This window comes from Streptomyces argenteolus, assembly GCF_042902585.1.
Taxonomy (GTDB): domain Bacteria; phylum Actinomycetota; class Actinomycetes; order Streptomycetales; family Streptomycetaceae; genus Streptomyces; species Streptomyces argenteolus.
In genome coordinates, this window is record NZ_JBIBEG010000003.1 from 595,325 (window position 1) to 652,995 (window position 57,671).

24 protein-coding genes (2 of these 24 running past the window's edge) are annotated in these 57,671 nt (G+C 73.4%); 7 read left to right on the plus strand and 17 right to left on the minus strand.

The genetic code is table 11. The features are described 5' to 3' along the window. The 4 genes from ACFY8O_RS15235 to ACFY8O_RS15250 form a co-directional block, all read right to left on the minus strand. Positions 1-348, minus strand: partial view of a DUF742 domain-containing protein gene (locus ACFY8O_RS15235; RefSeq protein WP_145805741.1) — the 5' portion only. The gene continues 24 nt to the left of window position 1, outside the view; 348 of the gene's 372 nt are visible here — the first part of the coding sequence; it begins with the start codon at positions 346-348; its stop codon lies off the left edge, out of view. Positions 349-350: 2 nt separating this feature from the next. Next, entirely contained in the window at positions 351-785 is a 435-nt protein-coding gene (locus ACFY8O_RS15240) for a roadblock/LC7 domain-containing protein (protein WP_145805743.1), read from the minus strand. 7 nt (positions 786-792) lie between these two features. Continuing rightward, a complete protein-coding gene (locus ACFY8O_RS15245; RefSeq protein WP_387902216.1) occupies positions 793-2,769 on the minus strand; it encodes a sensor histidine kinase in 1,977 nt (658 codons plus the stop codon). Between the two features lie 695 nt (positions 2,770-3,464). Next, the gene (locus tag ACFY8O_RS15250) at positions 3,465-5,474 is read right to left on the minus strand and encodes a beta-galactosidase (protein WP_387902218.1); all 2,010 of its coding nucleotides are present in this window, start codon (positions 5,472-5,474) and stop codon (positions 3,465-3,467) included. 546 nt (positions 5,475-6,020) lie between these two features. Between ACFY8O_RS15250 and ACFY8O_RS15255 the strand changes: the two genes are divergently transcribed. From ACFY8O_RS15255 to ACFY8O_RS15275, 5 genes are all read left to right on the plus strand, one after another. After that, entirely contained in the window at positions 6,021-7,085 is a 1,065-nt protein-coding gene (locus tag ACFY8O_RS15255) for a LacI family DNA-binding transcriptional regulator (protein WP_387902221.1), read from the plus strand. Between the two features lie 190 nt (positions 7,086-7,275). After that, positions 7,276-7,971 (plus strand): response regulator transcription factor, encoded by a 696-nt coding sequence (locus ACFY8O_RS15260; protein WP_387902223.1) that lies wholly within the window; start codon positions 7,276-7,278, stop codon positions 7,969-7,971. Next, a complete protein-coding gene (locus ACFY8O_RS15265; protein ID WP_387902225.1) occupies positions 7,964-9,070 on the plus strand; it encodes a sensor histidine kinase in 1,107 nt (368 codons plus the stop codon). Before ACFY8O_RS15260 ends, ACFY8O_RS15265 begins: the two co-directional genes overlap by 8 nt. A 95-nt stretch (positions 9,071-9,165) precedes the next feature. Further along, positions 9,166-9,720 (plus strand): hypothetical protein, encoded by a 555-nt coding sequence (locus ACFY8O_RS15270; RefSeq protein ID WP_387902228.1) that lies wholly within the window; start codon positions 9,166-9,168, stop codon positions 9,718-9,720. A gap of 273 nt (positions 9,721-9,993) precedes the next feature. Further along, positions 9,994-11,883, plus strand: coding sequence for an ATP-binding cassette domain-containing protein (locus tag ACFY8O_RS15275; RefSeq protein WP_387902230.1), 1,890 nt, complete (start codon positions 9,994-9,996; stop codon positions 11,881-11,883). Positions 11,884-11,971: 88 nt separating this feature from the next. On the opposite strand, the gene ACFY8O_RS15280 is transcribed toward ACFY8O_RS15275, so the two are convergent. Continuing rightward, positions 11,972-12,472 carry a cupin domain-containing protein gene (locus tag ACFY8O_RS15280; RefSeq protein ID WP_387902233.1) on the minus strand — a complete coding sequence of 167 codons (501 nt, stop codon included), beginning with the start codon at positions 12,470-12,472 and terminating at the stop codon, positions 11,972-11,974. Between the two features lie 302 nt (positions 12,473-12,774). Between ACFY8O_RS15280 and ACFY8O_RS15285 the strand changes: the two genes are divergently transcribed. Next, positions 12,775-13,521, plus strand: coding sequence for a LamG-like jellyroll fold domain-containing protein (locus ACFY8O_RS15285; protein WP_387902234.1), 747 nt, complete (start codon positions 12,775-12,777; stop codon positions 13,519-13,521). Positions 13,522-13,620: 99 nt separating this feature from the next. On the opposite strand, the gene ACFY8O_RS15290 is transcribed toward ACFY8O_RS15285, so the two are convergent. The 10 genes from ACFY8O_RS15290 to eccD all read right to left on the minus strand — a co-directional run bounded on the left by ACFY8O_RS15290 (position 13,621) and on the right by eccD (position 50,304). Beyond that, positions 13,621-14,238 (minus strand): type VII secretion system-associated protein, encoded by a 618-nt coding sequence (locus ACFY8O_RS15290; protein WP_387902237.1) that lies wholly within the window; start codon positions 14,236-14,238, stop codon positions 13,621-13,623. 40 nt (positions 14,239-14,278) lie between these two features. After that, positions 14,279-40,723, minus strand: a complete 26,445-nt coding sequence (locus ACFY8O_RS15295) for a lonely Cys domain-containing protein (protein ID WP_387902239.1) — start codon at positions 40,721-40,723, stop codon at positions 14,279-14,281. 81 nt (positions 40,724-40,804) lie between these two features. Then, entirely contained in the window at positions 40,805-41,176 is a 372-nt protein-coding gene (locus ACFY8O_RS15300; protein ID WP_145805765.1) for a hypothetical protein, read from the minus strand. 2 nt (positions 41,177-41,178) lie between these two features. Further along, the gene (locus ACFY8O_RS15305) at positions 41,179-41,634 is read right to left on the minus strand and encodes a YbaB/EbfC family nucleoid-associated protein (RefSeq protein ID WP_387902240.1); all 456 of its coding nucleotides are present in this window, start codon (positions 41,632-41,634) and stop codon (positions 41,179-41,181) included. Positions 41,635-41,818: 184 nt separating this feature from the next. Next, positions 41,819-45,379, minus strand: a complete 3,561-nt coding sequence (locus ACFY8O_RS15310) for an AAWKG family protein (protein WP_387902242.1) — start codon at positions 45,377-45,379, stop codon at positions 41,819-41,821. Positions 45,380-45,482: 103 nt separating this feature from the next. Beyond that, positions 45,483-45,947: a type VII secretion system-associated protein gene (locus ACFY8O_RS15315; RefSeq protein WP_145805771.1), complete on the minus strand. Its 465-nt coding sequence runs from the start codon at positions 45,945-45,947 to the stop codon at positions 45,483-45,485. A 149-nt stretch (positions 45,948-46,096) separates the two neighbouring features. Then, positions 46,097-46,405, minus strand: a complete 309-nt coding sequence (locus tag ACFY8O_RS15320) for a WXG100 family type VII secretion target (RefSeq protein WP_145805772.1) — start codon at positions 46,403-46,405, stop codon at positions 46,097-46,099. A gap of 86 nt (positions 46,406-46,491) precedes the next feature. Further along, positions 46,492-46,827: a hypothetical protein gene (locus ACFY8O_RS15325; protein WP_145805774.1), complete on the minus strand. Its 336-nt coding sequence runs from the start codon at positions 46,825-46,827 to the stop codon at positions 46,492-46,494. Between the two features lie 442 nt (positions 46,828-47,269). Continuing rightward, the gene (gene eccB, locus ACFY8O_RS15330; RefSeq protein WP_387902245.1) at positions 47,270-48,853 is read right to left on the minus strand and encodes a type VII secretion protein EccB; all 1,584 of its coding nucleotides are present in this window, start codon (positions 48,851-48,853) and stop codon (positions 47,270-47,272) included. A gap of 44 nt (positions 48,854-48,897) precedes the next feature. Beyond that, the gene (gene eccD / locus ACFY8O_RS15335; protein ID WP_387902246.1) at positions 48,898-50,304 is read right to left on the minus strand and encodes a type VII secretion integral membrane protein EccD; all 1,407 of its coding nucleotides are present in this window, start codon (positions 50,302-50,304) and stop codon (positions 48,898-48,900) included. A gap of 454 nt (positions 50,305-50,758) precedes the next feature. Between eccD and eccCa the strand changes: the two genes are divergently transcribed. Then, a complete protein-coding gene (gene eccCa / locus ACFY8O_RS15340) occupies positions 50,759-54,757 on the plus strand; it encodes a type VII secretion protein EccCa (protein ID WP_387902249.1) in 3,999 nt (1,332 codons plus the stop codon). Between the two features lie 370 nt (positions 54,758-55,127). On the opposite strand, the gene ACFY8O_RS15345 is transcribed toward eccCa, so the two are convergent. Both ACFY8O_RS15345 and ACFY8O_RS15350 read right to left on the minus strand, forming a co-directional pair. After that, positions 55,128-56,375: a S8 family serine peptidase gene (locus tag ACFY8O_RS15345; RefSeq protein WP_387902251.1), complete on the minus strand. Its 1,248-nt coding sequence runs from the start codon at positions 56,373-56,375 to the stop codon at positions 55,128-55,130. Then, positions 56,372-57,671, minus strand: partial view of a right-handed parallel beta-helix repeat-containing protein gene (locus ACFY8O_RS15350; RefSeq protein ID WP_387902254.1) — the final stretch only. The gene runs 2,012 nt beyond the window's last position; 1,300 of the gene's 3,312 nt are visible here — the last part of the coding sequence; its start codon lies off the right edge, out of view; its stop codon occupies positions 56,372-56,374. The genes ACFY8O_RS15345 and ACFY8O_RS15350 overlap by 4 nt, the downstream gene beginning before the upstream one ends.

Below are 57,671 nucleotides of genomic sequence, written 5' to 3' on the forward strand. Positions count from 1 at the left end.
GAGCACTGCCTCCAGCAGGGATCGGTCGGTGGGCATGTCATGGAATGCGGGGGCGTGCGCGGTGACCGCCCCGCAGTCGACCAGGTCGGACACGAGGACCTTGGTGACGACCGCGGGCAGTCTGAGGTGGGCGGCGATCTCCGCCACGGACGTGGGGCCGTCGCAGAGCTCCAGGGCGACGGTGTGTTCGGGCCCCAGCTGGCCCTGGGGTCTGCTGCCCGTGGCCATCACCAGGGAGAGCAGATCGAGTACGGTCGTCGGCCTCGTGCGGCCGTTGCTGACGGTGTACGGGCGGATGAGCCGGCCGGCCGCGTCGTCGAGCAACGGCCCGTCCTGCGGGGCCGGCATCCTCACAGCCCCGGGGTGAACGGCGCTCCGGCCGGCTGCCGGAGCGGCGTCATCAGGTAGGGCCGCACGCTCTTGACCAGCATCGCCATCTCGTACCCCAGGACGGCGGCATCCGCGTCGCGCCCCGCGAGGACGGCGAGGCAGGTGCCGGAGCCGGCGGTAGAGACGAACAGGAGCGTCGAGTCGAGCTCGACCACGACCTGCCGCACATCACCGTTGTCGCCGAAGCGGGCACCCGCGCTGCGGCCGAGGGAGTACAGCCCCGCGGCCAGGGCGGCCATGTGGTCGGCGCTGTCGGCGTCCATGCCATGGACGGATTTCACCAGGCCGTCCGCCGAGAGGAGGACCGCGCTGCGCGTGTAGGGCACGCGCTGGACCAGTCCGCTCAGCAGCCAGTCGAGGTCCGCGACCTGACCGGACGGCGTTTCGCTCGTCATGGGGCATCTACTCCTTGAACATGTTCTCGGTTCGTGGATCCGGTTCGGAACGCCCCGGCCCCGGGTGGCCCGGGACCGGGCGTTCCGCGCCGGGAGTCGCGGTGGTGGTGCCGCGGAACGGCAGCGGAGCGAGGCCCTGGGACCGCTGTGCCCCGACGGCCCCCGTGGGGGCGGGGCCTCCGGCGGGCACGGGGCCCGGCGCACCCCAGGCGTGCCCCGGCACCTCCTCGGCCGTCTGCGCCTCAGCGAGGTCGACCCCGCGCCGGAAGGCGGCCATCAGCCCCGGGTCGTGCAGGACGTTGTCGTCCTCGGCCCTCGGTACGGGGGCCTCCCTGAGCTGCGGGACCAGATGCTCCTGGTTGCTGCGCCGGGGGAGCTGGGGACGCGCCGGGCCGGCGGGAGCGGGGGCTTCGGCGGAGCGGACGTGCTCCGCCTGGGCGGGCACGGGCACGGGCACGGGCACCGGGGCGGCCGGCGCGGCAGGCTCGGTGGCTGCGACCGGCGCGGCGGGAGCGGAGGGCTCCGCAGTCCGTGCGGTGGGAGGGGACGCGGCGAGGTTCGGACGGTCGACCCGTTCGGCGCGCAGCGGCAGCGGCGGCCCTTCCTCCTGCCGGCGCGCCTGGCGGGGCGGCTGGTCCAGCCGGAGCGGGGGCTGCGCCGCCGGAGTGGCCTGGTTCTCCTCGCCGGCCGGGGGGCGGGACACCGGGCCGGGGGGCGGCACCGGGGCCGCACCGGGCTCCGTCGTGGTGTCGATGTCGATGCCCAGGAGCACCTCGGGCAGGACCAGCACCGCCTGCGTGCCGCCGTAGATGTTGCTCTGCAACCGGACGGCGATCCCGTGCCTGCGGGCCAGCGAGGCGACGACGAACAGGCCGATGCGGCCGTCCTGCAGCAGGTGCGCGACATTGACCTGGTCGGGGTCGGCGAGCAGCGTGTTCATCCGCTTCTGCTCGGGCCCCGGCATGCCGAGCCCCCGGTCCTCGACCTCCAGGGCGAGACCGGCGGTCACGCGCTGTGCGCGCAGCAGGACCTGGGTGTGCGGTGCGGAGAACACCGTGGCGTTCTCGACGAGTTCGGCCAGGAGGTGGATCACGTCGGCGACGGCGTGTCCGCGCAGCGTGCCGTCGATCGGGGGTACGAGTTTGACGCGCGGGTACTGCTCGACCTCCGCGATCGCCGAGCGCAGCACCTCCGTCATGGAGACGGGGTTGCTCCACTGCCGCCGGGACACGGCGCCGCCGAGAACGGCGAGGTTCTCGGCGTGCCTGCGGATGCGGGTGGCGAGATGGTCGACGTGGAAGAGCCCCTTGAGGAGATCGGGGTCCTCGACCTCGTGCTCCAGTTCGTCGAGGATCTGGATCTCACGGTGCACGAGGGACTGGAGCCTGCGGGCGAGGTTCACGAAGACCTCGACCTTCTGTTCGTTGCCGTTGCCACGGAACAGCTGGGAGGCCTGGACGACCGCCGCCACGGCGTCGTTCTGCGCCCGGCCCATCTCCTGGGCGAGGAGGTCGAAGGCGTCGGCGTCGGGGGCGGCCCCGGGGGCGGCCCGCCGGGCCGGTACGGGCTCGCCCTCACGCAGGTGCTCCATGACGCGCTGAAGCTCGGCGTTGTGCTCGGCACAGGAGCGCCGCAGCGCGAGGCAGCGGTCGAGCACGCCGCCGGCGACACGGCTCGCGCCCAGGTAGGCGGCGGCCACTGCCGCCACGGCCAGCGCCCCGGATCCTCCGAGGGCCGCGAGGAGGCTCCCGGACGGGCGCACTCCGGAGGCCCGGATGGTGAAGATGACGGCCGCGGCCCCGCTGAGCACGGCGGCCACCGTCGGCAGGAGAGCGGTGCGCAACACCTGTGGCCGCAGGCGGGCGTCGGGGGGCCGTGGGGTGCGCGGCCGGTTCTGGGCCGAGTGCGAACGGCCACCCGGACGGCCGTGCCGGCCGCCTTCGCGGCGTTCCGGTCGCGCGGTGGGTGCGCGAAGTTGAGACATCATCGTCCTCGGTACGTGGGGCACCAGGAATCGGCATTCGTGTGGTGACACCTACGGTGGTCGGTCAGGCCCGGGTCAACGGCTGGGGCAGGCTCGACCGATAGGAGCCCACCGTTGATCACCGGCAACACACGGTAGTCGTCAATCGTCCGTGCCCGGCGTGCAGTTGTCGAAGTTGCCCGCCATGCGTCCCGCTCTGGTATGACGCCTCGCACGGGCAGCCGATTACCTTCGGACAGTTCTCCGGACGGACAGCCGCATCTCGCACGTGTGCGCGAACGGGGGTCGCCGCACAGCCACGCGGCCCACGGGACGCGAAAGGAGCGGGGAGCCCGGTCCGTCCAGGGCTCCCCGCTCCCTCGTCACCGCGCACGCGCGCTCAGCCCGGCGCGGGACGGGCACCTGCGAGAAGACGGTGGCCGCTGCCAGCAGGGAAGCCCGGGTGGCAGTCGGGCGCGTCGTACGTGGTCCGCTGCCGGGCCGCCTCCACCCGGTACTCGGGGGCCGCACAGCAGGGCGTACAGCTCGTGGTGGGTCAGCGCGGTACCGAGATACGGACGGACGAACCCCCGGCCGCGGGAACTCTGCCCGCCGGACCCGCACCCAGGGGCTCATCCGCGGTGGTCGCGGCCCCGCTCCGCCTCCCTCGCGCCGTGCGGGACCGTAGGTCCGGTGGGCTTCTTCGACACCGGCCGTCAGCGCTCGTGGACCACCACGGACGCCAGCGGCGGTACCGTGACCCGACCCGCCACGTCCCGGCCGCCCAGGAGTTCACGTCCCTCGGCGGGTACGTCGACGGGGCGGTCCGTGTGGTTGACGACGAAGAGGAAGCTGCCGCCGCCCTCGGCGTACCGCCGTACCGCCTCGACGCCCACCGGGAGACCGGCGACGACCGGAGTGACACCGGCCTCGTCGAGGAAGGCGTCGACGATGCGGGCCACGCCCTCGTCGTCGGGGCGCGTGGCCACGTACCAGGCATGGCCGCGGCCGACGCTGTGGTGCGTGACGGCCGGCAGCCCGGCCAGGGGCCCGTCGGCCCAGGTACGCACCGCCTCGGCGCCTTCGAGGTGGGTCTTCTCGCTCCAGAGATCGGCCCGGGTTCCGTCGTCCAGGGTGAGCACCTCGTCCTCCTGGAGCGGGTGGAACTCCTCCGTGCGTACGCCGAGGAGTTCGCGGAACGCGCCCGGGTAGCCACCGAGCCGGACGTGGTCGTGTTCGTCGACGATGCCGCTGAAGAAGGTGACGAGCACACCGGCGCCCTCGTGGGCGGCCCGGGCGATGCGCGCGGCGTCCTCGTCGCGGACGGTGTGGAGCGTGGGGACGACCAGGGCCCGGTATCGCGACGCGTCGGTCGCGGCGGACACGATGTCGACGGTGATTCCGCGCTGCCACAGGGCGCGGTACCAGCGCATCACCTCCTCCATGTAGTTCAGGGCGTGGGTGGGGCGGCCCTCCGCCTCCGTGCTCCACCAGGAGGGGTAGTCGAAGACGAGGGCGACGTCCGCCCTGACGCGGCTTCCCTTCACCGGGGCCAGCGCCTGGAGGATCCGGCCCAGCTCCACGGTGTTGCGCCACACGTCGGTGTCGCGCCCGGCATGCGGGAACATCGCGGAGTGGTATTTCTCGGCGCCCGCGGCAGACTGCCGCCACTGGAAGAACATCACGGCGTCCGCGCCGCGCGCCACGTGGGAGAGCGAGTTGCGGAGCATCTCACCGGGGCGCTTGGCGCTGTTGCGCGGCTGCCAGTTGACGGCGGATGTCGAGTGTTCCATCAGCATCCACGGCGCCCCTCCCGCGACACCGCGGCTGAGGTCGGCGCTGAAGGCGAGACCGATGTGGGCCTCCGGATCGCGGGCGATCAGGTAGTGGTCGTTGGCCACCACGTCCATGTGGTCGGACCACGAGAAGTAGTCCACCCACTTGTTCGCGGTGGTCATCATGAAGTTCGTCGTGGCCGGCACGTCCGGGGTGACCTCGCGCAGCACGGCGCACAGTGCCCTGTAGTGCGCGAGTTGCTCGTCCGAGGAGAACCGGGCGAAGTCGAGCTGCTGGGTCGGGTTGACGAAGGTGGGGGAAGCCCTCGGCGGGAGGATCTCGCCGAAGGAGTCGTAGCGCTGCGACCAGAAGGCCGTTCCCCAGGCGGTGTTGAGCCCGTCGATCGTGCCGTAGCGGTCCTCCAGCCACCGGCGGAACGCCTCGGCGGCGGCATCCGAGTGATCGTGCGGTACATGGCAGCCGAGCTCGTTGTCGACGTGCCACAGGGCCAGTGCGGGGTGCTCGCGATAGCGCTCGGCCATCCGGCGGGTCATCCGCAGGGCGTAGTCCCGGAACACCGGGGAGGAGACAGCGTAGGACTGCCGCGACCCCTGGTGGAGCACGGTCCCGTCGGCGAGTTCGGGCAGGATCTCGGGGTGCCCGCGCGTCAGCCACGGCGGCGGTGAGGCGGTGGCCGTGGCGAGGGCGACGCGTATGCCCCCCGCGTGCAGCCGGTCCATCACCGCGTCCAGCCAGCCGAAGTCGAACTCCCCCTCGCGCGGCTCGAGTTGCGCCCAGGAGAAGATGGCGAGGCTGACGAGGCCGACGCCTGCCTCCCTCATCAGTTCCACGTCCTCCACCTGCACGTCCAGGGGCCACTGCTCGGGGTTGTAGTCACCTCCGTAGGCGATTCCGGCCGTGTGCAGGGGCCAGGGGCGTTGGTTCGGCATTCTGTCCGTCCTCTCACGGGCACGCGCGTGCCCGCTCGGTGGTGAAGGGGATGAGGTGGCGGGAGGGGTTAGGTGATGAAACGATTCACTCCCGCGCGGAAAGACGCCGCGCATGGTTCCGATCGATGACTCGTGGCCGTTCCTCACGGCTCTCGCACGCCGACGCGGGCAACGGCCGGTCCCGTCCGGCCGGTTCGCAGACCCTCGGGGCTCGGGCCCGGAGCGCCTTCCACGGAACGCGATGCGCGGCTTCCCGGGAGCACTCCGGCATCGTCACGCCGCAGCCTCCCGCTTCGGCAGGAGCCTAGGCAGAGCCCCGTGTTGACGTCAACATCCGCGCGCGGGGCCACAGGTTCCTCCTGCGGGAAGGCGGGCGCGCGAGGGCCGGGCCCCTCCCCGGCGTACGGAGGCAGGGGGTTCCCGTCCCAGGCAGCCGGTTCCGGTGGGCCTCCCGCGCGACGCGACCGGTTCCGGGCGGCCGTCGGTCCCGGGCACCTCCTCGCCTACCCTGTCGAGATCACTCAGCACGGGCGCCCGGGAGAGGCCATGGACGGCGGGGAAGCGGGATCGGGGCGGGCCCGGCCGCGTCGACGTGAGGCGTCCATCGACGACGTCGCACGGCGCGCGGGGGTCTCGGGCCAGACCGTCTCCCGCGTCGCCAACGGCCGCAGCAATGTGGGAGCGGCCACCCGGGAGCGCGTGCTGAAGGCGATGCGTGAGCTCGGCTACCGCCCCAACAGCGCGGCCAGGGCCCTGCGGTCGGGGCGGTTCCGCAGCATCGGTGTCATCGTTTTCACCCTCACCTCGTACGGGAACCTGCGCACCCTGGAGGCCGTCGCGGCGGCGGCCACCGAGCGGCGGTACACGATCACGCTGATGCCGCTGGAGCGCCCCACCCACGCCGATGTGAACGTGGCCCTGGACCGGCTCGGCGAACAGGCCGTCGACGGGGTCATCGTGCTGATCGAGTCCCATCTGATCGGTGCGGCCGAGGAGGCGCGGCTGCACCGGGGGGTCCCGGTGGTGACGGTGGACTCCAGGGTGGCCGGCCGCTCCCCCGTGGTGGACACCGACCAGGTGGCGGGCGCGCGACTGGCGACCGAGCACCTCCTGGGACTGGGGCACGAGACCGTCTGGCACGTCGCGGGTCCGCGGGACTCCGACTCCGCGGTCCTGCGCCTGCGGGGCTGGCGCGAGACCCTGCGTGCCCACGGGCGGCCGGTGCCCGAGCCCGTCCACGGCGACTGGTACGCGGACTCCGGCTACACGGCGGGGCGCCGGCTCTCCGCCGAGCCGGGGGTGACGGCCGTCTTCGCCGCCAACGACCAGATGGCGCTGGGCGTGCTGCGCGCGCTGACCGAGGCGCGCCTGCGGATACCCGAGGACGTGAGTGTCGCCGGGTTCGACGACATGCCCGAGTCGAGGAACTTCATCCCTCCCCTGACGACCGTCCACCAGGATTTCGCCGCCATCGGACGGACCGCCGTGCGCGCGCTGGCCCAGGAGATCGAGGGCGGTCCCCCGGCGGAGTACCTCGGGATCGCTCCGCGTCTCATGGTCCGCGGCAGCACCGCCGAGCCCGCCTCCCGCAGGCCGGCGGGCGGGCCGTGACCCGGACCGGGCCCGGCGCGCGACGGGCGGCCGGCTCGCACGCGTGCGTCAGGATGCCCGGGACAGCCGAGCTGCCCACGGGTTCACGAGAAGGACGGGCCACAGTGCGCGGTCCGGGGTGCGGCGCGGGAGGCGGGTGCGTGCTTTTTCGATACGCCGACGAGACACGGCGGCTCGTAGCATCGGGACCATGCGTGTGCTGATCGTCGAGGACGAGCCCTACCTGGCGGAAGCCATTCGCGACGGCCTGCGCCTGGAAGCGATCGCGGCCGACATCGCCGGTGACGGCGACACGGCTCTGGAGTTGCTGAGCGTCACCACGTACGACATCGCCGTCCTCGACCGTGACATCCCCGGGCCGTCCGGTGACGAGATCGCCGAGCACATCGTCGCCTCCGGCAGCGGTCTGCCGATCCTGATGCTCACGGCCGCGGACCGCCTGGACGACAAGGCCTCCGGCTTCGGGCTCGGGGCCGACGACTACCTCACCAAGCCGTTCGAGCTGCGGGAACTGGCGCTCAGGCTCCGGGCCCTCGACCGCAGACGTGCCCACAGCAGGCCGCCCGTGCGGGAGATCGCGGGGCTGCGGCTGGATCCCTTCCGCCGCGAGGTCCACCGGGACGGCCGTCCCGTCCCGCTGACCCGGAAGCAGTTCGCCGTGCTCGAAGTCCTCGTCACGGCGGAGGGCGGTGTCGTCAGCGCCGAAGAGCTGCTGGAACGGGCGTGGGACGAGAACGCGGACCCGTTCACCAACGCCGTGCGCATCACGGTCTCGGCCCTGCGCAAACGCCTCGGGGAGCCCTGGCTGATCGCGACGGTGCCGGGCGTCGGCTACCGCATCGACCTCGGGTACGGCGCGGCGCACGAGGGCGGCGACCGTGGATAGAGCGCCCGGACCGAGCGTCCGCTTCAAACTCACGCTCAGCTACGCGGGCTTCCTCATGCTGGCCGGCGTCCTGCTGCTCGCCGCGGTGTGGGTGTTCCTCCTGCGGTACGTCCCCGAGCGCGCGATGCTCATCAACCCCGACGACCGGCCCACGAACGGCGTCTTCCCCGTGCGGTCCGCCCTCCTGGACGTCTTCGCCCCGAGGGCGGCCGCAGTGCTGGCGTTCCTGCTGGTGATCGGCCTCGTGGGAGGGTGGCTCCTCGCGGGCCGCATGCTCGCCCCGCTGACCCACATCACCCTTGCCACCCGCACCGCGGCGGGCGGATCGCTCACCCACCGGATCCGGCTGCCGGGCCGCGACGACGAGTTCCGCGAGCTCGCCGACGCGTTCGACGCCATGCTCGAACAACTGGAGGCTCACGTCGCCGAACAGCGGAGGTTCGCGGCCAACGCCTCCCACGAGCTGCGCACCCCGCTCGCGGTCACGAAGGCACTCCTCGACGTGGCGCGCACCGACCCCGCTCGTGACGCCGTCATCGACCGCCTGTACGCCGTCAACACCCGGGCGATCGACCTCACCGAGGCGCTGCTCCTGCTCAGCCGGGCCGACCAGCGGTCGTTCACCCGGGAAAGGGTGGACCTGTCGCTGCTGGCGGAGGAGGCCACAGAGACGCTTCTCCCTCTCGCCGAGCGGTGCGGCGTCACCGTGGAGACCTCCGGCGACATCGCCGAGACCGCCGGCTCGCCCGCGCTCCTGCTGCAGCTGACCACGAATCTCCTGCATAACGCCGTCGTCCACAACCTGCCGGAGCGGGGCACCGTCCGGATGAGCACCGAAGTCCGCCCAGGCACCGTCGTGCTCACCGTCGACAACACCGGCGAGAGGGTCGCACCGCGGCTGGTCGCGACGCTCACCGAACCCTTCCGGCGGGGCACCGAGCGCGTGCACACCGACCATGCGGGCGTCGGCCTCGGTCTCGCGATCGTCGCACGCGTCACCCAGGCGCACGACGGGACGCTCACCCTCGCACCACGCTCCGGCGGCGGGCTCCGCGTCACCGTGGAACTGCCGGCGGCGCCCCCGCACACCGTCAGGTGAGGAACCCGGGGCTTCCTCGCGCACCAGTGCGGTTCCGGTGCGGCGGCCCCGGGTAGGGCGTCCTCGGGCGAAGGGCCGAGGGGCGGGGGCGTCGCATGGGACGGTCGGGCGGGACGTGGGGGTGGCGGGTGGCCGGCGGGCTCGCCGTGCTGTGGCTGGCGGGAAGTCTGGCGGTGGTGTGGCTGCTGTTCGGGGCCCGGCTGGCCGGCCTCACCGGCATCCCGGGGCCGACGGGGACCTTCGTGATCGCCGGCTGCTGGGAAGAGGTCGAGGGGACCGGCATGAGCTGCCGCGGTGGGTACACACCGTCCTCCGCGTCCTCGGGCGCAGGGGAACCGGAGTCACGGCCGGTGATGCTCCACTCGGCGTCGGGCGAGCTCCGGCCGGGAACGCGGCACGACGTCCGCCTCGTCGGGGACACGGTCTTCGCGCCGTCGCCCCTCGGCGCGGCCGAACACCTCACCTTCGCCGGCTGGACGGCCGCCACTCTCGGACTGCCCGGCCACTGGCTGCTCACCTCGGCACGCCGAGGGCGTCGCCGCGACGGTGAGGCCTACGTCTTCGTCTGGCTGTTCTCGCTGATCGGTGCCATCGCCCTGGGCGTCCTCGCCCTGCCGGTGTTCTGGTTCCTGACGCTCTTCCAGGGATAGGCCCCGCCTTCCCCGAACCGGTCCGGCACGGGCGGGCCGGGACCCGTCGACGTCTCTTCGACCCCGTACGTCCCATGCGTTTCAGACACCGGCGATTCGGCCAATCCGATCGGCCCGACGACGGCCTGAGCACGGCGGCTTCCTTCCCGGCACCTTGCCCCGTAAGGGCTCCAACCCGTCCGAAATCGAGCGCGTTCGATTCCCCTGGGCTGTCGTTGAGCCGGGCACCGCCGAACCGCCCCGGTGCGGCGACGACCCAAGGAGCGATGCAGGGTGACCGTGACCGACACCTCGGCCGCACAGGCCGGGACGCCTCCCCCTCCCCCGCCGGCCACCATCACCTTCGAGGGGAAGCACGGCAAGAATCCCCTGGCCGAGGCCAGTTTCGGAGCTCTGTGCAGGCGCCTGCCCGGCGTTCTGGGACACACCGCGCGCAGGGCCTGGGAGGTGGACAGGACAGGAGCCGCACTGCTCCTCCTCTGCCAGCTCCTCACCGGCGTGGCGGCGGCCGTGGTCCTCGCGTTCACCGCCCGCGCCATGACCCACCTGCTGAGCGCGGGACCTGTCGCCGAACGACTGCACGAATCGCTGCCCGCGCTGATCGTGGTGACCACGGCGGCCGGTGCGGGCCGCGTCGGCAGTGCCCTCTCCTCGTACGCCGACGGGCGGATCACGCCGCTGCTGACGACGGAGGCGGACATCGCCCTGGTCTCCGCGGTGTGCCGGGTCGAGGCGTCGGCGTACGGAGAGGACGGGTTCGCCGACCGTCAGGAAGCCGCCGAGGTCGGCGTCACCCGTACCCGGATGATGGTGCAGGACGCCCAGCGCTTCCTGGCCGCCCTGGTGCGCATGATCGCCGCGGCCGGCGTCGTCACGGCGCTGCACTGGTCGATGCTGCCCCTGCTCCTGCTCGCCGTGCTGCCCGCGGGCGTCGGCGCCGTGCTGTCGGCGCGGGTGGACTACGAGACGCACTATCTCAACGTCGGTGACCGCAACGTGCGTTCCATGATGCGCTGGTGGGCCACCTACTCCCGGTACGGCGACGAGGTCCGCGCGAACGGCATGACGGGCTATCTCGTCCACTGGTACCGCGCGCTCTCCGACCGGATCGACCGCCGCACCCTCACCGCGGCCCCCCGCATGCTGCGGATCGTCCTGGCCACCAGCGCCCTGGGCGGACTGTTTCTGCTGGGCACCTGGACCACGCTCGCCTGGCTGGCGACCACGGAACGCGTCGCCCTTCCCGTCGCGGCCACCGCGGTGGTCGCCGTCCAGACCACGCTGGCCGCCCTCTCCCAGTTCGTCGTCCACGGCGCCGCGATGTTCCACACCTCGCTCTACCTGGCCGACATGCGGACCTTCCTCGACATGGCGGCCGAACGCGCCCCCGCGCGCGGGGAGCTGACCATCCCCGAAAGGGTGGAGGAGATCCGTCTCGACGAGGTCGTCCACCGCTACCCGGGCAAGGCCGAGCCGGCGGTCGCCGGTGTCTCCCTCACCCTGCGGCGCGGCGAGATCCTGGCCGTCGTCGGCGAGAACGGCTCGGGCAAGTCCACCCTGGCCAAGCTCATCACCGGCATCCTCCTCGCCGACAAGGGCCGCGTCCTGTGGGACGGCGTCGATCTGGCCGAGGCGGACCCGGACGCCGTGTGGAAGCGGACCGCCCTCGTCCCGCAGAACTTCGCGTGCTGGCCGCTGCGCGCCCGCGAGAACGTCACCCTCGGACAGCCCAGGACGTACGACGACGGCGCCGTGTGGGAGGCGATCGACGCCGTCGGCATGCGGGAGGCGGTCGAGAAGCTGCCCCGGCAGCTCGACACCCTCCTGGCCAAGGAACTCTGGGGCGGCGCCGAGCTGTCCGGGGGCCAGTGGCAGCGGCTCGTGTGCGCCCGCGCGCTGTACCGGCGGACGCCTCTGCTGATCCTCGACGAACCGACGTCGCAGATGGACCCGCGCGGGGAGCACCAGATCTTCCTGGAGATCAGGCGCATCGCCTCCGAGCGCATGACCGTGGTCGTCACGCACCAACTGGAGAACACCCGTCTCGCCGACCGCATCGTCGTCATGAGCGAGGGGCGCGTGATCGAAGAGGGGAGCTACGAGGAACTGATGGGCGGGGGCGGCCTGTTCGCCGAACTCGTCGCCCTGGCCAAGGACCGCTAGGAGGCCGGCGGGCCCGCGCGAGGGGCCGGTGTCCCGAGGAGGGCCGGCTCCCGCGACGGGCCGTGTGCCGCACTGTCACTCCGCCGGATCAGGACGAGGTCTCCAGTGCGGCGCGCCAGATGGGGCTGTCGACGTAGTGGTTGTCGAAACGCTGGGCGGACTCGGTGATCTCCTTCGGGTCCGCCTCGCCACGCATGACCCTGCCGAGCAACCGGAGGTAGGCGAAACGGTCCATGGAGCGGTCGAACACGAAAAGGACGTCCGCCGTGGATCCGGGGGCGGCGGCGAACGCGTGCGGCGTGTGGGGCGGGACCGCGAGGAAGTCGCCCTCGCGCAGGACCGTCACGTCGTCGCCCACGAGCACGCGGAGGGCTCCGTCGAGTACGAAGAAAAGTTCCGTCGCCTTGGTGTGGAAGTGCGCGGGCGCCCCCACCGCCCCTTCGGCGAAGGTGGAGCGGTAGCTCGTGAACCCGCGCTCCGTGTCGCCGCCTTCACCGAGCAGGCGCATCACGCTGCTCGGATCGGCGCAGGTCTCGGCTTCGGCGTGGCGGGTGAGCACAGGGGCGAAGGTGTTCGTGTCGTCCGTCATGAGCTCAACCCTAGGTACCGGAAGGCCCACTCTCCTGGGCCATTGGGACCTCGTTCGGGTGGGCCGATTCCCCGCGCACGAGGAGCGGCTCAGCGCCTCGCGACGCCCGGGCGCGTGCGTCCGGGAGCGCGCTCCGGCGTACCCCCCATGCCCTGCCTCGCCCACCCGGGCGCCGTTCCGGCCGGATCCCTCCCCTTCTACGGTGGGACGGTCGGACCACCGCCCCCGCCGGCCCTCGGCACGACGGCAGAGGGGTGGCCCGGCGCGGCCCCACCCCACGGCCCGGCGAGGAGAGGGTGCTCGTGAGCAGCAGCTACGACCAGACGGTCCTGTCGGACGACCCGGTGCTGTTCCTCGGCCTCGGCGGAGCCGGGACCGAGGTGTCCCCGGGCGGATCGGTCGCGACCTACCACGGCTCCCCCGGGCACACCCACCTGCCCAACGGGGACACGGCCTCCTTGTTCGACGGCACCTCCGGGCAGTACGTCGAAGTGCCGGACAGCGACGCGCTGTCCGTCTCCACCACGGGGGCGCTGACCGTGGAGGCCTGGTTCCGCCCGGACGTACTCGTCTTCCCCCGTACGGAGGGTTCCGGTTACGTCCACTGGCTCGGCAAGCTCACCTACGCCACCGTCAACCAGTGTGAGTGGGTGGCGCGCATCTACTCGGCGGACAACACCGAGGGCCGGGTCAACCGAGTCTCCGGTTACGTCTTCAACCCGCCGGGCGGGCTGGGGGCGGGTTCGTACTTCCAGGATCCTCTGCGGCCCGGTGAATGGATCCACTACGCCCTGGTCATCACGACCGCACCCGACGGCCCGGCCCAGCCTCCGGGCCACACCGAGCTCTACCGCGACGGCCGGCTGCGGGACCGTGACGCGCTGGCCGACTACACGATCGTCCCGGGCAACACGACATCGCCGTTGCGCATCGGCAGCGCCGCTCTGCGCTCCTACTTCCTCGGGGGCATCGGCAAGGTCGCCGTCTACCCCCGCGCGCTCTCCGCGGAACGCCTGGCCGCCCACCACACCGCCATGACCGTCGGCTGACGACCGGGGCGCACCCCTATGCTCGTACGAAAGCCTGCGAACCGGAGGAGAGGTCCGTGCCGCCTTCGGCTCGGCCCGCCTGGCCACGGTCCGGCAGTGCTACTCGGACACGGCGGGGACCGATGCCTCCGCCGCTTCCCGCACCGCCTCGGCGAGCCCGTCGGTGGCCAGCACCATGCCGACCGGGGCCGAGCTGTTCAGGAACAGGCTGTGGCCCGGAGGTATCCGGCCGAGCAGATCCGCGAACGGCACCTGTTCGAAGGCCAGTCGCCCGGCGGCCTGGAGGTGGTGCGGGGAGGTGTAGAGGGGGACCACCGCTGTGCCGTCGGGAGCCGCCGCGCTCACCGGTTCGCCGTCGGCGGTGACCAGCACGGCGACCTCCGCCACGGCCAGAGCGGCGGTGACGTCCTCCGCAGGTCCGTAGCCGGTGGTGGCGAGCTGCACGGCGCGGTCCACCTCGTCGGTGGGTTCGGGCCATCCCCTTGCCTCGGGTGAGGGCCTGTACTCCTCGTTCTCCTCCCATTCGACGATCTCGCCGCGGGAGTCGGAACGCCACTGGCCGGCTACGGCCCAGGGTGGTGGCGGGCCCTCCCCCCGCCATGCGGGATCGGGCAGGTACAGCCAGTGGTCCGGTGCCAGTCTGGCCGCGCGGACGAACTCCTCCGGAGGCACCGGGTCCACGCGGGCGGCCGGGGTCTCGGCACCGGGATCACTCATGTCGTCCTCGTTCGCTGGGAGCACCTGGGGCGCTGCTGTGTCATCCGGTCCCGTCCGGGTCGACGGGCCGCGCTTCCTGCCAGTCGGCGGGGGTCGGGCTGGTCAGACCGACCAGCGAGTCCAGGAGCGTGGGCACCGGGGTGCCCGTGGCGTCCGTCCCGGAGAGGTCCGCCGGGAAGGGACTCCACCACACGCTGCGTCCCAGCCGCCGGGCGATCGCGTCCGCGAGGTCCTGCGGCGGCCCGCCGATTCCGCTGGCCAGCAGGAGGACCGGGGTGGCCAGGTCCTTGCGGCTCAGCTCCGCGTCGGCCGCCAGGAGTTCGGCGAACTCCGCCGGGCCGGCCGGGTAGGAGGCCCCACCGAAGCTCACCTGGAGGCGGTCGCTGTCCTGGAAGTCCGTGTACACCAGGACCAGGTGCGGAACGGGCCGCTGCGTGCCGGACGCGTCCGTCCCGGCCCACGGGGCGTCCGAGGTCCCGCCCGGCGTCCGGAACGTGCCCAGGTCGGGCAGGAGCGCCGATCCGTCCTGCCAGTTCCGGCCGCTGCCGAGGGCCGGGCCCATCGTCGTGGGTGGGGCGGGTCGGCCGAAGGCGCCACGGGTCTCCAGGTCGTACGCGGCGGCGACGTCCGGGTCGCTCATCTCCCTGCCCGCCGCGAAACCCCGGGTGAGCAGGGAGAGCGCCTCGGCGCGCAGCGTGTCGTCCGCCTCTTCGGCGGGGTCGAGGTGGAGCGTCCTGGCGGCGAGGGCGTCCGCGTCGGCGCCCGCGGCGGCCCGCGTCTCCTCGGCCTTGACCCGTGCCCAGAACATCCGCGCACGCTCGGCCACGCCGATGTCGCCCGGATCCGAGAGGTTCAGCGCCGCGACGGCCGCCTCGTCGACCGCCGCCGTGTCCTGGAGCCACCGTGCGGCCGAGTGCAGCACGGGGAGGTCCACGAACCGGCTCACGGGCAAGGAATCCCCCGACTGCTGCCCCACGTGTGCGGCAGCAGCCAGCACACGCCGGGTGACCTGCGGATCCACCCCGGACGCGGCCTCCGGGTGCGCGGCCACCACCCGCCGCAGCAGGTCCGGTGAGAACGGGCCGGTCGGCCCGAGGTCCGGATCTGCGTGCCACATACCGGCGAGCGCACCGGCTCCGCGGACCAGGTCCGTGAAGTCGGCCGCGTCCTCCACGTCGTGCCCGAAGGTCAGCTTCAGCGCCCGCACCAGACGCAGCAGCTCGGCCCTGCTCCGGGGCGTCGGCGCGCCCTCGGTTCCCACCCGCTCCGCCAGCCGGTCGAGCTCGGCCCGGCCCGGCTCGGGGCGGCTCGTCTCCCACCACCACCGGCGTCCTCGCGCATCGGTGAACAGCACCCGCACGGGATCGCCCTGGTAGCGGAACACCCCCTGCAGGGCGTAGGACAGACGCACCGTACGCCTGGTGACGTTCGCCAGGTGCTGCCCGAGGGAGAGGGCGTCGTCGGCGAGCGGATCGGCGGCGAACGGCACCGGGTAGGAGTCACCGGCCCGTGAGAGGTCCTGGACGGCGCTGTCCTGCGGGGCCGAGGAGTAGCAGACCACCATGTCGATCCAGTGGTCCTCGGGCATGCTCGACAGGCTCTTGCGCCGCCGGAGCCACTCCCCTGCCTCGTGCCGGTCGGCGGCCCTCGACCCGCCGCCGGCCAGGGGCAGCATCAGGTGGCCCGGGAGGCCGTGGCCCGCCAGGTGGTACGCCTTGTCCTTGGGCCCGGGGTCGTCCAGCGGGAGGGTGGCGGAATAGGTGCCGGTGGCCCGGTTGTAGTGCACGTACAGCGTCATCTGGTCGAGGCGGCTGAAGTTGTCCTCGCGGGCCCCGGCGAGTTCTGCGGGCTCGTGCAGGCTGCGGCCGATCTGCTGCCCGGTCAGGGCGCTGACGATGGGCTGGGTGAGCACGTCCCGGTGCCAGGACGGCGCGCCGTCGTGGACGTCCGGTGCGAGACCAGGCCGGACCGGGACCCAGGAACCGTGCGGCAGCCCGTCCTGCCGGATCACGGCGACCGTGCTCCCCGCGCCCGGGTCAGGGTGGCGCCGTGCCAGGCCGCTGTGCACCCACACGGTGCGGCCGGTGCGCTCCGCGAGCGTGCGCGGCAGTTCCAGATACCGGTCGCCGGCGAAGGGCACGACCATCACCACGGGGGTGCCGGACGGCAGGCCCTGCCACGCGGGGTCGTTCGCGACCAGCTCGGCGAACGCGTCGGGGCCGAGGTCCCGCGTCGTCCCGTCGGGCAGGCGTGCCGTCACCGTGTCGTGACGGCCTTCGGCCAGAACGGCGTACGGGGTCACGTCCCACGGCCACGGGGAGAGGTCCAGCATGCCGTCCTGCGTGAACCCGCCTGCCTGATCGGGCCGGAGCTCCTCCACGGACACGCTGTTCAGCTCGGCGACGTCGGGCCCCGTCCAGTTCAGGCCCGGGACCCGCGTCCCGTTCACGGTGAGATGCCGGGCGCGGTCGGCCGCGAGTACGCCCTCCTCCTGCAGGGCGAACGCCGTGAGAGCGGCCAGGCTGTTCGCCCGCCCGGCGGCGAGCGCCCTCTCGACCATCGTGTAGAAGTCCCGGCGCATCTCCGGGTCGACGAGGACGAAGGGACCGAGGCGGAGAACGCTCCGGGCGACCGCGGCCACGGCGAACGGCCCGGCGCGCAGGGAGTGTTCCCCTCGGCGCAGAGCGTCCAGGGTCTCGACCGCGATCGCGTGCCCCGGAGACGTGAGCGTGATGGTGGCCTGCCGGCCGAGGTCGGCCCGGGTCGTCCGGCCGGACAGCCCGGCGGTGACGCCCTGGCCGGGCAGGCGTGCGCGACCACGGGAGATGATCGTGAAGTTGCTCGCGGTCAGGCGCGTCCGCCCTGCCGGCAGGCTCGCCTGGAGGACGCCCAGCGCGTGGTCCAGCTTCCGTACGAACAGCTCGTGCGCGGCTCGCGCGCGCTGCTCCCCCCTCCTGCGGGCGGCCTGTTCCCGCTCCTGCGCGGTGCCCGCTCCGCGCGCGTCGGCTCCGTACCCGGCGATGTCGGCCCTGGGCAGCGGCACCCGTGCGCGCAGGTTGCGCAGACCGGCCCGGGCGACCTGGAACGCCAGTCGGTCGACGCGCTCCTGTGCTTCGGCCGAGGGACGCGTCTGGCCGTGCCCGTACGGGACGACGCTCAGCCGGGGCAGTGCCGCGAGCGGGCGCGCAGGGGCGGTGGCCGCCCGCGCGCCGAACACCGGATTCCCGCCGCCCGTGTCCAGCGAGGTCACATCCGGGGCAGGCGCGTCCGGACCGGTCGTGTCCGGGCCGGTCGTGTCCAGTCCGGTCGGCTCCGCACCGGTCGTGTCCAGACCGCTCATGTCCAGGTCGAAGCCGCCGTGGCCGGGATCGAGGCCGAAGCCCAGGTCGAGGTCGAGACCGTCCAGGATCGACAGGTCGAGATCGTGCATGTCGGCGTCGGCAGCCGACTGCGTCACGGGCTCCGCCTCCACGGCGTCCTCGACAGCGGGGGCGGTGCCCGCGCCGGGCACCCTCCAGCGCCGGCGCAGACCGAGACCGGCACGCAGGCCGTCGGCCAGTTCCGTGGCGGACGCCGGGGCGGGCCCGGTGCCGGTGTCCCTGTCCAGCAGGTGCCGGGCGACCTGACGCACCGCGTCACGGAAGGCGTCGCCGGCGTACCGGAAGTCCGCGAGGACCGCGTGCGGCTCCGCCGGCAGTACCAGGGAGACGGCAGCGTCCCAGGCGCGCGCGGTGGCGTCCTCGCTGGTGTCCTCGGGCGCCGCGTCAGCGAAGTCGGCGTACGCACCCGCCCACAGCCGCCGCGACGCGAGCGCCGCCACCGCGTGTGTCCCGGCCGACCGGACGCCCTCTTCCACCATCCGCACCCGGGCCAGCTCCAGCGGCGACAGCGCGCTCGCCGGCAGCCGGCCGTCCCCGCTCAGCGCCATCTCGGTCCGCCGGCCGACGGACAGCGTGATGCCGGCGGCCTCCAGCTCCCGTGCGCCCAGGGTCTGCGACTCCGGCGAGGCGGTGTCCGGGCTCCGGGAGCCGACCGTCTCCGGCCCCTGACTGCCTGAGGGCTCCTCCCCCATGGGCTGGGAGGGCCGAGGCGGCAGGTCGTCCTCGGTCAACTGCCGGGCGATCCAGCCGCGTTCCGCCGCGTCAGCCGGGACGACCGGTACCGCGTCGGCCGCGCCGGAGCCGCTGCCCCGGGCGGACACGCGCGCCGAACCCAGCGCGTCCGGAGCGACGCCCAGAGCCCACAGCCGCGCCTCGGCGTCCTCCACCTGCCGGCGCGCCTCGTCGACCTCTGCCCAGGCATCCGCCACCACCGCGCTCTCTTCGCCGGCCTGTTGCGCCGACGCGGCTTCGGCAGCGGCGTCGCCCAGGGCGGTCAGCGCCCGTGCGTGCGCCTGCCACGCCGCGTCCAGCTCCGCGGCTGCGGTGTCCGGTCCCGCTGCGGGAGATCCGGGCGGGCCGGGGGCCTGGGCCACGGGGCGGTCGGGCCCGGCGGTGACGGGGCGGGTGAGGACCGGGCGGGTCGGCCCAGGACGGTACGGGAGGGCGGTGCGCGTGCCGGTGCCCGTTCCGGGCGCCGCTTCGAGGTCGTCCAGCAGGGCCCGGGCGTGTTCGTCGGGGAAGAGCCCGTCCCGCGCGACGTTCTCCCGCAACTCCTTCTCGTCGAGGGGGTAGATGTTCCAGTACCTGCCCCAGTTGTCCGCGTAGTCCAGGGCCGGATCGTGGCCGGGAACGTCGTTCAGTGCCAACTGGGCGCCGCGCATCACCTCGTGGACGGTGTGGTGGCCGACCGTGAGCGAGATCGCCAGCATCCCGGCCCGGATCAGGCCGAGGTCCAGGTCGAGGCCCCACTGCTCCCGCATCCGGGCGGCGTGCAGCACGAAGCGGTACGTGGATCCGGCGGTGCCGGTCGCCACCAGACCGCCCGAGTCCTCCGAACGGCCCTGGAAGTCCGCGCCCATGGCGATGTCGTACACCGAGGTGGCCGGCATCCAGGTCAGCCCGTCCCCGCCGACCGCGAACCGGCGTTCCGCATCGCTCAGGGGCGGGCGGGCGTCGTCCGGACGCGCCGGGTTCTCGACGGGCCTCGGCAGCTCCGCGATCGCGGCGGCCTTCTGTGCGGGTGACAGGTCCGACGCCTGGATCTCCGTGGCGCGCCGCATGTACTCGGCGTAGGCCTCGCGCTGCCTCCGGCTGGGCCGTTCCGCGGCTATCTCGGGGTGCTGCTCCTCCGCGCCGCCGAGCATCTCCGGCACCAGATCGCTGGAGATCCCCTCGTACAGGAACGCCACGAGCTCCCGAAGGTTGCCGCTCCTCACCACCCGCTGGAGCGCCTCACGCGACGTGCCGACGACACCCGCCTTGAAGCCGCTGGTGTCACCGAACGTCGCCAGCGCGCGGGGGTACCGCTGCCGTGCGGCGGACCACGCCGCGCTCGCCATCTTGCGGAACTCGGCTGTCACCGCCTCGTGTTCGGCCAGGTACTCGCCGAGCCGCCGGTCGAAGGCGACGGACTCCTCCGCGTAGCGGATACGGCCCAGGACCCACGGCGGCGCCTGGCTGTTCCTGCGCTCCGGGCTCGGCTGCGCGGAGCGGCCCGGCGGCCGGGATCCGGCGCGCTCCGAGCGCGCCGGCGACTCGGCGGTGCCGGCCCGCCCGGCCGCCGGCTCAGCGGCCACGGGGGCGGTGTCCGGAGCGGGCGGAGCGGTCACCGGCCCGGTGGCCGTGTCCGGGCGCTCGGCGGTCACCGGCGTGTGATCCCCGGCGGACCCGGCCCGTGTCCCGACGGGAGTGGTGCTGCCCGGCGACTCCGGCGCGACCGGACGCCGGTCGTCGATCTCGATCGTCACCACGCGCCCCTGCGCCGGGTCGGTGGCACTGCGTACCCGTTTCGCGGACTTGGTCAGGCCGAAGTCCCGTACGCCGACGTGCGGTCCGCCCGTCCCCGCCTGGTAGGTGCGCAGGACCTCGGCCAGCCTCGCGGCGAGCGAGCTCGCGACGGCGTCGGCCCGCGCCCTGCCGCTGGCCTGTGAGCGGTTTCCGTGCCCGGTGACGGTGACCGAGGGCATCGGCAGGCCGTGGTCGCGGTTCCACAGCCCGGCACGGGCCAGCGCCTGGGCAAGGGCGTCGATCGTGCCGTCCGCGGCGGCGGGGGTCCGGTGGTCCCTCTCCTCGAAGCGGATCGTCTGCTGGTACCGGCGTGGCGCGTGGCCGTGCAGCACCACCGTCGTCAGCGGGTTGGCCACCGCGGGCGAACGATCCGTGAGCAGCGCCGCGTTGATCTCGTGTGCGGACTCACCGGGCCGTCTGCTGTACGCCTGGAAGAACCACAGGTCCTTGTCGTCGATCACCGGCGAGGCTCGCCGGATCAGTTCCCTGGCGCGAGCACGGGCCTCGGCGATCTCGCGCTGCGCGAGCGCGTGCTCGGGGCGGTCCTCGTCGAAGTAGTACGGCAGTTGCTCGGCCTGGTGGACGTCGGCCAGGGCCCTGGCCACCGCGGCGAAGCTCTCCAGACGGGCGGCTCCGGCCTCGTCCGCGCCGCCGCGCCGCGCCTCGGCGGCGCGCCGGCCGGCGGCTTCGGCGAGCCCGGTGAGTTCGTCCTCGCCGTAGCGGTCGAGGTTCTCGTCGATGACGTCGTCGAGGAGTCCGGTGGGGAGCTCGTCCCGGGAGTGGCTCTCGTTCTCCAGGGTGATCTGGTGGGTGCCGTCCTCGCTGGCCAGCACCACCTGCGCGAAGTGGTAGGGGGCGTGCGGCCCCACCCGGTCGCCGGGCTTGGCGTGGTTGTGGGTGAACAGCTGCGCGCCGCTGTCGTTGGTGGTGCTGATCGACTGGATGAGGTATCCCTCGCCGACACCTGCCCACGCGTGTTCGTTGACACCGATGCGCCACGCCGCCGACGTGAGCCGGGTGCGGCGGGGGTTGTCCTGCGGTTCGTAGCTCAGCGCGCGGCCGTACCGCTCACCGGGAAGGGGGGCGCCCACCACCCCACCGGTGAAGCGGCCGTCCCGGCCCGTGCGGCGCGCGGCCCAGCCCGGGGTGACGCCGGTGGCGGGGAGCCTGCCCTCAGCCACCTCCGTCAGCGCGTGGGCCAGGTGGTGGGTTCCGGTGACCTCCCGGCCGTGCAGTCCGTTCACGGGCGCGGTCGCGACGACCGCGCCGGTGGGGCCGCGGAAGGCGATGTGCGACAGGGGCGCGGAGGCCGCGCCGGCCACCATCTGGGCGAAGTCCCGTGTGAAGGCGTGTTCCGGACCACCGGAGGCCGTCAGGAACTCCGGGTCGACCCGGAAGAGCGGCTCGCCGTAGGAGCCGTCCTCCTTCGGCAGCAGCACGCCCACCGACTCGTCGGCCCGGAGCCGCACCCCGGCGCCTGCCGCAGCGAGCCGCGCCGAGGAGCGCTCGATCGCCGCGCGGGTGGCGTACACCTGCTGGCTCCGGCCGCCCGCTCCGTCGCCGGCCGCGAGCATCGCCAGTGTCCGGTCCTCACTGATGTGCAGGGGCGGCCGGTCGGCCATGAGGACGCTTCCACGGTCCTGGCGCGGCAGGACCAGCGCGAGCGGGCCGGGCCCGGTGCCCTCCCCGGCCCGCACCTCACCCACGGAACGAGGCAGCGGCGGGGTGAACAGGACGCCGCTGCCACTCTTGTCGATGACGCCGTAGTCCCGCGTGGTCAGGGGCCGGGGCCGTCGGGCGTCGATCTGCCGTTCCAGGACGGCCTGGTCGGCGAGCCGGTCGAACTCCGCGTCCCCGTCGCTGCTGGAGCGGTCGTCGGTGCCGGAGGGGTCGTCGTCACTCTCGGCGTCGGCGTCGCTGCCGGGGTCCCGGGCGCCGGGCAGGCCGCCGTCGGCGGGCGGTTCCGTCGAGGCCCAGCCGGCTCCGGTGCCGCCGTCGCCGAGGTCCAGCATGAGATGGCGGGTGCCGGCGGTGGGATGCGTGGCCACGCCGGCGGGGGCCTCCGGGTACCAGACGCGGCGGCCCGTCGTCCCCGCGACGAGGGACGCGACGGTCGCGGCGTACTCCGGCGGGAGCACCAGGACGATGTCCGCGCCGCGGGGCCGCCGGGAGTCGTACGCGATCAGCATGGCCAGTTCTTCGGGGTTGTGGACCCGGAAGGTACGCCCCGGCGCGGCGATCTCGACCGCGTGACCGGCCGCACCGGCCACGACCACGTACGGGTTGCGCCACGGAGCGGGCCGCGGAACGACCCGGCCCCTGGCCCGTACGGCGTAGGACTCCAGCTCGGGGGCGGGTCGGCCCGGTCCGGTGAAGTCGCGGCCGACGGCCTCGGCCTCGTCGTCGCGCAGGAGCGTTCCCTCGTCGTGGGCGCCCCGCCCGGTCTCGATCTGCCGCTCGACGAAGTACAGGGCCAGGCGGTCGGCACTCTCGACGTCGTCCGAGGACGCGTCGAGCGCCAGCGAACCGAGCACGCGGAAGTCCGCCGCCCCTGGCCTGGCACCGCTCCCCATGTGCAGCACCCGCCGGGTGAGTCGGCTCAGGCCCTCGCGCAGCGCCTGCGGTGCCGGGTGCGCACCGGCCTCCGCCCGGACGAGCTCGTACAGCGCCTCGGACGTCTCCCGGAGACGCGTACGCGGGACGGCGTCCCGCCGGGGGCCGAACAGCATGTCCAGCCAGCCCGGTTCGGCCCACAGCGGACGCGCGTCGTCGTCGGAGTCCTCCTCGGAGCCCGACTCGTCGGACGCCTCCGCGAGCGGCGCCAGAGCGCCTCCGGGGGGCAGCGGGGGCGGCACCGAGCCGTCGGGGCCGGTCCGGGGGGAGGCATCGGGGAGCGACACCGGGTCGACCCAGACCGGCTCCCGGCGCTCCGGCTCCGCGTTCGCGCGGGCCTCGTCCCAGCTGGCCCCGTCCGGTGCGGTGCGGGGATCGACGTCCCCCACGACCGCTGCCCACAGGTGGAGGTGGCGCGGGCGCAGGCCGCTCTGCGCGAGGCCGTCCGGGGCGGGCTCGCGGAACGGGCCGAGCAGGCTGCCCGGCGCGTGGAGCCTGCCGGGGTTGCTCGCGTCGCGCGTCTCGTCCCGCAGGAACAGCTGGTGGGCCAGCTCGTGCGCGAACTCCACCGGGTCGGCGTCGGGCCACCAGGCCCGCTGGTCCATCCGCTGGTCCCGGCCGACGAGTTCGACCGTCAGGTGGGGGTCGTCGTCGGCCCCGACCGGTTCGACGGTGACGTGCAGCCGGTCCCCGGCGGGCAGCCTGTGTCCCGGGCGGTTGTAGAACTCCTCCACGCCCTGGAGCACCCGCGCCGTCACGGCCCCGGTGTCGGCCTGCCCGTCCCCCGGGCGGAAGGCGAGCCGGACGGTCAGGTCGGTGACGGTCTCCCCGTCGTGGACGAAGCGACGTACGTCGAAGGCCGACCGCACGACGATCCGCGGCCGGTCGTCGGGGCGTGCGCCGGGTGTGGGGGGCGGGGCGGGCTCCGCCGCGGTGACGGAGGGTGTGCCGGAGGAACCCGCGCCCTCCTCCAGCGGGATGCGCAGGGCGGTGTCGCCGTCGCCTTCGGGCACCAGGTACAGGGCGGAGGAGTCCGCCACGACCCGGTAGGGCGCGGAGTCCTGGTCCAGGTCCGCCATCACGACCGCGAGGGCGTCCATGTTGTCCACACGGCCGATCCAGCCGCTGTCACCCCGCAGGATCGCGCCCGTCGTGCCGTGGACGAAGTCGTGGCCGAAACGGGTCCATCCGGTCGGGGGGATCTCTTCCCCTCCGGGCAGGCGGATGTGGCCGGTGTCGGAGACGTCGTAGCGGAAGGGCTCCGAGCGGGACTCGGCGGCCCGTGTGTAGGTGAACCACCGGCCGGGCCGGGGGCCCGCCGTGGCAGGTGCGCCACCCATGGCGCCGGCGTCCGGTGCCTTGCCTTTCGCGGTGGCGGTGGCCCTTCCACCGGAGGGCCCGGTGGCACCGGGGCCAGAGGGTGCCTCGGTCGCGTCCGTCGTGCGTACCTCGGCACCGGTCGCGTCCGTCGTGCGTACCTCGGTGCCGGTCGCGTCCGTGGTGCGTACGCCGGCGCCGGGCAGCTCCGTCCCCCGTAGGCCGGCACCGGACGCCTCCGTGGTGCGTGCGCCGGTCCCCGGTCCCCCGGCCGCCGGCACGTCGGCGGTGGACACGACGAAGCTCGGGTCCACGCCGTAGCGGGGCCGCATGACGGTGACCGGGCGGCCGATCGGCCACTGCTCGGCCACCGGGTCCAGGCCGTCGTCGCGGGAGCCGCCGGGCAGCCCTCCCGGCACGGAGGCGCCGCGCGGCCCTCGGGTGGCGACCTGCCGGGGCCCACCGCGGTGGTCGTCGACCGTGACGTCCACGGTGGTGGTGCCCGCGTCGCCGGTGGAGGGCCTGGGGCCGCGCACCACGACCGGTTCCACGGTGAACCGGTCGGCGCTCAGGTGGGGGTGCGGCGTCCCCTCCTGGTACTCCGCGAGGGCATCGGCCAGCTCCTGCCGGAAGGACTCCGCGACGGCCTCGGTACGGGCCTTGGTGAGGTCCCGGCCGATGAGCCGGGCGCCGCGCGGTCCGCTGATCCTGACGTCCGGCAGCGGCAGCCCGTTCGTGGCGTTCCACAGCCCCGTCCTGGCCACCACCTTCGCCAGATGCCGGAGGGGGTGCGTGGCGGTTTCCGGCGTCTCGCGGGCGTCCTTGGGGAAGGTGACGGAGACCGGCAGGGCCTGCTGGCCACGGAGCACCACGGCGGTGAGCGGATTGGCCTCGGCGGAGGGCCCGGGGTTCAGGAGCCCGGCGTTGGTGTCGTGCGCCGATTCGCCGGGGCGCTGGGCGTACATCCTCATGTACCACTGGTGTTTGCCCGCGATGACCGGTTCGAGCTGTCCGATGCGGAGCGCGGCGGCGCGCGTCGCTCCTTCCAGCTTCCTCTCGGCCGCGGTGTGCTCCGGCGATCCGGCGGGTGCCGCCCGCAGATCCGCCTGGGCCTGCTTGGCCACGGCGAGGGCCACGGCCAGGTCGAGGTGGCCGCGCAGTTCCGCCAGGTGCTCGTCGGACGCCGCGTCCTCGAGCCGCTCGATCTCCCGGCGCAGACGGGCGGCGACGTCCCGCAGTTCCCCCAGCTCGTGGTTGCGCAGGTTCGCCTGGACCGCCCTGGTGTGCCGGTGGTTGCGCACCGAGGCGCGCGCGTGGTTCTCCAGGGAGATCTGGTGCGTGCCGTCCTCGCTCGCCAGGACCACGGTCGCGAAGTGGTAGCCGAAGTGCCCGCCGCCGGACGTCGTCTGCGGCTTGGCGTAGTTGTGTTCGAGGCTCGGCTGGCCCTGTTCACCGGCGGCGGCGACGGACTGCACGACGTAGCCCTCGCCGATGTCGGCCCAGGCGTGCTCGTTGACGCCGATCCGGCGTGCCGCGTCCGAGAGGGCGTCGCGGCGCGGGTCGGCCGGCCGGGCGAGGCTGAGCGCGCCGCCGTAGGTACGGCCGGGCAGGGGGCCGCCGTCGCCGCCGGTCGGCCGGTCGTCCTGACGGACGAGCGTGGCCGCCCAGCCAGGCTCCGCCCTGTCGGACGGCGTGTCGCCGTCCGCGACGCCGCTCAGGGCCTGTGCGAGGTGGTGGGTACCGGTGACCTCGACCCCGTCGGAGGCGTTGACCGGTGCCGTGACCGCCGGGCCGCCCTGAGGGGCGCGGAAGACCATGTGTGACGTACGGGCGTTGCCGGCCAGCATGTCGGCGAAGTCCCGGCAGACCTCCTCGGTCGACCCGCCGGAGCGGGTCAGGAAGTGCGGCGTCACGAGGAACAGGTGCCTGCTGCCCCCGTCGGCCGTGGGCAGGATGACGCCGAAGTCCGGATCGAGGGCCAGCCGCACCGCGGTGCCCGCACGCGCCAGTTTGGCCGAGGCGTGGGCGACGGCCTCGGGCGTCGCGAACACCTGCTGCCCGTACGCTCCGTCCTCGACCGCGAGCGTACGGTCCGCGGAGATCCGCAGGGCGGGCCGATCCGTGACGAGCGTCTCGTGGTGTTCCTGCACGGACATGGCGAGTTCGGGGGCGTCCTCCGTGCCCGCCAGTGCCCGGGGAGTGTGCCAGGTGCCCCGGATCCCGCCCGGCCTGCGGAAGAACACACCGTCGTCACGGCTGTGGATGACGCCGTAGTTCCTCGTGGTCAGCGGCTCGGGCCGGCGCGCGCTGATGCCGTCCTCGGGGTCCGGGCTGCTCCCGTACAGGTCGACGATGTCCGCGACGTCCCCGTCGCTCTCGGTGTCCTGGCCCGGCCGGACGGAGTCCCACACGGTGCCGACGCCGTCGGGGACCGGCCCCAGCATGATGTGCTCGGTGCCGGTCCGCCAGTCCGTGGACGGCCTCGGGGCGTGTGCCGAGAACCAGACCCTGGCGCCGGTGAGTTCCGCGACGTGCCGCGCCAGGGACGCGATGTCCTCGTGCGGGAAGGCCAGGACGACGTCGGCGCCGGCGGGCCGCGCCGGATCCCGTGCGACGAGCCTGGCGAACTCCCCGACGTCCTCCGGGGTCACGGTGCCCCGGGGCGTGGTCAGCTGGATCGAGTCCACCCCGACCTGGGCGAGGACCACGTACGGGTCCGACCAGGGCGCGGGCCAGGTGCTCACCCGGCCCTCCTGGTTCTCCACGGCGTACGCGTCCAGGGGTGGCACCTGGTCCCCGGTGCCGGTCCAGTTCCGGACGGCGCCGTTCTCCGACGCGATGGCGGTCTCCCGTCCCAGGGCCGCGTCATGGATCGACAGATAGGCGGCGAGGGCGGTCTCGTCGGCCAGCGCGCCGGGGGAGGCGCTGAGGGCCAGCGACCCGAGCAGCAGGAGGTGCCGCTCGCCCACCGGGGAGGCGGGGGCGAGGCCCAGCACCCGCCGGGTGAGGTCACGCAGCTGACCGACGGTGCCCGTGGCCGCGGGCTGTGCGTCCGCGTTCCCGCGCGCGAGTTCGCGCAGCGAAGCGGCGGTGCCGACGAGCATCTCCGGCGAGTGGTCGCGCCGGGCCTCGGGTCCGAAGAGAAGGTCGAGCCACGCCTCGTGCGTGCTGTCCGGGTCGCCGTCCTCGCTGTCCGGTTCACTGTCCACGTCGCTGTCGAAGGCGCCGTCGTCGGTGAACCGGAACCGGGCGATGGTCTCGGCGTCGCTGTCGTCCGTGAACCTGAACTGCGCGAGCGCCTCGGCGTCCGGACGCGGGGGGCCGGGACGCCCGGACAGCGTGGTGAGCTCGTACGCCTCCTCCTCGCCCGGCAGCCCCGGCAGGTCACCGTCGGCCGGGGAGGGCGTGCCTGCGGGCTGCCGAGTCTCCTGCGGGGCGGTCCGCGGCCCTGGAACGGGCGCAGGGGTGCGCGGCACGAGCGGGACGAGGTCACCGCCGCGACGGCGGAGCCGCAGGTGCGGACCGCTCTCGCCGGCCGGACCGGGGTAGGTGTGGGCGGTGCCGTTCTCCTCGATCAGCGTGACGGTGGTGCCGGTCGCCGCAGCGGCCCACTCGGCGACCGCGCGGTCGGCTCCGGGCCCCCAGGGGGCATGGGCGAGGTGGCGGCGCAGATGGCCGTCCCGTGCCTCCCTGCTCGGCCGGGGAGCCCCACGGCGTGTCACCAGGGGCGGGGGCGCGAACAGGGAGTCCCGTTCGGCCCGGTCGCCGGGCAGTCCGTTGAGCCGCATCATCCGGGAGGGGGTCCATCCGGCGCGCAACCGCAGCCTGGTGGCCTCGTGACGGTCCACGCCCGGCCGGCCGGCCGCGAGCCCCAGGGCCGTGGACAGCGCACCGAAGAAGCCGTTGCCGCGTCCGGTGGGAGCGCCCTGCGTATAGGTGGCGCCGTCCGGCGCGGTGAGGACGCCGTCGGCGGCGAGGCGGTAGCGCGGGGCTCCGCTGTCGGCGGGCGGCAGCCAGGGCGCCGTGGGGTGGCTGCGGTGCACGGGCGGCGTGGAGGACTGCCCGGTCGTGAGGGGACCGGTGCCGCTGCCGGAGGTCCCGGCCACCGGCGGGGCGGGTGGCTCGGTCACGGCCGGGGCGGGAGTGCCCGGTGGGAGGGCGGCGTGGAAGAAGCCGTCGGCGGAGAACAGCACCGGGTCGGCGGCGGGGTCGACGGCGGCCGGATCGCCACCGTGCGGGAGGAACAGCTGATCCCTGCCCTCACCGGTCACCACCGTCAACGGGGTGCCGAGGACCCGCGCGGCGAGTGCGGGCAGCAGATCGGCACCGCCGTGGTCGCCCGCCCGGCGCACGGGCGGGGCGGGCACGCCGTCCGGCCGCACCGCGCCTTCCGGCTGCGGCTCGGGTGCGAACGGACGGGACAGGGCGCCGGTCGCCAGCGCGACCCGCTGGTCCGGCGTCGGCCAGAAGGTCAGCGGAAGGCGGCCGAAGGCGTCGAACTCGGCCTGCTGGGCCGGCGTCAGCACCACGCCCGCGGCGTCCAGTTCGTCCTGGGTGAAGGTGTCCTCGACGTCCAGGGCGAGCGCGTCGAGCAGGTCCTTGTTGGCGTCCTCGCCCAGGGCCCAGGCGAGACGGTTGCGGGCAGCGCCGACGGCCTCGGCGGTGACGGCCGGGTCGCCGGAGGCATCCAGGAACCTGCCCGCGAGGGCGCCGCCGAGCAACTGCGGCAGTCGGCCGCGGGCCCCGGCGGCGGCGAGCAGCGCGTGGAAGAAGGAGGCGCCGTCGTGGGGCACGGGGTGCACCTCGCGGACCGTGACCCCGTCCGGCGAGGTGAGGGTGCGGGGAGCGGAACCGGCGCCGTCGGACACGGCGTACGGCTCCGGCGCCTCGGAGCGCCATCCCGGCGCGGTGTACTCCTGCGGCGGGTCCGCCACCGGGACCGAGGCCGAGCCCTGGTGATGCGCGGTCAGGCGGGAGGCGGCGAGGTGCAGCCGGTGGTGGTCCTGGGCGGCCGTGCCGGTGCGCTGCTCCCACAGCCGCACGGCGTCACGGGCGGCCTGCCAGGCGAGGACGGCCGGGGAACCGGCGACGTCCCTGGGCAGGGCGGTCGCGGTGCGGGGGTCGTCGTCGCCCAGGGCGGTCCGCTCCCCCGGGGTGAGGGAGAGCCAGGCCTCACGGGCCCGCGCCCGGGCCTCGTAGTACTCCTTCTCGGCTGCCGCGAGGTCGGCGGCGGCCTTGGCCATGTCGTCCCAGGCCGTAGCGACCTCGGCGGGGAACGTGTCGTCGTCGAGGAGTCCGTGGTCGCGTGCGATGTCCTCGCGCAGCCAGACCAGGGCGGTGGTCTCGGTCTCGGCGGCGCGTGGCCCGCGCCTGGCCTTGCCGAGCGCGCGCAGGGGGCGGCTGTCGGTGATCCTGTGGTCCGACTCGGCGACGGCCAGCCAGCTCACCGGGATCGCGAACAGCATGCTGCGGTCGGTGACCACCTTGAGATGGGTGCCGAGGGTGGTGTCCGCGGCGCCCTTGAGCGCGGTGGAGTCGTTCGCCCCGCCGATCGGGACCGTGGCACCGGGGTTGGTCACACCGGCGTTGCTGTTGCCGGCCAGCGGCGCGGTACCCGCCGCTCCCTCGACGTTGTCGACGATGCCCGCCTCCAGCGCGTCGGAGGTCTTGCGCCGTTGCATGGCCTCCATGCGGGGCTTGCTCTCCACGGCCAGCAGCCGGGCACCGGTGCGGTGCATCTTCGCGTAGAGGCGGGAGTCGACGGTGTGGACCTGTCCGAGGATGCGCGCGGAGGACTGGGCGGGCAGCCGGGAGCCGTCCGCCCCGAGTGCTTCGCGGAATCCGGCGGTCAGGCCGCCCTGCGAGGTGGCCTCCTGCTGCGCCTGCCCGGGAGCCGTGCCCAGGCCGGTGAGCGGAGTGTGGCGGGCCATGCGCACGCGGGCGCCGAGGATGTCGCCCGTGTGCCGTTTGCCGAGATCGGTGTCGCCGAGGCCGTCGGCGCGGGCGGTGGCCAGGGTCAGCGCGTCGTGGACCCCGGCCGCGCCACGGATGTCCACGGCGAGGATGCCGGAGCCGATCCGGTCGTCGAAGCGGAGGATGTCCGTGTCGCCGCCGGGCGTGCCCACCGGGCTCGTGCCGCTGCCGGAGGTCCGCCATGCCGCCACCCCTTCCGGGCGGGCCTGATCGGCCGTCAGCATCCTTACCGCACGCTCGGGTTCGGGCACGTCCTGTTCGGTGAGCGCGCCGTCGTCGCCGGCGCCCTCGGGGGTGAGCAGGCCTGCCGGGGCGATCTCGTCGAGGGTGCCGACCCGCGCGACGGCACGCGGGGGGAGGGCGTCGCCGGCCACGTCCGTCATCGTGACCGTCAGGACGTACGCGGTGACGATCTCCGCGTGTGCCTGTGTGGTGGCGATGTTCGGCATGGCGGTGCTGCCGTCGGTCTCGGTGCGGTTGCTCGCCCGCTGTTTGGCCGCCGTGCCCTGGACCGAGGGGTTGGCGACGAGGACACCGTCGCCCGCGGCGCGCTCACCGGCGCTCAGGGTGAGGTCGGCGCCCCGGTCCTGTGAGGTGCCGCCCGTGTCGTCGCGGGCGATCGTCCGGTAGTCCTCCAGCTCGTACCCCGTGCGCAGCCGCCGCACGGTCGTGGTCACCGGCGTCAGCCTGAACCTGATCTGGCCGGGACTGCCTCCGACGGGCAGGTGGTGCGGGCTCGACCAGGCGCGGTAGCGGACGGGCAGGGTCATCCCGCCGGTGGTCAGTTCGTGCAGATGGGCGCGCAGGAAGTCGGGCGATAGCCGCTGCAGGACCTGTTCCCTGTCGTGCGAGGGCACGCCCATCCGCTCCAGGCGCGGCAGCAGCTGCCGCGCCGCGCGGCTCGCGTCGAGCCGCCCGCTGGGGTGGGTGGGGAAGCGCCTGCCCCGCAGGAAGCCCGGCACCCGGTAGCCACCGCCGAGGTTGTCCGGGGTGGTGGTGCCCAGCCCGTCCGGCGCGAGGCCCGCCTCGATGGCGTCCAGCATCGGCAGGTGGAACATCACCGCGTCCCGGATCCGCTGGAGGGCGGCGGCGGCCGGACGCGGTGACAGACCACGGCCCAGGCGGCCGGACAGCCGCCCTGCCACGGCGCTGACGCGGTCCCCGGCACGGGTGCCGGCCGCGCCCATCGCCGCCGTCCAGCGGTCGCGCACCGCGACGGTCTCGACGGCGTCGGCGACCACGAGGTACATCCGCCCGGCGTAGGTCAGGGTGGTGTTGCGCCCCCGGGTGAGGGCCTGGGAGACACCGCGGCCCTTGCCCCAGGCGTACTGGAGCGCGGTCGCGTACGAACCGACCAGCGCCTGCTTGCCGGGGACCTGCTGCAACGGCATGTAGCCGCCCTGCACCCCGAGCGTGGTGCGCGAGACGGTGCTCGCGCTGCCGACGACCCGGTGCTCGTTGCCGATGGTGCTCTCGAGGCTGGCGGGCTTCGGATCGCTCCTCACCCGCACGTTGTTCAGTTCGCCGCGGATCGCGGCCTTCAGGTAGTGCGTGCGGAACGGCCCGGCGCCGTTGAGTCCGGTGATCCTGGAGCCGAACGGGCCGAGGTACTGACCGAGTTGTGCGGCCACGCCCAGGTTGGCCATCGCCCTGCCCAGGGCGGTACGGACCGGTGCGCCGGGTGCGCTGACGTGCCAGGAGCTGCCCGAGGCCCGGTCAGCCGTGTCCTGCATCAGCTGTCGGCGCTGCGGGCCGCCCTCGACGCTGAGCACCACGTGCGGGGCGCTGAGCAGCCGCTGTACGAGCGTGCGGCCCTCCGGGTCCCCCTCGGCCGGGGGCCGGGTTCCGTCGAGGAGCTGGTCGGCCTCCGTGGCGGAGAGGCGCCGCGGCGCGGGGAGGGGCGAGGGCGCGGGTGCCGCGCCGTCGGCGGGCGGCGCGGCGGGGGCATGGCGGTCCGAGCCGTGCGCCGCGGGCACGGCGAGTTCCACGCGGCCCACGGTCTCGGTCCCCCGGCTGAACAGGGGCCGCTCCTCGACCTTGCTGACGAAGACGCCGGTACCCAGCAGGCCGATCGACAGCAGCCGGGCCCAGCCCCGGGGGCGGCGGTGGCCCTCGAAGGAGGCTCCGAGTTCCACCTGGTAGCTGTAGAGGTCCGCGCCGTTCTGGAAGGTCAGGTGGTCGTGGGTGACCGTGACCGTGTTCCGGGTGGCCTTCTGGTAGGTGCGGGCGTAACGGGCGCCGACCGAGACGTTGCCGGTCCGGCGCGGCAGACCGGCCTCGGGCGCCTTGTCATGGTCGCGCGGCGAGACGCCCACCTCGGCACCGGCGGAGTAGGTGCTGGACTCCTGCTGCCCCTGACCGGAGACCTCGTTGCCGATCACCGCGTTGCGCAGCGACCGCTCGCTCATGGTGGTCTCGAACCGGCGGTCGGTCAGCCGTGCCCGCAGGATCAGCGTGTGGTGGCCGCGGCGCACCGTGCCGTCCTCGGTGAGGGTGACCGGAACGCCGGTGGTGGTCAGCTCGTCCAGGCTCTGCGTCAGGGTGGGCCGGTTCAGCGCCTCGCGCACCTGCCGGTCGTTGTGCAGGCCCGTCCGCAGCCTCCCGTCCCCGTACCACAGGCGCGCCAGCCGGGAGTGGCGGAGCATCAGCGGCGGCACGAACAGCGACGGGTAGGAGCGGTGCAGGGTCTCCAGGACGGCGTCCTGGAAAACCCGCACGGGGTCCTGCGGCGCGGTCCCGTCCTGCGGCACTGTCCCGGCCTGGGGAGCGGTCCCGTCCTGGGGTGCCGTCCCGGCCTGCGGGGCGGGCGCTTGGGGGGGCGCGGCCGGCAACGCCTGCGCGCGGGCCTGCGGGCGGAATCCCTCCGCGCGCACCTGGCCGCCCAGGTGCACCGGGTCCTCGTGGGTGAGGTACCACGGCACCGGCGGCTCGGCGTCCGGGTTCGGTCCCGTACGGCCGGGCGTACGGCTGTCCCAGCCGGCGAGCCTGCGGGCGTCCTGCGTGGAGATCCAGTCGAGGCTGACCACCCGCACGGGCCGTGCCGCGGAACGGGGTTCGCCGGCCTTACGGACCATCAGGGTCCGCTCCACCTGGTAGAGCGCCATCGGATGGTTACGGACCCGGCCGGTGACCTTGCGGGCCGCGTCGGCGCCCAGGTAGTGGCCGCGCCCTGCGGCGAGGTCCGCGCGGACCAGCGGGCCGCCTTGGAGGCGTACGTCGGTCTCGGGGCCCAGGAGGGTGTAGTTCGGCCCGGCGGTCACCTGGAATCCGAACCGGGTGTCGCGGAGGTGTCCCCGCTGGTTCTGGTACGTGGTCTGGGTGAGGTCGCGTACCTCCGCCTTGAGCGATTCGGTGACGAGCACCGCGCGGTGCGGCACCGACCGCTCCACGACCAGATGGCCCAGGGGGTGCTGCCCGCTGCCCTGGGTCAGCTCGGGCCCGCTGACCGGCCCGGTGAGCCTTCCGAACAGCCCGAGCAGCCGTCCTGGGCGGAGATAGGAGACCAGGGTGCGGTGCGCGGAGCTCCCCGGCCGGGCTCCGGCGACCGCCAGCGCCAGGTCCTCCGGCGGTGCCGTCAGGTGCAGGCCCGTCGAGTCGGTCATCCGTGGCTCGAGCCCGTCCGGGAAGGTCAGGATCTCCGGCGCCCGGCGCGGCCCCGTGTACGGCACGGTCAGGTCGTCCGGCAGCCGCCAGCTGAGCCCGTCGCGCACCCCGAACTCCGCGGAGTGCACCTGGGCGCGCCGCCAGCGCGGGGCCGGCGCGGCAGCGTCGGTGCCGGGCGCCGTCCGGCTGCCCGTCCCGGTGGAGTCCGGCGCCTCGGTGACCCGCTGCACCCGCACCCGGTAGTGGACGTCGTCCAGATGCAGGTGCGAGCCCTCGTGGGCACGGTGCTCGGCCTGCGCGTACGCCGAGGTGCCCTGGGAGTAGTCCGTCCTGCGGCTCCATCCCAGCGAGAAACCGATCTTCAGCAGCCAGTTGAGCGGGGGGCCCATGCCCAGGCCGGCGGCGATCCGGCGCCCGAAGCCGACACTGCGCCCGCCGCCCGTCCCGGCCTGCCCGCGCCGCATCGTGTCCAGCCTGACCGTGGCGCCGCCCACGTCGGAGAAGCGCTCCCAGCGGTGGTACGGGACGGCCTCGACCGTCATCTCCAGGCCGACGCCGGACTTCTCCCGGCCCACGAGGCGGGCCCCTCGCGGGGCGGTGAACGCGGAGGGCTGGTCGGTCAGCAGACGGAGCAGTTCCGCCTCGTCGAACCGCGCGCGCACCTGCTCCGGCAGGGTGCCGAGAATCTCCCGGGCCACCAGTTCGGGTGAGCGCAGGGTGAGTACGCCGGGGCCGGCGAGCAGCCCGGTGGGCGAACCCTGCGGCTCCCAGGTGCCGGCGGGTTCACGCGGATCGGCGCCCGGCCTGATCAGGACGGCGGGCAGCCTGCTGCCGTCGTCGAAGGTGACCGTGCGCGGCGACGGCCCCGGCGGGCCGGCGTCCTCGCCGGTCAGCAGCCGGGCCGGGCGGTGCCGTTCGAGCTGCGTCTCCAGCGGCACGGGGTCGCCCCGGTCGGGGGACTCCTCCTGGTCGGGACCGGTGATCCCCGCCATGCCGCGCAGCCACTCCCCGAACGGATCGGAACCGTCCGGCTCCTGGGCGTCCTGCGGCGCGAGGGGCGGGGCCGGGACAGGCTCGGGGGTGGGGACCAGGGCGTCGTAGTGGTCGGTTCCGTTGTACGCCAGGTGCAGGGGACCGCCGGTGCCGCCCGGGTGCAGCCCGGTCACGAGGAGCCCGCCCGGCGTACGCGGATCGGGCCGTACGAGACGCAGATCCAGGTCGAGGGTGTGGGCCAGCGCGTCGGGCAGCAGGTCGGCGAAGGGGGACGACCACAGGCGGGGGCGCTCGGCGGCGGCGGCGAGCAGGCCCCGTCCGCCGAGCCGCCGCGCGTCGGCGGGGGTGGGCGCCACGTCGGCGAGCTGCGGATAGTCGCTGTCGGCGAGGATCTGCCGCCATCGGGCGCTGTCGCCGTCGGTGACGACCTCACGGGCGACGCGGTTCCACTCCTCGGTGATGCGCCGCTGGTCCTCCGCGTCGTGGGCTCCGGCCAGGCCGCGTAGGCGCAGGTCGTCCACGACGGTGAACACCGGGTCCGGCACGGCGGCGTCGGCGACGGCACCCAGCTCGGATCCGTTGATCCGGTCGCGTATCAGAGCACGCAGCCCAGCGATGCTGCGTGCCGCCCACGCGGGCGGTACGTCCCGTGCCCGCGCGCTGTCCAGGACCGCACGGAAGAGGCAGTTCCCGTCGGGCCGGGCGGGCACCTGGCGGAAGGCGAGACCGTCCGCCCGGACGAGCCCTTCCGGGCCGGGCCCCCCGCCGAACAGGGTCATGCTCCCGGCGAGGCTCTCGGGCGGAGTGAGGGGCCTGGTCCAGGTCAGCCGGGCGTGTTCGTCGCCGGGACGGAAGCGGAGCAGGGGTTCGCCGTCCGGGCCACGGTGGGCTCCGACGACCTTGTCGAAGACGGACTTGTCGAAGGCCGTCGGCGGATTCCAGAACATGTGAGCGCCGTGGGTCACGGCGATGTCCTTCGCCCGCATCTCCTCGATCAGAGCGTCGTGGGCAGGCGCGGGAATACGCGAACCGCCCGGCGTCGACACGTCGAACACGTCGTGGTCTCCGGTGATCGGACGCAGCCCACCGTCCTCCCCCACGACGAAGACGACACCGTCCCGCACGGCGAACGTGTTGTCCACCTCGTGCGCCGCCATCTTCGCGGCCAGCTCGTGGAACTCCGTCGAACGCTGGTTGAAGCGGGACAGGACCCCTTCCCAGGCACCCTCCGCGACAGCACCCGGCTCGGGCAGGACCGGCTTGAAGAAGCCGACGAGCCCGAGGCTCTCCGGGTCGGCCCCCAGCAGGACGTCGAGCCCGTTGAGCGTCTTGGCCTTGATCTCCGGCGGTTTCGCCACGGCCCCGGCCTCGAGCCACTTCGGGGCGAGCGAATTGGTCGGGCGTACGTCGATGACCAGGTTCCGGTCGTGCGCCACCTCGCGGAAGCCCTTGAAGTTCTTCTCCGGCATCCCGTACACCTGCCGGCCCGTGTGCGCGTTCACCTCACCGTTCATCAGCGGTGCCGGCCCTGCGCCGGGGGCGGTGCCCCCGGGTCCGGGGCCGTGCAGCCGGCGCGCCAGCTCGGCGGTGTCCTCCGGGCCGAGGCCGAGATCGGACAGGGGCAGCGGTGCGTCCGACAGCGACCAGGCGATCTCGGCCGCCGGAGCGTAGGAGAGCCCGCGCACGTCCTGCTTCGACACCCGTGTGGCCGGGGGCAGTTCGGGCGGCGGCGGGGGCAGCAGGTCCCCGAGTGTGGTGTCCGGTCCCGCACCGGCTCCGAGCTCCGCTGCGGCGCGCAGGAACGCGGTGTACTGCCCGGGGGTCGGGCCGGTGGCCGGGTCAACGGCCCGGGCACCCGTCGCAATGTGCCAGTCGGTGACCATCCGGCGCAGCAGGTCCGGGGACATCCGGCCGTCGCCGTAGCGGGCCGCACTGTCGGTGTCCAGCCAGCGCAGACCGTCCACATGGGCGAGCCCTGCGAGCAACTCACGGTTCTCCGGGCGTTGTTCGGCGTCCGGCCCGAGGGCGTCGCGCAGTGTCCGGATCTGCTGGAGGGTGCGGGCGCGGGCGAACGCGTCGGCCGGGCCGGGGCCCGCGTGCAGACCCGCGTCGCGCGCCGCCCGGTCGAGGTCGGCGCCGCCGGGTTCGGGGGTGAAGAGCCGCCAGCGGCCCGGTCCGTCCGGGCCCTCGGTGAGCACCGCGCGGACGTCACCGTCACGGTCGCGTGCCGTGCCCACCTCGGTGGTCGGCGCGTACACGGACCGGCCGGTGCGGTTCGCCACGTGCTGCGCCACGGGCAGACCCGCCACCTCGGGCGGGCGTCCCGTCTCGCAGGAGTACAGGACCAGGGGGCGCTCCTGATCACCGTCCGCCGCCCACGACTTGAGCACCTCGCCGAGCTGCACACCGCTGACCTTCACGGCCGGGCGCGTCGCGTCGTCGGTGCCGAGGGTGACGGTACGGGGAGTGCCGTGCGCCACGAAGTAGTCGGCGCCTCGTTCGGTACCCGCGCCGGGGAGCGGGGCGGGCGGTCCGGTGAACACGGTGCGCGGGGCGGCCCGCGTCATTCCGTCCCCGTCCCCGTCCACGGAGTCCGCGCGCGGGAGCGGGGAGCCGGACACGGTCCGTACGCCGCGGAAGGTGTCCTGGCCGAGCAGCGCCCGGCGCCCCGCGTCGCGAGCCGTGCCGTCCTCGGCCGGGCTCTGCGAGAGGGTCACCGTCCGGACGGCACGGCCCGGTGCGGGCCGCACCGCCGCATCCGGTACCAGGCGCCGCAGGTGGCTGAAGGGGACCGTGTGGCCCTCCAGGGTGACGACGGCCGGTTCACCGGCCGGCCGCCGGGGGCCGTCGGCCCCGCCGCCGGAGTCCCGCCTGTCCACGGGACGGACGACGATCCGGGCCGGGGTCGGCGCCGGGGCGACGGCCGGGGGCGCGGGGGCGGTCTCCCGTGTGGCCGGCGCGGGCACGGGAGGTGTGCTCCCACCGCCCGTGCCGTGTCCCGCGACGGTACCGGGGTCCCGGCCGCCGGACACGATGCCCGTGCCGTCGTCGCCACCCGGTTCCAGAAACAGATCGGTGGCCGGCTCGCTCCAGGGGCGGGACAGCGTCGAGAGCTTGGCAGGGGCCGACTCCGTGTCAGCCGTGGCGCCCGGTGCCGTTGCGTCCTGGTGCACGGCCTTCGTCTCCGTGGGCAGCGCCGTCGGAGGTGTGGCCGTGGTGCCGGTGAGCGGGGCACCGTCGTCGGTCGTGGAGCTCTGGGTGGCCGGCCGGGGCATCGGGCCGAGGGCGTCGGCGAGCGGCAGCAGCACGTCCGCACCGGGGAACGCCGTGTCCGGGGCGCCGTTGGCCGGCTCGGCGGGCGCGGGGCCGGCGAGCGGGCGGATCAGCACCGGGGCGCCCGGACCTTCACGGGTCAGCTCGACCGCGGCCCGTACGGGGCGTCCTGCCGGGTCCGCCGCGACCGGCGGGCCGAGGACCACGGCCCGGTCGGTCCCGGCGCCGTCCAGGAGCTCGGCCGCCTCCTGGGACCCCGCCGGCGGTGGCGCGGCCGAGACCACGATCGTCAGCGGCTGGGCCGGGACGGCCACGGAGTCGCCGGGGTGGGCGGGGACCGGGCCGGACTTCGCGTCGGTCGCGGTGCGGACGTCTCCCGAGCCGCCCGTCTCCGCGAACGTGCCGACGGTGCTCACGGGGGACGGAGCGGCGCCGGCTTCGGCGGCCCGCCCCACACCTCCCGGTTCGGCGATCTCCGGTGCGGGCGTGGTGGAGACGCCCTCCGGCGCGGGAGCGGGCACCCCGGATTCGGCCGTGACGCCGGTCCGGGAGGCGGGCTCCCCCTCGGTCCCGGTGGTGGAGCCGGCATCCGGGCCGGAGGCCGGGCCGCCGTCGGTCCCGGCAGCGGTCCCGGTGTGCTGAGCGGTCTCGGCCCCGGTGGCGGGGTCGACGGTTTCCGAGGTGGGTGCGGTCGGTGCGGAGTCGTCCGTCGCGGCAGGTGCCCCGGGGGCTGTCCCGTCCGGGGTACGGGAGCCCTGCGGTGCCGTGGCGGAGGGAGCGGTGCCGCTCCCGCCCGCCGGGAGGCCACCCTGCCGGGTGCCGCCGCCCGTTCCGGGGGTGGCGGAGGCGGCCGGGGCGCCCGCGCCCTGGGCCGGCACCGTGGTCGTACCGTCGTTCTCACCGGCCCTCGCCCCGGAGGCGTCCGGCTGGTTGTTCTGCGAGGGCTCCTGAAGGCCCGTCTGTGGTGCCCCGTGCGGGTTGTTCGTGACCTCGGACGTGTCAGGGGTCACGGAGGCCCCGCCCACCTCGATCGGAGCCTCCACCGAGATCTCGGTGCCGAAGCCCCCGAGGGCGCGGCGGACGTCGTCCGTGTCGATCTGGGTGGCGGGATCACTTCCCGCGGGCACGACCCGTACGTCGGGCAGGTGCGAGACATGGCCGTGCAGGCTGTCGCGTACGCCGAGCTCCACACTGCCCGGCGGCCGGGAGCCGCGCAGTGCCGCCAGGTCACGCAGTGCCTGCTCGCGGACCTCGGCGGACCCCTGGTGGACCTGCTGCCACAGCTCGTTCTCGGCGGCGGTCACGGGCAGCGTGCCCGGGGAGTACGGCGGCGGGTCCAGCGGGGTGTAGGGCGGCGGGTCCACGGAGGTGTAGGGCGGCGGGTTCTCAACGCCGTGGGGCAGGGGCGCCCGGCCCGTACCGGCGGACGCCTGTCCGGTGGTCTGCTGGACGACCGGCGGCGGTGAGGTGAGCACGCCGCCGCCCGTGGTGTCGCCGCCGCCCGTGGTGTCCGGGCGCGAGGGGCCGTCGGTACGATCCTGGCTCCCGCCGGAGCGCGGGGAACCGCCGTCGTCCTGCGTACCCGCGTCGCCTCCGCCGGAGAGGGTGGGTGGCTGGTTCCTCAACGTGTCGATGACGTGCCGCAGTTCGGCCGCACTGTTCACGGCGGTGTCGCTCAGCGTCGCCTCGACCTGGCTGCTGATGCCCGCGCCGACGAAAGTGGACCAGCTGGTGGACCAGTCGCCCTCGAAGGCGCCCTTGATCAGGATCTCGGCGAGCGCCTCGCCGGAGCCCGCGGCGAGGAAGTCGGTTGTTCCCTTGAGCGCGTAGTGCCCCGCGAGCGCACCCGGCCGGTCGGCGTTGTGGCGCAGGATCTGGTTGTTCCGCCACAGCTCGGTGTTGTTCCGGAAGGACAGCGGGTCGTTCCGGAAGGTCACCGGGAGTTTGCCGCCCGGGTTGGGGTTCGGCGTGGGAGTGGGGGTGGGGTGCGGCGTGGGGCTGAGCGTGGGGTCCGGGTTCGGCTTGGGGTTCGGTCCGTGGTGCGAGAGGTCGAGGTCCGGGTCGTTCTTCAGGTTCGGGGGGTTCTTGAAGTCGAGGTCCGGCCCGTTCTTGAGGAAGTTGTTGTCGAAGCTCCTGACGATGTTCCTGGCGAAGTTGTCGAAGACGCTGGTGAGGAAACCCGCCGCCGCGCCGAACGCGGCGGCCTTGCCGATGTCGCTCCAGTCGATGCCGTCCGGACGGCGGCCGTCCGGGGCGAAGTTCATCATCGCCAGCCGGACCGCGAAGGTGGTGAAGGCCTCGGCGAACGCCTCGGTCAGTGAGGGTGCCAGGTGGAGCCGCTGGAGCAGGTGGGTGAGCGTGGTGAGGATGAAGAACCGGCTGCGCAGCTTCGCCATCATGATCTGGCTGGCCGACGCGCCGCCGGTGAAGAAGGACATCGCCAGGTAGATGGCGATCTCGATGAGCAGCCGGATGACCTCGGCGATGACCTGCCACTTGGACTCCATGATGTCCATGGAGGTCTTGCGCCGGCCTTCGGCGATCTTGTCGAGCTGGTCCGAGAAGTCGCGCAGGTAGTTCTTGCCGCCGTCGTCGATGAGCATGCCCATCGCCTTGCCGTACGACTTCGCCAGGTCGTCCGGCATCGACTCGCCGATGTCGTGGATCGACTTGTCGATCAGCGAGGAGAGCTTGTCCAGCTTGCGGCCCAGGCCGGCGTACGGCAGGCGGCTGTCGTAGGCGAGGTCCTCGTCGGCGTCCATGAGCTTCTCCCCGGTGAGGATGAAGATCATCGCGTTGACCTCGGGCGACACCTGGATGCTCATCGGGGGCCGCCCTGGAGGCCACCGGGGCAGCACGGGGAGGCCGCTCCCGGCAGAACACGGGAGCGGCCGGCGGTGCGCGGGTCAGCGGCGGCCATGCCCGCCCGGGCCGCTGTCGAATCCGTCGGTGTCGATGCGGCTGGTGCCCTGCTCGACGTTCTCGATGTTGTGGTCGCGGGTGTCCTTCATCATCCGCACCTGACTGACCGTGGCGTCGGTGATGCCCACCAGCGCATCGCGGATGGACATCATGGTGTCCTTGGTGGTCTGCCGTTCCTTCTGCTCCTGCGGCTTGGCCTTCTCCGCGAACTCCCCTTCCGAACCTGGCCAGTTCACCGTGGGGGCCAGCTCGTCGAGGAACTCCTCGGTCATGCTCCTGGTCAGGGTGCCGATCTCCTCCAGCTGCCGCGCCAGAGCCTCGATGCGCTGCGGATCCGCGTAGTACCGCTGTCCCATCGTCAGTCCTCCTCCTCTTCGCCGAGCGCGTCCCGCCACACAGGGGCGGCCTGACCACCACGTGCCGTGTCCTCCGGCTCCTCGCGGAGCACCTCGGGGCCGAAGATCCGCTCCCAGTCCATCTCGAAGCCCTTCAGCTCCGGCACGTTGCTGCTGGGCTCGGTGAAGGGCGCCATGGCCTGCATCACGTGCCGGTTCATCTTCCTGCGCGCGACACCGGCCGCTTCCAGGACGCTGGCCGCCAGCTCCTGCGGTGACATGTCGCGGTACTTGTTCTCCAGGAACTCGATCCCGCTCAGCTCACCCTGCGAGCCGGCCGTGGCACGTACCGCACGGTCGGAGGAGAGCGCGGAGAACGACGCCGAGCGCAACTCGCGTTCCGTGCGCGCGACCGCCTCCTGGGCTGCGTGGAGTTCGGCCATGGCCTTCTCCAGGCGTTTCTCCAGCGGTTCCGTCATGGCCGCTCTCCCTTCTCCGTCGGTCCTTCTGTCCGTGCGCCCGGCCGGACGCCCACCCGGCCGGCCCGGGCCCTGGGCCCCTCAACTACCCTGTTGATCATGCCTGGTGGAGATTCCCGGCAGAAGGCCGGGGCCGGTGCGCGCCTGCGGTCCACGCGGTGTCCGCGCGGCTGCCGTGCGGGGGTCACCGGCCGATGACGGCCGGGGTGCCGCCCTCCTCGGTGCCCCACACGTCCGCGTCCTCCTCCAGGTAGTCGGCCGAACTGGTCGACCTCCGCCGCGGCTCCTCCTCCTCCGCCGGGGAGTCGCCTCCGGTGGTCGCCACGCGGGGGGCGGGAGCCAGGAAGGTGTCGCTGTCCTCCTGGCGGTTCCATGGGCTGCGCCGCCGGCGGTTGCGGCGTTCGCTCTCCTCCGCGGCGTCGACGAGGACGGCGCGCACGCGCTCGCCGTTGCCCTTCTCGCCTCCTCCGCCCATGCCGCCCATGCCGCCGCCCATAGGCATGCCGGGGCTCCCGGGCATTCCGGGGGAGCCCGGCGCGCCGGCCGTGGCGGCGGCCGTCAGCGGGGCGCCCGCACCGGTGACGCCGTCCGAGAGGGGAGCGACCGGGCCCGTACCGTCCGTGGAAAGGGTGCCCGCTCCGGAGAGACCGCCGCCCGAGGCCCCGGTCACGGACTGCCCCCCGCCGATACCCAGCTCGGAGAACGGCACGTCCCGGCTGACGGTGCCGCCACCGCTCCCGCTGCCACCACCGACGGCGTTCAGCCCGCCCGGATCGCCGAGACCGCTCAGATCACCGGGACCGTTGAGACCGTCGAGGCTGCCCAGATCACCCAGACCGTCGAGGCTGCCTGAACTCCCCCGGCCGCCCGCCGTGTTGAGGCTGTTCAGGTCCACCGTCTCCGTCCTGCCCTGCGGGTCGGTGACGGTGGCGATGCCGGTCTCCGGATCGATGACCTGGGTGGTGCCGTCGGGGAACGTGGTGTTCAGCATGCCGTTGTCCAGGAAGGTGGTGGAGCCGTCCGGGTTGGTCACCCGCGCCCCGTGGGTGAGATCGGTCTCCACGGTGGTGCCGTCGGGGCCGGTGCTGGTGAACATCCCGCTCTCGGGGTCGAAGACGCCCTGGCTTCCGTCCGCGAACGTGGTCGCGAAGTCGTCGTTCACGAGCGCGGTGTTCCCGCCGGTGGGGGTCGGCAGGCCGGTCGCGTCCGTGCCGAGGTTCCCCAGGTCGCCCGGATCCCCGAGGCCGCTCCCGCCGTTCAGGTCTCCGAGGCCGCCCGTCGACTCGGTGGGCAGGCCTGAGCCGATGTCGCCGAGATCGCCCAGGTCCGCGAGGTCGCTCCGGCCGTTCAGATCTCCGAGGCTGCCCAGGTTCTGCGTCGTCGTGGTGCCGTCCGGGTCGACGGAGGTGGCCTGCCCCGTCGCCGGATCCACGATCTGGGTCGTCCCGTCCGGGAACGTGGTGGTCAGCCTGCCGTCCTCACCGAGCGAGGTGACCGACCCGTCCGGGTTCGTCAGCCGGACGCCGTCGCCCAGGTCCTGCGTCGTGACACTCCCGTCCGGATGTGTGGTGGTGACCAGCCCGCTGTCCGGGTGGAACGTACTGCTGCTCCCGTCCGCGAAGTCCGTCGTCAGGCCACCGTCCCCCAGCCGGGTGCTGCCACCGGTCGGAGTCTCCAGGGACCCGCCGGCACCGTTGTTCAGGTCGCCGAGGTTCCCGAGGTTCTGGGTGATCGCCTGGTTGGCCTCGTCCGCGGACCGGTTCGCACCGGCCGGGCCGTTGTTGAGCCCGCCGAGGTTGCCCAGGTTCTGGCTCACGGGGGCAGGTGTCGCGAACTGCTGGTCGGTGTCCCCGCCCGTGCTGTTCAGGTTCCCCAGGCCGTCGAGACTCGTGGTGACCGGATCGTTCGGATCTCCGAGGCCGAGGCTCTCCGTGACGGGGGTGTTCCCGTTCAGCAGCTCGTCGAGGCCACCGAGATCGCCCGTGCCGGTCGCGTTCGGGTCGTTGAGTCCGCCGAGGCTCTCCTCCACGGCCTTCTGCTGCTCCTCGGCCTCGCGCTTGGCCTCCTCCTGCTCCTTGCGCTGTTCCTCCCGCAACTCGTCCTGGTACTTACGGTCCTCGTCCCGCTGCTGGTTCTGCTCGTTACGCAAGTCGTCCTGGAGCTTCTTCGCCTCCTCCTGCTCCTTGCGCTGCTCCTCGCGCAACTCGTCCTGGTACTTACGGTCCTCGTCCCGCTGCTGGTTCTGCTCGTTACGCAAGTCGTCCTGGAGCTTCTTCGCCTCCTCCTGCTCCTTGCGCTGCTCCTCGCGCAACTCGTCCTGGTACTTGCGGTCCTCGTCCCGCTGCCGGTTCTGTTCCTCGCGCAGCTCGTCCTGGTACTTACGGTCCTCGTCCCGCTGGCGCTCCTGCTCCTCGCGCAACTCGTCCTGGTACTTGCGGTTCTCCTCGTTCTGCCGGTCGATCTCCTCCTTCTCCTCCTCCAGCTTCTTCTTCTCGTACTCCTCCGAGGCCGTGCCGGTCGACTTCGGCTGGGGCACGTTGTCGGAGAAGTCCTCGCCGAGCTCCAGGAAGTGGTTGTTCAGAGCCGACTGCACCTGGGCTGCGGGCTTGCCCAGGTACTCGTCGACACCCTGGGTCCAGATCTTGACCGCCTTGTCGCCGACCTTCGCCCAGTTCGCGATGTCGCTGAGGTCGCCGTACTCGGGGTGGACCTGGGAGAAACCACCCTGCGGGCTGTGACTGACGGTCGTGTTGTATCGGGTGGTGTACGAGGTGATGTCCGTCTTGGCGACGTTGTTCGCGTCCACCCACTGGGCCAGGTCGTCCAGGACGTAGCGCAGCACCTGGTGCGGGTCGTAGTAGGAGGACTTGGCCCAGGTGAGCCACGCGTCCAGCAGCTTGTTCGCGGAGTCCTCCAGGTAGCCACGGCCCAGCGACAGCGCGCGCGAGTACACCGTGTTGCCCGTGCCGGTCTCGTCCCCGGTGCCTACGGAGGAGTTGAAGGTCTCCACGTAACTGTCGTAGTTCTCGCGGATCTTCTTCAGCAGGCTGCGGAAGACCTCCGCCGCCTCGCCCTTCCAGCTGGCGTCGTCCCTGCCGAACCGGTCCTCCCAGTCCTTGAGGACCGTCGCGTGGTCCTTGAAGAACTTGGCGGCGAAGTCGAAGGACTCTCCCGTGCTGTCGAAGGACGTGAGGTCGACGACGTCGGCTCCCGGCACGCCCAGGTTGCTGAACCGGGCGTCCTGCGTGTTCCCGCCCAGCAGCCCGAGGAGCGCCGCCCGCGGCCCGTTCATGTACCGGGCGAGCGGGATGGTGCTCATCTTGTCCTTGTTGTAGTCCGTGAACTCGTTGCCCTCGCGGACCTGCGCGTCGTGGACGCTGTCCGAGCCGGGGCCGGCGAAGATGATCTCGTCACCGGCCTTCACACGTCCCTCGAAGACGATGCGGGCCTGCATGATCGACCGCTTCTTGCCGCTGTCGAAGAACCAGATGTCGTAGTCCTCGCCCTTGTTCGTCAGGAACCCGGAGTCCTTGACGAGCAGGCTGAGACTGCGCTCCTTGATGTCCATCCGGAAGAGCTTGCCGCCGTGGTCGGAGCGCAGCGTGTCGAAGACGGTGCTGCGGTCCGGTACCGGATATCCCGTGATGTGGGTGACCAGGGTGGCCCAGGTGTCGGTCGACGGGTCGCCCGCACTGTCGAACTTGTCGATGTTCGCGACGGAGTTGGGATCGTACCGATCGGCCACCGGGCGCCCTTTCAGGTCGGTTGCGGCCGTGTCGGCACACGGCCTTCTCGTGCGGGTGTACTTCCGGGTGTCTCACGCGGGTGTTCCTGGCTCCCCGCGCGCGTCAGGTTCCTTCTGTCTCCGACGACCCGCTGGTGAGCGTGTCGACCTCGTCGAAGGTCTGGAGCAGCGTCTGGGCGTCGATCGCGTCGAGGTTCTTGTCCTTGGTCTTTCCCGCCTCCTCGATCGTCTCCGTGAGCGCCTCCTTCAGTTCCTTGAAGAGGTCCATCTGATCGCCCAGGAGTTTGTCGATGGCCTCGGCCGCCGTACGGACGCCCTCGATCAGCTTCGGCCCCGAGACGAGGGGTTCGGTCACCATCCGGCCGATACGCAGGAGCTGCTTGTTCTGGTCGAGGTTGTCCGGGGTTGTGTGCCCGTCGACGAGGTGGCCCAGCGGCCGGATGTGCGCTCCGTCGCCGTCCTCTCGGTGCTTCTTGGCGGCGGTGTACACCGGCTGCACCTCGTTGTCCCGGAAGTTCTCCATCTGCTTGAGGTCGAAATGCTTGACGTCGGCCTTCTCGCCGGCCATGGGGCGTCCTCCTGCCGTTGGGTGCCGGACGGGGTCCGGGACGTCCGGGCGGGCGGCCCCACGGGGGCTGCCCGGCCGGTGCACCCGCGCGCCAGGGCGCGCGGGTGCCGGGAGCACCCCTCCGGTCGGACGGAGGGGGAGGTCACGGCCTAACGGGCCCGCACGTTGCCCCAGTTGTCGGCGCTCTTGCGCTCGTCACGGGAGTGGTTGTCGTGGATGCTCTGGACCAGCGTGCCGCTGTCCCCGAGGAGCAGGGCCATGTTCTTGGTCGCCTGGTCCCACTCCGCCTGCACCTGGCGGTACATCTGCTGGTCATCGCCCTCCCAGGAGGTGACGAGCGGCCTCAGCTCGTCCTCCAGGTTGTTGAGGGTGGTGATGATCTGCTGGGTCTGGTCCTTCAGCTCCTCGATCGCGTGCCGGACTGTGGAGTACTGCACATCGATGATGCCGTCGGCCATGACGTCTCCTCTCGGACGGCCGGGCCGCGGGGCCCGGAAAGCTCATTCCGGCGTCCCGGGAAGGGGCCGGTGCCGCATGGTGGGGGTCAGCGCAGCGCTTCGAAGACGCCCTGACTGGTCTTGCTGTTGAGCACCTCGGTCAGGTCCTGGTTCTCCTTCGCCAGGCGGTTGGCCGAGGTCACGTTCTCCTGAAGCGCGTCGACCATCGTGCTGATCTGCACGACGACCTTCTGCGCCTCGGCGTTCCAGCTGCGGAAGAGCTTCAGCAGGGCCTGGCCCTCGTCGCCGCCGACACCCGAACGCGCGGCAATCTCGGCGACGTTGTTCTGAACCTTCTCGACCGCGCTACGGGCCGACTCCAGGGAGGAGACACCTCCCAGACCCTTGGCATAATCCGCTTTCCTCGCGCCACTGTCCGCCATGTCGCGCTCCCTTCGTTGAGGCCGGTCTCGTTGCACCGTTGCCTGCTGAGGCTAAAGAAAGGCACTCGCTCGGCGCAACGCATGTCGGGAAGATTTGAGCATAGGTCAGCTTGCGGGATTCCCTGCGGGACACGGGAGTTGCCCGAATGTTTCCACGAGATGCTGTCCGGGCGAACCATCCGGGCAGGCGGCCCGCCGGGAGACGCGATACGGCAGTTAAACGGGCACGCACGGAAGGCAAACGGGCACCCCGGCAGTTTGTTTCCGTCGATATGCGCGCATCCGCGGGATTCTCCGCGCGGGCGGCCGATTTTCTGAGCTTTATCTGAGGTTTCCCCCATCGCCCGGCGCATGTCGAATCCTTACGCGGCGCCGAGTGCGGCGTTCTGATTTCCCCGTCCGTACTTCTTTTTTCCCGGCGCCGTCTCCGGCCGCTTCCCGGTCAGGAAGCGGAGTCCCCCGTCCCGGCCGCCCCCGCCGCGCCCGCCCCGTCCTGCTCGTCTCGCTCCCCCGGCCGCGCGTCCGTGGCGCATCTCGGAGCCGTGACCGCGGGCTCCACCGCGCCGGAGGCCGCTGCCGGGTCCAGGTCCGCGCCGGTGGGCAGGGCCGCGAGCAGCGGAGCGGGGACGGAGCCGATGTCCCCGGCCGAGTATCCGAGCGCCGCGAGCGAGTCCTTGGCGGGGACCCGGTACTTCACGCCGTTCTCCGCCACCAGGTAGGTGGTCCCCGCGTGCGCGGCGCCGCTCGCGTGCAGGGCCCGGACCAGGGCCCCGTGTCCCGGCCGCACCACCGTGGCGTCCGTCCGCACACAGGCCCGCTGGAAGGGCTGGGCGGTGCCCTCGGACACCACGACCGGGGTGAGACCGGCCAGCGGGACGAGCACCGACCTGATCCGCGTGCCGCCGTTGTCGCCGTCCACCTGCGCGCAGAGCGCGGTACCGCGCGGCGCGGACTGCGGGGCCGGGGGCGCGTCCGGCAGCTCCGCGGACGCGGCGGGGCCGGAGTCCTCGGCGCGGTGTGTGCGCAGCGCGTCCGCTCCGAGCGTGCGGGCCTGCGGGGACCGCCCCTGGTAGGCGTCCTTCTGGGTGGCCGGGTCCCCCAGCACCAGCGCGGCACCGAGCCGGGTCAGCGGCACCAGGCCGTCCTCGCGGAGCAGATGGTAGGTGCTGCCGCCGCCGGGAACGGTGACCTCGAAGAGCTGGCCCACCCGGGTCGCCTCGCCGCCGAGTACGGGCCCCTCCTGACCGCGCCCCGTGACGGCGGGCGGTTTCAGGACGGGGCCGGGGGCCAGCGCGTCGAGGAAGGCCGCCGAGACCGGCATCGGCCGCTCGGAGGCGTAACCGAGGGCGTTCCGGGCGTCGGACGCGCGGTCCAGCGGCAGCCGGCTGCCGCGCCACACCAGGTACTCGGTGTCGTCGGGGCCGCTGACGAGCACCCCGCTGTCGCTGCCGACGTCGCGGGACTCCAGTGGCGCGCCGGCGACCACGGTGGTGGCCCCGGGCTTCTCGACTCCGGTGGCCACCGCGGCACCGGAGGTGCTGGGCAGGGCTCCGTCGGGCCCGGTGACGCACATGTGCCAGGGCCCGTCGTCGAGCTGCCCCGGCCCGGGCACGCTGTCCGGTGCGCCCGGTATGCCGGCGGGGGCGCCCACGGGGACGTCGCGCAGGGACGCGGTGCCGACGTCCGCGGTGGCCAGGTCGGCGCCCCCGATCAGCCGCGCCGAGGCGTAGTTGCGTACCGGGTGCAGTACGCCGTCGGTGCCGGTCCAGAGGTAGCGGGCCCCGGTGTCCCGGTTGACCACCAGGTGCTCACCCTTGCGCCAGCTGTCGTTCCCGCCGGGACGCAGCAGCCCGTAGACGGTGGCACCCGCGCCGATCAGGACGGTCACCAGGACCCCGAAGACCACCCCCCGGGTGGTGCGTCCGAGCGGGCTCTCCGGGGCGTCGGGGTCGGCCGTGAGCAGGCCCGAACTGAGCCTGCCCATCAGGAAACTGTGGGCCTGTACCTGGTCGCGCTTGGACTGCACAGCCTCTCCTCAACTCGTATCCCATGTCCTGCCTGCGGGCGTGCTCAGCCGAACAGGCCGCGCAGCCAGCCGAAGAGGCCCGCCACCCACAGGCTGAGCGGCAGCAGCGCGACGGCGAGGCCGGTGTGTGCGAGCTCCGCCGCGCGGCCCCAGTACGGCAGCATCCGGCGGCCGGGCACAATCCAGGAAGCGGTCACGAGTGCGGCCGCCGCGGCGAGCAGCACCGCGAAGACCACCGTCCGCCCGTCGCCGTGGCTGTCCACCGCCCAGGCCCTGGCGAGCAGCAGCAGTCCCCAGATGCCGGGCACCGCCAGGGTCAGCCGCTGCCCGATGTGCACGAGGCCGCGGCAGTGCAGGAGCAGCAGCAGGCTCAGGGTGAGCGCGGTCAGCACCTCGGGCAGGTCGGGGCGTTCGGCGAGAACGGCCAGGGCCAGTGCGACCACGGTGCCGGTGGCGGCGAAGAGCGCGGTGACCCAGCGTCCGGCCAGTTCGGTGCGGGCGGCGACCTCGTCGCCCGCGTAGGGGTCGATGCCTTCCTGGAGCTGGCCGGCGGACGACGGCAGCGCGGGCAGCCGCATTCCGGCCAGTTTGAAGGCGAACGGCGCCACCGTCCCGGCGGCGAGCACGATCACCGCGGCGACCAGCGCCACGGCGGCCGGCATGTCCAGCCCGGTGTACCCCATCAGGGCCCCGGCGATCGCGGCGGCCACGGAGACGACGGCGGTGGCCAGCAGGGCGGGGGCGCCGACCGCGGTGGCGGCGAGCGCGATGACCGCGCCGCCCGCTCCGGCCGTGCCCGCGGCCAGCAGCCGCGCGCCCACGACCTTCGCCGCGTCCGGCCCGGTCAGGTCACCGCCGGGGAGCACCCAGCCGGCCAGTGCGAGGCAGGGGGCGACCAGCAGGCCGAGCGCCGTGGCGGAGAGGCGGTCGCCGACCGCGCGGCTGGCGGAGCCGGCTCCCGCGAGCAGCAGCAGCCCTGCCACGGCCGCGCAGGCCGCCCGGGAGGATCCGGAGGCGGCCACCCCGGGCCGGAACACCAGCACGAGGGCGGCCGCCACGGTCGCCACCGCGGTTCCCACCAGGAGTCCACGGGCGGCTCCGGGGTGCCAGGTGTGCAGCCGGCGGCTCGCGGTCTCGGCTATCCCGTCCACCAGGTCGTCGAGCCGCGCCTCCGGCAGCGCCTCGGTGTGCGGGCGCAGGTAGAGCACGGCGCCGTCGGCGAGCCCGGCACCGGCCAGGGTGGTCTCCTCGTCGAGCGGGGCGTCACCGAGCCGCTGGAGCACCCAGCCGGCGTGGTCCAGTCCGGCCTCCTCGGCCTCTTCGCCGACGTAACGCAGCAGCGTGGGCAGCAGATCGGCGACCGGTACGTCGGCGGGGACCGCCAGATCGACGGAGACGCTCGGCGCACGTACGGTCAGGCGGCACGTCTCGGCCACCGCACTGTCGGTCATCAGCTGAACTCTCGTCTTCCGTGGAGGCTTTGACAGGAGGACGCCCCCGGGAGGGGGACGCGGGAACGATGCGGAAGGTGCGCACGGCCGGGAACGGGGTCACCGGGCAGCGGAATTGGGGCCGCGCACCCGGCTGCCACCACACCCGCGTGGACAGGTCGTGTTCCGTGAATGCAGACTACTGCCTACGACCACCGGGTCGTGCTGCGGACCGGTCTCCATTTCCGGTATGCAATTGGCTGTCAAGGGAGTTGGCCGTCCCCGCGCCATCCACCCGCACCATTCACCCTCCGTACACCCGCGTCTTGCGCGGCCGGGGAATCAGGGCGGCGCGGTCTTTCCCGCTACCGGGCGCACCGGTATTCGGTACGGGCCGGAAGGCCAGTGAAACCGGAGGTTCTGTTCCTTGAGCGTGGTGCTGTTTCGCCGACCGGCCCGCAGGCGCGGACCGGAGATGCCCGAAGGGCAATTGACCCTCCAGGAACCACCGGTCCTCGCCGAGACAGTTCCGGACACCTCGGCAATATGGACTTATTTGCCGATGGCCCTGATGTCGGTCTCGATGATGCTGATGTTCCTGCGGCCCGGCGGCGGCAACGGCGTCTTCATGTATCTGGCGATGGGCGTCATGGCGCTCTCCGCCGGTGCCATGCTGCTGGGACAGCTGATGCGCCGCTCCAGCGAGCGCAAACAGCGCCTGAAGGGAGAGCGCCGCGACTACCTCCGCTATCTGGCGCAGACCCGCAAGCGGGTCCGGACCACCATCACGGAGCAGCAGCGGGCGCTCGCCTGGCGTCACCCCGAGCCCGCGTCCCTGCGCTCGCTGGCCCGTACGTCCAGGCTGTGGGAACGCCGCCCGGCGGACGAGGACTTCGGTGAGGTCCGGCTCGCGGTCGGCGAGCAGCAACTGGCCCTGAGCCTGAACCCGGTCTCCACCCGCCCGGTCGAGGACCTCGAACCTCTCTGCGCGCACGCCCTGCGGCGCTTCATCCGCGCCTACTCCACCATCCCCGACCAGCCACTCGGCCTCTATCTGCGCTCCTCGGCCCGGATCCTGCTGCGTCCCGAGGGGGCGGGCGACGAACCCGGGGAGCCGGACACCTCGTCGCGCGGCACGGCCGGCGCCGGCACGGACGCGATACGGGCGCTGGTGCGCGCGATGCTCGGGCAGCTGGCGGTGTTCCACGCACCGGAGGAGCTGTGGCTCGCCGTCTGTGTGAGCGACGAGCGCCGCGCCGACTGGGAATGGGTCAAGTGGCTGCCGCACGCCCTGGACCCGTACGAGGAGGACGGCGCGGGTCAGGCCCGCCGGATCACCGCCGACCTGACCGAGCTGGACGACCTGCTCGGCGCGGAGTTCGCCGAGCGCCCGGGCTTCGACCCGGAGGGGCGCCCGGGCCGGGACGAGCCCTACACGGTCGTCGTCCTGGACGGTGTCACCGTCCCCGAGGGCCACCGCTGGGAGGGACACGGCTACCGCAACGCCCTGGCCCTCGACGTCTCCGGGGCGCTGCGCTGGCGCCCCGGGCGCAACACGCTGCGCCTGACCGTCGGACCCGACCAGGTGAGCCTGGTGCGCACCGACCGCAGCCGCAAGGAGCGCTCCGTCCCGCTGGGGCGCCCGGACCGGCTCGGCCCGCTCGGCGCGGAGTCGCTCGCCCGGCTGATCACCCCGCGGCGGATGAGTCTGGGCACCGACATCGCCCAGCCGCTGGACACCGACGTCGAGCTGACCACCCTGCTCGGCATCCCCGATCTGCACCGGCACGACCCGCGCACCCTCTTCGAGCGGCACACCGGCTCCGCCCGGCTGCGGGTGCCGATCGCCGTCGGGGTGGACGGGCGCCCGGTGGAGCTCGACATCAAGGAGTCCGCGCAGGGCGGGATGGGCCCCCACGGCATGCTCATCGGCGCCACCGGGTCCGGCAAGAGTGAACTCCTGCGCACCCTCGTGCTCGGTCTCGCGCTGACCAACTCCTCCGAGACGCTCAACTTCGTCCTGGTCGACTTCAAGGGCGGCGCCACCTTCCTCGGCCTGGAGGAACTCCCCCACACCTCGGCGGTCATCACCAATCTCGCCGACGAGGTCGCGCTGGTGGAGCGCATGCAGGACGCGTTGCACGGCGAACTGATCCGGCGCCAGGAGCTGTTGCGCGCCGCCGGCAACTACACCTCCGCCCTGGAGTACGAGCGGGCACGCGCGGGCGGCGCCGGTCTCACCCCGCTGCCGAGCCTGTTCGTCGTGGTCGACGAGTTCAGCGAACTCCTCTCCACCCACCGCGAGTTCATGGACCTCTTCGTGATGATCGGCCGTCTCGGGCGCTCCCTCGGGGTGCATCTGCTGCTCGCCTCGCAGCGGCTGGACGAGGGCCGCATGCATCAGCTGGAGAGCCACCTGTCGTACCGCATCGGCCTGCGCACCTTCTCCGCCATGGAGAGCCGGGGCGTCCTCGGGGTGCCCGACGCCTACGAGTTGCCGGCCCAGCCCGGCAGCGGCTACCTGAAGTCGGGGGTGGAGGCCCTGACCCGGTTCCGCGCGGCGTACTCCTCGGGGACGTACCGGCGGCGCACGGGCGCGGTGGTGCAGGCCCGGGTGGCCAGCCAGGTGGCGCCGTGGACCAGCGGATGGGTGGTCCCGCGTGCCCTGCCGGCCGTGCCCGAGCCGGAGCCGGAGGCCGGGGAGGCCGAGGACGAGGAGGCGCTGCTCGACGTGGCCCTCGGCCGGCTCCGGGACTCCGGCCCCGCCGCCCACCAGGTGTGGCTGCCGCCGCTGGACGAGCCTTCCCCGCTGGACGTCCTGCTGCCGGGCATCGCTCCCGACCCGGAACGCGGCCTCACCGCCGCCGGCTGGCCGGGCAACGGCAGGCTGCGGGTGCCCGTCGGTCTCGTCGACAAGCCCTTCGAGCAGCGCCGCGACCCGCTGATCGTCGACCTCTCGGGAGCCGGCGGCCACGTCGCGGTCGCGGGCGGCTCGCAGAGCGGCAAGTCCACTCTGGCCCGTACCCTGATCGCCGCCCTCGCCCTCACGCACACCCCTGCCGAGGTCCAGTTCTACTGCCTCGACTTCGGCGGTGGCGGCCTCTCGCAGCTCGCGGCGCTCCCTCACGTCGGCGGCGTCGCGGCGCGGCTCAACCCCGAGCGGGTGCACCGGGCCGTCGCCGAGGTGATGACGCTGCTCGCCCGGCGCGAGCAGTTCTTCGTGGACCACACGCTGGACTCCATGCAGTCCTACCGTCGCCGCCGGGCCGCCGGGGAGTTCCCCGACGAGCCCTTCGGCGACGTGTTCATGGTCGTCGACGGCTGGTCCACGGTCCGCCAGGACTACGACGACCTGATCCCGAAGTTCAACGAACTCGCGGCCCGTGGCCTCAACTACGGCATCCACCTGCTCATCACGACCACCCGCTGGGTGGAGCTGTCGGCCCAGGTCCGTGACCAGGCCGCCACCCGCCTCGAACTGCGGATGGGCGACCCGATGGACTCCGAGATCGACACCCGCAAGGCCCGCTCGGTGCCGCGCAGCGGTGGCCGGGGCATCACCGCCGACAGCAAGATGCACTTCCTCGCCGGACTGCCCCGCCTGGACGGCAGCGGTTCGCTCGACGACCTCGGGGAGGGAGTCGCCCATCTGGTCGCCGAGATCTCACGTCACTGGAGCGGCGCGACCGCCCCGCAGGTCAGGATGTTGCCGCACCGCCTCCCGCTCTCCGATCTGCCCGCCCCCGAGTCCACCGAGGGCGGCGGCATGCGCCTCGCGCTCGGCATCGACCAGGACGCCCTGGAACCGGTCTGGCACGACTTCAGCCGGACCCCGCACCTGATCGTGGTCGGCGACACGGAGAGCGGGAAGACCAACCTGCTGCGCCGTGTCTCCAGGGGGATCACCGACCGGTACGCCCCGGACGAGGCGAAGATCATCGTGGTGGACTACCGCCGCACCCTCGTGGACGCGGTCCCCGAGGAGTACCGCATCGGGCACGTGATCTCCCTGGACAACCTCAACGAGACGATCGAGGGCGCCGCCCGCGCCATGAAGGGCCGCGTTCCCGGCGCGGACATCGCGCCCGCCCGTATGCGCCAGTGCGACTGGTGGACCGGCCCGCGGCTCTTCATCCTGGTCGACGACTACGACATGGTCTCGGGCAACTCCTTCCAGAGTCCGTTCGAGCCGCTCTTCGAGAATCTGACCCTCGGCTTCGAGATGGGCCTGCACCTGGTCGTCGCCCGCAGCGCCATGGGCGCCGGCCGGGGGCTCAGCGACGGTCTCGTCCGGCGTCTCGACGAGGCCAACAACCCCGCCGTCCTGCTGTCCTGCCCGCCCACCGAAGGCCGCCTCTTCGGCGACGCGAAGCCCTTGAACCTGCCGCCCGGCCGGGCCCTTCACATCGCCCGCCGACGGCCGCGGCTGATGCAGACGGCCCTGATGGAGGAGAGCCGGGGGCAGCGGGACTGAGACGGCACGACCGCACGGCGGAGGCGGGGGCCGCCCGAGGTGACCCCCGCCTCCGCCGTGCGGAGCGGCGGTGCGGGGCCAGGCCTTACCCGGACGGACGGTGCGTGGGCTGGACAGCCGTACGGTGAGGGCCCGGCCCCGAAATCCAGGCCCCCTGAGTCGACGGAGCGACTGCGTACGGCCCGGCGACGAAGTCGCGCCGGTACGCCGAGGAGTGACGGAGCGTCCGCACCGGCAGACGAACCCCGAGCCCGGTGGGCGCGACGCCCGAACCGGCAGACCGAACCGGAGCCCGGTGGAACGACGCCCACACCGGCGGACTGAGCCCGCTGGGGCCGGCGTCTTCGACACGCATGCCGAAGACGTTCGCTCAGTCCCCTCCCGCCCCGGAGGGTCCCGCCGGGCGCCAGCCCCGGGTGCGGGCCCGGGAGAAGGTGAAGGCGGCCCAGAGCAGGGCGAGGACCGTGGCGGAGCCGAGCAGGACGATCAGGACCGCTCGGCCCGCCGCGCGGTCGGCACCCGAGGTGTCGCGGACGGTCACGGGGGCGGCGGCGCGCTCCGCGCCGGCGGGCACGGGCGAGTCGCCGAGGACCGTGGTGACGGCGGCGTACGGATCGAGCTGCGGAATGTCGGCGGGGTAGGCGGTGGCGGTCAGCCTGCGGACGACCGCGTCGGGCGACTCGTCGGGGTGGGCGGCCCGGACCACGGCCGCCGCGCCGGCGGCGTAGGCGGTGGCCACCGGGACCCCGCCCCCGAGGTAGTGTCCGTCGCCGCGTGGTCCGCCGGAGACCACCCCCGCGCCCGGGGCTGCCAGATCGATGCCGTCGGTGGGCAGGGAGCCGTCCGGGCGGGCACCGCCGGGCAGCATGCCGGCGACCGAGAGGACGCCGGGTTCGCCGGCCGGCCAGTACGTACGGGGCGGTGTCTCCTCGTCGCCGCCCCGGGAGGGCGGGTCGGGGGTCGCGGCGGCCACCACCACGGCGCCCGCCCGGCGGGCGTCCGCGACCGCGCCGCTCAGGGCCGCGTCCTGGCGCGGCAGGGCCACCGCGACCGCGATCACGTCGGCCTCGGCCTCGGTCGCCGCACGCAGCGCCTCCACGACCAGGGCTGAATTCGCCTGTCCGCGCCGGTCCGTACCGCGCAGCGCAAGGATCTTCGCACCCGGTGCGACCCCCGCCAGACGCGGGCTGTCCCCTCCCGTCCCGGCGATCAGGCCGGCCAGGAAGGTGCCGTGGCCGACGCAGTCGTCGGCTGCCGTGCCGTCGGCGGAGACCCGGCCGTCGAGCCCCTCGGCGCCGGGCGCGACTCCTGTGTCGATCAGTGCCACGGTCACGCCCTCGCCGGTGCTGTGCCGGTGCAGCCGGTCCAGGTCCAGGCGCTGGCGTGACCAGTCCCGCTTCTTCGCCTTCTCCCGGGACGCGGGCGTGCAGACCACCTCCTCGTCCCCCGGATCCAGCGCGGAGGGCATGCCGGGCAGCTCCTGGCCCTTGTCCCCCTCGGCCGCCGGGATCCGTGAGAGTGGTTCGGCCTGGGCCGGGACCCCCAGGGGCAGCAGCAGGGTCGCGGCGAGGCCCGCACCGGACAGCAGGCGGGCGATTCCCCGGGCGGGAGGCCTCATCGGGGGGCCACCTCCGGTGCCACGGCGGTGACGTCCGCGGGAAGCAGGATGCGCAGGTCGTCCAGGGTGGGCGCGGCCAGCGAACTGAGACGTCCGGCCTGCCGGGTGACCATCGACTCGACCACCTGGCGGGCCAGCCGGGCGTTGCCGAAGGAGCGGTCCCTGGGCAGCGAGTCGAAGTACTCCTTGAGCAGCGGCCCGGTGCCTGGCCCGCACTCGTAGCCCATGTGCGTGGCCTGGGTGCGCACGATGGTGACCAGTTCCTCGGAGGAGTAGTCCGCGAAGGCGATCCGGCGCGGGAAGCGGGAGGAGAGGCCCGGGTTGGAGGCGAGGAAGCGTTCCATCTCGTCGGTGTAGCCGGCGACGATGACGACGACGTCCTCGCGGTGGTCCTCCATCAGCTTCAGCAGGGTGTCCACCGCCTCCTGGCCGAAGTCGGCGCCGCCGCCACGTGGTGTGAGGGTGTAGGCCTCGTCGATGAACAGCACGCCGCCGCGCGCCCGTTCGAAGACCTCTCGGGTGAGCTGGGCGGTATGTCCGATGTAGCGGCCGACCAGATCGGCCCGCGCGGCCTCGACCAGCTGGCCCCAGTCGAGGATGCCCAGCTGGGTGAGGATCTCGCCGTAGAGCCGGGCGATGGTGGTCTTTCCGGTGCCGGGCGGGCCCGTGAAGACCAGGTGGTGGCTGAGCGAGGGGACCGGCAGCCCGGCCGCGGCACGGTGGCGGGCCGTGGTGATGAGGTTGACCAGGTCCGCCACGTCGCGCTTCACCTCGGCCAGGCCGATCATGTCGCCGAGACGCGTCAGGGGGTCGTCGGCCGGTACGGCGGCTTCGGTGGCCTTGGCGGCGGCGGCGACGGACACGTCCTCCGGAAGGAGCAGGCGAAGATCACGCTCGCCCACCTGCGTCTGTGCGGAGAGCCGGATCGCCTGTCTGTCGACCATCTCCTCGAACACCCCGCGCGCGGCACGCCCGTTGCCGAAGCCAGCGTCCCTCGGCATCGCCCCGAAGTGGGCGGCGAGCGCCTCGGCGGTGCCCTCGCCCAGCTCGTACTGGTGCTGGCCGCACATGTTCTCCATGATCGCGACCAGTTCGGGCACCGAGTAGTTCTCGAACTCGACCGTCCGTGAGAAGCGCGATGCCAGGCCGGGGTTGGAGCCGAGGAAGGAGTCCATCTCGCGGGAGTAACCGGCCGCGACCACCACCACGTCGTCGCGGTGGTCCTCCATCAGCTTCAGGAGGGTGTCCACCGCCTCCCGCCCGAAGTCGGCGCCGCCGTTGCCGCTGTCGGCGGTC

Bases quoted from the DNA above. Each gene is read 5' to 3' on its own strand.
- ACFY8O_RS15240 (WP_145805743.1), bottom strand. From the start codon at position 785: ATGACGAGCGAAACGCCGTCCGGTCAGGTCGCGGACCTCGACTGGCTG.
- ACFY8O_RS15245 (WP_387902216.1), bottom strand. From the start codon at position 2,769: ATGTCTCAACTTCGCGCACCCACCGCGCGACCGGAACGCCGCGAAGGC.
- ACFY8O_RS15250 (WP_387902218.1), bottom strand. From the start codon at position 5,474: ATGCCGAACCAACGCCCCTGGCCCCTGCACACGGCCGGAATCGCCTAC.
- ACFY8O_RS15255 (WP_387902221.1), top strand. From the start codon at position 6,021: ATGGACGGCGGGGAAGCGGGATCGGGGCGGGCCCGGCCGCGTCGACGT.
- ACFY8O_RS15260 (WP_387902223.1), top strand. From the start codon at position 7,276: ATGCGTGTGCTGATCGTCGAGGACGAGCCCTACCTGGCGGAAGCCATT.
- ACFY8O_RS15270 (WP_387902228.1), top strand. From the start codon at position 9,166: ATGGGACGGTCGGGCGGGACGTGGGGGTGGCGGGTGGCCGGCGGGCTC.
- ACFY8O_RS15280 (WP_387902233.1), bottom strand. From the start codon at position 12,472: ATGACGGACGACACGAACACCTTCGCCCCTGTGCTCACCCGCCACGCC.
- ACFY8O_RS15290 (WP_387902237.1), bottom strand. From the start codon at position 14,238: ATGAGTGATCCCGGTGCCGAGACCCCGGCCGCCCGCGTGGACCCGGTG.
- ACFY8O_RS15295 (WP_387902239.1), bottom strand. From the start codon at position 40,723: ATGAGCATCCAGGTGTCGCCCGAGGTCAACGCGATGATCTTCATCCTC.
- ACFY8O_RS15300 (WP_145805765.1), bottom strand. From the start codon at position 41,176: ATGGGACAGCGGTACTACGCGGATCCGCAGCGCATCGAGGCTCTGGCG.
- ACFY8O_RS15305 (WP_387902240.1), bottom strand. From the start codon at position 41,634: ATGACGGAACCGCTGGAGAAACGCCTGGAGAAGGCCATGGCCGAACTC.
- ACFY8O_RS15315 (WP_145805771.1), bottom strand. From the start codon at position 45,947: ATGGCCGGCGAGAAGGCCGACGTCAAGCATTTCGACCTCAAGCAGATG.
- ACFY8O_RS15320 (WP_145805772.1), bottom strand. From the start codon at position 46,405: ATGGCCGACGGCATCATCGATGTGCAGTACTCCACAGTCCGGCACGCG.
- ACFY8O_RS15325 (WP_145805774.1), bottom strand. From the start codon at position 46,827: ATGGCGGACAGTGGCGCGAGGAAAGCGGATTATGCCAAGGGTCTGGGA.
- eccD (WP_387902246.1), bottom strand. From the start codon at position 50,304: ATGACCGACAGTGCGGTGGCCGAGACGTGCCGCCTGACCGTACGTGCG.
- eccCa (WP_387902249.1), top strand. From the start codon at position 50,759: ATGCCCGAAGGGCAATTGACCCTCCAGGAACCACCGGTCCTCGCCGAG.
- ACFY8O_RS15345 (WP_387902251.1), bottom strand. From the start codon at position 56,375: ATGAGGCCTCCCGCCCGGGGAATCGCCCGCCTGCTGTCCGGTGCGGGC.